At 50.0% G+C, this 56,045-nt stretch carries 58 protein-coding genes, 1 tRNA gene and 1 riboswitch (2 of these 60 running past the window's edge); of the genes, 39 read left to right on the top strand and 20 right to left on the bottom strand.

Annotated elements, in window-relative coordinates; genetic code table 11:
* Window positions 1-1,354, top strand: the 3' portion of a protein-coding gene (locus Q0882_RS02785) for an efflux RND transporter periplasmic adaptor subunit (RefSeq protein WP_299177736.1). Its footprint begins 131 nt before the window's first position; the window shows 1,354 of its 1,485 coding nt (coding positions 132-1,485); the start codon falls outside the window, past its left edge; it ends in the stop codon at window positions 1,352-1,354.
* Complete coding sequence (locus Q0882_RS02780) at window positions 1,351-4,464, top strand: efflux RND transporter permease subunit (RefSeq protein ID WP_299177733.1); 3,114 nt, start codon at window positions 1,351-1,353, stop codon at window positions 4,462-4,464. Before Q0882_RS02785 ends, Q0882_RS02780 begins: the two co-directional genes overlap by 4 nt.
* A 66-nt stretch (window positions 4,465-4,530) precedes the next feature.
* Here Q0882_RS02780 and Q0882_RS02775 read toward each other — a convergent pair whose 3' ends face one another.
* Together Q0882_RS02775 and Q0882_RS02770 are read right to left on the bottom strand one after the other, a co-directional pair.
* Window positions 4,531-5,586, bottom strand: a complete 1,056-nt coding sequence (locus Q0882_RS02775) for an HD-GYP domain-containing protein (RefSeq protein WP_299177730.1) — start codon at window positions 5,584-5,586, stop codon at window positions 4,531-4,533.
* Window positions 5,587-5,804: 218 nt separating this feature from the next.
* On the bottom strand, window positions 5,805-6,689 hold the full coding sequence (locus tag Q0882_RS02770) for a LysR family transcriptional regulator (RefSeq protein ID WP_299177727.1): 885 nt from the start codon (window positions 6,687-6,689) through the stop codon (window positions 5,805-5,807).
* 128 nt (window positions 6,690-6,817) lie between these two features.
* Here Q0882_RS02770 and Q0882_RS02765 point away from each other — a divergent pair, with 128 nt between their 5' ends.
* Genes Q0882_RS02765 through Q0882_RS02755 form a run of 3 tightly spaced genes read left to right on the top strand, consistent with a single transcriptional unit; the run spans window position 6,818 to window position 9,252 of the window.
* A complete protein-coding gene (locus Q0882_RS02765; RefSeq protein WP_299177724.1) occupies window positions 6,818-7,414 on the top strand; it encodes an NAD(P)H-dependent oxidoreductase in 597 nt (198 codons plus the stop codon).
* Window positions 7,415-7,426: 12 nt separating this feature from the next.
* Window positions 7,427-8,407 (top strand): glutathione S-transferase family protein, encoded by a 981-nt coding sequence (locus Q0882_RS02760; RefSeq protein ID WP_299177722.1) that lies wholly within the window; start codon window positions 7,427-7,429, stop codon window positions 8,405-8,407.
* Window positions 8,404-9,252, top strand: coding sequence for a pirin family protein (locus Q0882_RS02755; RefSeq protein ID WP_299177719.1), 849 nt, complete (start codon window positions 8,404-8,406; stop codon window positions 9,250-9,252). The genes Q0882_RS02760 and Q0882_RS02755 overlap by 4 nt, the downstream gene beginning before the upstream one ends.
* Before the next feature lie 27 nt (window positions 9,253-9,279).
* Here the strand turns inward: Q0882_RS02755 and Q0882_RS02750 are convergent, their stop codons facing one another.
* Genes Q0882_RS02750 through Q0882_RS02740 form a run of 3 tightly spaced genes read right to left on the bottom strand, consistent with a single transcriptional unit; the run spans window position 9,280 to window position 11,471 of the window.
* Window positions 9,280-10,041, bottom strand: coding sequence for a glycerophosphoryl diester phosphodiesterase (locus Q0882_RS02750; protein WP_299177717.1), 762 nt, complete (start codon window positions 10,039-10,041; stop codon window positions 9,280-9,282).
* On the bottom strand, window positions 10,038-10,655 hold the full coding sequence (locus Q0882_RS02745; RefSeq protein WP_299177715.1) for a glutathione S-transferase C-terminal domain-containing protein: 618 nt from the start codon (window positions 10,653-10,655) through the stop codon (window positions 10,038-10,040). The genes Q0882_RS02750 and Q0882_RS02745 overlap by 4 nt, the downstream gene beginning before the upstream one ends.
* 9 nt (window positions 10,656-10,664) lie before the next feature.
* Window positions 10,665-11,471, bottom strand: coding sequence for a hypothetical protein (locus Q0882_RS02740; RefSeq protein WP_299177712.1), 807 nt, complete (start codon window positions 11,469-11,471; stop codon window positions 10,665-10,667).
* Between the two features lie 142 nt (window positions 11,472-11,613).
* Here Q0882_RS02740 and smrA point away from each other — a divergent pair, with 142 nt between their 5' ends.
* From smrA to Q0882_RS02725, 3 genes are all read left to right on the top strand, one after another.
* Window positions 11,614-12,192 carry a DNA endonuclease SmrA gene (gene smrA / locus Q0882_RS02735; RefSeq protein ID WP_299177710.1) on the top strand — a complete coding sequence of 193 codons (579 nt, stop codon included), beginning with the start codon at window positions 11,614-11,616 and terminating at the stop codon, window positions 12,190-12,192.
* Window positions 12,193-12,303: 111 nt separating this feature from the next.
* On the top strand, window positions 12,304-13,059 hold the full coding sequence (locus Q0882_RS02730) for an EAL domain-containing protein (protein ID WP_299177709.1): 756 nt from the start codon (window positions 12,304-12,306) through the stop codon (window positions 13,057-13,059).
* A gap of 66 nt (window positions 13,060-13,125) precedes the next feature.
* Window positions 13,126-13,731, top strand: coding sequence for a DUF924 family protein (locus tag Q0882_RS02725; protein ID WP_299177706.1), 606 nt, complete (start codon window positions 13,126-13,128; stop codon window positions 13,729-13,731).
* Window positions 13,732-13,735: 4 nt separating this feature from the next.
* Here the strand turns inward: Q0882_RS02725 and Q0882_RS02720 are convergent, their stop codons facing one another.
* A complete protein-coding gene (locus tag Q0882_RS02720; RefSeq protein WP_299177703.1) occupies window positions 13,736-14,671 on the bottom strand; it encodes a DUF72 domain-containing protein in 936 nt (311 codons plus the stop codon).
* Between the two features lie 32 nt (window positions 14,672-14,703).
* Between Q0882_RS02720 and Q0882_RS02715 the strand changes: the two genes are divergently transcribed.
* The 4 genes from Q0882_RS02715 to Q0882_RS02700 all read left to right on the top strand — a co-directional run bounded on the left by Q0882_RS02715 (window position 14,704) and on the right by Q0882_RS02700 (window position 16,822).
* Complete coding sequence (locus tag Q0882_RS02715) at window positions 14,704-15,471, top strand: MotA/TolQ/ExbB proton channel family protein (RefSeq protein ID WP_299177700.1); 768 nt, start codon at window positions 14,704-14,706, stop codon at window positions 15,469-15,471.
* Window positions 15,472-15,483: 12 nt separating this feature from the next.
* Window positions 15,484-16,281 (top strand): OmpA family protein, encoded by a 798-nt coding sequence (locus Q0882_RS02710; RefSeq protein WP_299177697.1) that lies wholly within the window; start codon window positions 15,484-15,486, stop codon window positions 16,279-16,281.
* Window positions 16,278-16,661, top strand: a complete 384-nt coding sequence (locus tag Q0882_RS02705; RefSeq protein WP_299177695.1) for a PilZ domain-containing protein — start codon at window positions 16,278-16,280, stop codon at window positions 16,659-16,661. Before Q0882_RS02710 ends, Q0882_RS02705 begins: the two co-directional genes overlap by 4 nt.
* 84 nt (window positions 16,662-16,745) lie before the next feature.
* Window positions 16,746-16,822 (top strand) — tRNA-Met (locus tag Q0882_RS02700).
* A gap of 184 nt (window positions 16,823-17,006) precedes the next feature.
* On the opposite strand, the gene Q0882_RS02695 is transcribed toward Q0882_RS02700, so the two are convergent.
* The 3 genes from Q0882_RS02695 to Q0882_RS02685 all read right to left on the bottom strand — a co-directional run bounded on the left by Q0882_RS02695 (window position 17,007) and on the right by Q0882_RS02685 (window position 18,636).
* Window positions 17,007-17,408 carry a Rap1a/Tai family immunity protein gene (locus Q0882_RS02695; protein WP_299177693.1) on the bottom strand — a complete coding sequence of 134 codons (402 nt, stop codon included), beginning with the start codon at window positions 17,406-17,408 and terminating at the stop codon, window positions 17,007-17,009.
* A 98-nt stretch (window positions 17,409-17,506) separates the two neighbouring features.
* Window positions 17,507-18,439: a sodium-dependent bicarbonate transport family permease gene (locus Q0882_RS02690; protein WP_299177690.1), complete on the bottom strand. Its 933-nt coding sequence runs from the start codon at window positions 18,437-18,439 to the stop codon at window positions 17,507-17,509.
* 2 nt (window positions 18,440-18,441) lie between these two features.
* Complete coding sequence (locus Q0882_RS02685; RefSeq protein ID WP_299177687.1) at window positions 18,442-18,636, bottom strand: hypothetical protein; 195 nt, start codon at window positions 18,634-18,636, stop codon at window positions 18,442-18,444.
* 123 nt (window positions 18,637-18,759) lie between these two features.
* Between Q0882_RS02685 and Q0882_RS02680 the strand changes: the two genes are divergently transcribed.
* A complete protein-coding gene (locus tag Q0882_RS02680; RefSeq protein WP_299177684.1) occupies window positions 18,760-19,686 on the top strand; it encodes a LysR family transcriptional regulator in 927 nt (308 codons plus the stop codon).
* Between the two features lie 237 nt (window positions 19,687-19,923).
* Window positions 19,924-21,303 carry a Na+/H+ antiporter NhaA gene (gene nhaA / locus Q0882_RS02675; RefSeq protein WP_299177681.1) on the top strand — a complete coding sequence of 460 codons (1,380 nt, stop codon included), beginning with the start codon at window positions 19,924-19,926 and terminating at the stop codon, window positions 21,301-21,303.
* A 116-nt stretch (window positions 21,304-21,419) separates the two neighbouring features.
* Here the strand turns inward: nhaA and Q0882_RS02670 are convergent, their stop codons facing one another.
* Window positions 21,420-22,283, bottom strand: a complete 864-nt coding sequence (locus Q0882_RS02670) for a LysR substrate-binding domain-containing protein (RefSeq protein ID WP_299177679.1) — start codon at window positions 22,281-22,283, stop codon at window positions 21,420-21,422.
* A gap of 106 nt (window positions 22,284-22,389) precedes the next feature.
* Here Q0882_RS02670 and Q0882_RS02665 point away from each other — a divergent pair, with 106 nt between their 5' ends.
* The 4 genes from Q0882_RS02665 to Q0882_RS02650 all read left to right on the top strand — a co-directional run bounded on the left by Q0882_RS02665 (window position 22,390) and on the right by Q0882_RS02650 (window position 27,250).
* Window positions 22,390-23,373, top strand: a complete 984-nt coding sequence (locus tag Q0882_RS02665; RefSeq protein ID WP_299177676.1) for a YeiH family protein — start codon at window positions 22,390-22,392, stop codon at window positions 23,371-23,373.
* 125 nt (window positions 23,374-23,498) lie between these two features.
* Window positions 23,499-24,845, top strand: coding sequence for an aspartate aminotransferase family protein (locus Q0882_RS02660; protein ID WP_299177673.1), 1,347 nt, complete (start codon window positions 23,499-23,501; stop codon window positions 24,843-24,845).
* A 39-nt stretch (window positions 24,846-24,884) separates the two neighbouring features.
* The gene (locus Q0882_RS02655; RefSeq protein WP_299177670.1) at window positions 24,885-26,378 is read left to right on the top strand and encodes a CoA-acylating methylmalonate-semialdehyde dehydrogenase; all 1,494 of its coding nucleotides are present in this window, start codon (window positions 24,885-24,887) and stop codon (window positions 26,376-26,378) included.
* 413 nt (window positions 26,379-26,791) lie between these two features.
* A complete protein-coding gene (locus tag Q0882_RS02650) occupies window positions 26,792-27,250 on the top strand; it encodes a hypothetical protein (protein WP_299177667.1) in 459 nt (152 codons plus the stop codon).
* A 424-nt stretch (window positions 27,251-27,674) separates the two neighbouring features.
* Here Q0882_RS02650 and Q0882_RS02645 read toward each other — a convergent pair whose 3' ends face one another.
* From Q0882_RS02645 to dctP, 3 genes are all read right to left on the bottom strand, one after another.
* On the bottom strand, window positions 27,675-28,976 hold the full coding sequence (locus Q0882_RS02645; protein WP_299177664.1) for a TRAP transporter large permease: 1,302 nt from the start codon (window positions 28,974-28,976) through the stop codon (window positions 27,675-27,677).
* The gene (locus tag Q0882_RS02640) at window positions 28,973-29,632 is read right to left on the bottom strand and encodes a TRAP transporter small permease (protein WP_299177661.1); all 660 of its coding nucleotides are present in this window, start codon (window positions 29,630-29,632) and stop codon (window positions 28,973-28,975) included. The genes Q0882_RS02645 and Q0882_RS02640 overlap by 4 nt, the downstream gene beginning before the upstream one ends.
* 122 nt (window positions 29,633-29,754) lie before the next feature.
* A complete protein-coding gene (gene dctP, locus Q0882_RS02635; protein WP_299177659.1) occupies window positions 29,755-30,774 on the bottom strand; it encodes a TRAP transporter substrate-binding protein DctP in 1,020 nt (339 codons plus the stop codon).
* A 219-nt stretch (window positions 30,775-30,993) separates the two neighbouring features.
* On the opposite strand from dctP, the gene Q0882_RS02630 reads away from it, so the two are divergent.
* Complete coding sequence (locus tag Q0882_RS02630) at window positions 30,994-31,902, top strand: LysR family transcriptional regulator (protein WP_299177656.1); 909 nt, start codon at window positions 30,994-30,996, stop codon at window positions 31,900-31,902.
* Window positions 31,903-32,052: 150 nt separating this feature from the next.
* On the top strand, window positions 32,053-32,520 hold the full coding sequence (locus tag Q0882_RS02625) for an isoprenylcysteine carboxylmethyltransferase family protein (protein WP_299177653.1): 468 nt from the start codon (window positions 32,053-32,055) through the stop codon (window positions 32,518-32,520).
* Between the two features lie 5 nt (window positions 32,521-32,525).
* Here the strand turns inward: Q0882_RS02625 and Q0882_RS02620 are convergent, their stop codons facing one another.
* Entirely contained in the window at window positions 32,526-32,951 is a 426-nt protein-coding gene (locus Q0882_RS02620) for a GNAT family N-acetyltransferase (protein WP_299177650.1), read from the bottom strand.
* Window positions 32,952-32,962: 11 nt separating this feature from the next.
* Entirely contained in the window at window positions 32,963-33,436 is a 474-nt protein-coding gene (gene msrA, locus Q0882_RS02615) for a peptide-methionine (S)-S-oxide reductase MsrA (RefSeq protein ID WP_299177647.1), read from the bottom strand.
* Between the two features lie 264 nt (window positions 33,437-33,700).
* Between msrA and Q0882_RS02610 the strand changes: the two genes are divergently transcribed.
* Window positions 33,701-34,330 carry a TorF family putative porin gene (locus Q0882_RS02610; RefSeq protein WP_299177644.1) on the top strand — a complete coding sequence of 210 codons (630 nt, stop codon included), beginning with the start codon at window positions 33,701-33,703 and terminating at the stop codon, window positions 34,328-34,330.
* A 58-nt stretch (window positions 34,331-34,388) separates the two neighbouring features.
* Here the strand turns inward: Q0882_RS02610 and Q0882_RS02605 are convergent, their stop codons facing one another.
* The 4 genes from Q0882_RS02605 to Q0882_RS02590 form a co-directional block, all read right to left on the bottom strand.
* Complete coding sequence (locus Q0882_RS02605) at window positions 34,389-34,736, bottom strand: RidA family protein (protein WP_299177642.1); 348 nt, start codon at window positions 34,734-34,736, stop codon at window positions 34,389-34,391.
* An 8-nt stretch (window positions 34,737-34,744) separates the two neighbouring features.
* Window positions 34,745-35,821 (bottom strand): alanine racemase, encoded by a 1,077-nt coding sequence (gene alr / locus Q0882_RS02600; protein WP_299177638.1) that lies wholly within the window; start codon window positions 35,819-35,821, stop codon window positions 34,745-34,747.
* A 32-nt stretch (window positions 35,822-35,853) separates the two neighbouring features.
* Window positions 35,854-36,237: a Rid family detoxifying hydrolase gene (locus Q0882_RS02595; RefSeq protein WP_299177635.1), complete on the bottom strand. Its 384-nt coding sequence runs from the start codon at window positions 36,235-36,237 to the stop codon at window positions 35,854-35,856.
* 76 nt (window positions 36,238-36,313) lie between these two features.
* Entirely contained in the window at window positions 36,314-37,570 is a 1,257-nt protein-coding gene (locus Q0882_RS02590) for a D-amino acid dehydrogenase (protein WP_299177632.1), read from the bottom strand.
* A 141-nt stretch (window positions 37,571-37,711) separates the two neighbouring features.
* Here Q0882_RS02590 and Q0882_RS02585 point away from each other — a divergent pair, with 141 nt between their 5' ends.
* Together Q0882_RS02585 and Q0882_RS02580 are read left to right on the top strand one after the other, a co-directional pair.
* Window positions 37,712-38,206, top strand: coding sequence for an Lrp/AsnC ligand binding domain-containing protein (locus tag Q0882_RS02585; RefSeq protein ID WP_299177629.1), 495 nt, complete (start codon window positions 37,712-37,714; stop codon window positions 38,204-38,206).
* Between the two features lie 629 nt (window positions 38,207-38,835).
* Complete coding sequence (locus tag Q0882_RS02580; RefSeq protein WP_299177627.1) at window positions 38,836-40,209, top strand: sodium:alanine symporter family protein; 1,374 nt, start codon at window positions 38,836-38,838, stop codon at window positions 40,207-40,209.
* A gap of 382 nt (window positions 40,210-40,591) precedes the next feature.
* Here the strand turns inward: Q0882_RS02580 and Q0882_RS02575 are convergent, their stop codons facing one another.
* Window positions 40,592-40,999, bottom strand: coding sequence for an STAS/SEC14 domain-containing protein (locus Q0882_RS02575; RefSeq protein ID WP_299177624.1), 408 nt, complete (start codon window positions 40,997-40,999; stop codon window positions 40,592-40,594).
* Between the two features lie 124 nt (window positions 41,000-41,123).
* Window positions 41,124-41,358: riboswitch (cobalamin riboswitch) on the top strand.
* A 92-nt stretch (window positions 41,359-41,450) separates the two neighbouring features.
* Between Q0882_RS02575 and Q0882_RS02570 the strand changes: the two genes are divergently transcribed.
* The 16 genes from Q0882_RS02570 to cobJ form a co-directional block, all read left to right on the top strand.
* On the top strand, window positions 41,451-42,251 hold the full coding sequence (locus Q0882_RS02570; RefSeq protein WP_299177621.1) for a DUF4198 domain-containing protein: 801 nt from the start codon (window positions 41,451-41,453) through the stop codon (window positions 42,249-42,251).
* Between the two features lie 15 nt (window positions 42,252-42,266).
* Window positions 42,267-42,887 carry a cobalt transporter CbiM gene (cbiM, locus tag Q0882_RS02565; protein ID WP_299177618.1) on the top strand — a complete coding sequence of 207 codons (621 nt, stop codon included), beginning with the start codon at window positions 42,267-42,269 and terminating at the stop codon, window positions 42,885-42,887.
* The gene (locus Q0882_RS02560; RefSeq protein ID WP_299177615.1) at window positions 42,880-43,548 is read left to right on the top strand and encodes a hypothetical protein; all 669 of its coding nucleotides are present in this window, start codon (window positions 42,880-42,882) and stop codon (window positions 43,546-43,548) included. The genes cbiM and Q0882_RS02560 overlap by 8 nt, the downstream gene beginning before the upstream one ends.
* Complete coding sequence (gene cbiQ / locus Q0882_RS02555) at window positions 43,532-44,314, top strand: cobalt ECF transporter T component CbiQ (protein WP_299177613.1); 783 nt, start codon at window positions 43,532-43,534, stop codon at window positions 44,312-44,314. The genes Q0882_RS02560 and cbiQ overlap by 17 nt, the downstream gene beginning before the upstream one ends.
* The gene (locus Q0882_RS02550; RefSeq protein ID WP_299177610.1) at window positions 44,311-45,003 is read left to right on the top strand and encodes an energy-coupling factor ABC transporter ATP-binding protein; all 693 of its coding nucleotides are present in this window, start codon (window positions 44,311-44,313) and stop codon (window positions 45,001-45,003) included. Before cbiQ ends, Q0882_RS02550 begins: the two co-directional genes overlap by 4 nt.
* Window positions 45,003-46,382, top strand: a complete 1,380-nt coding sequence (locus Q0882_RS02545) for an MFS transporter (RefSeq protein WP_299177607.1) — start codon at window positions 45,003-45,005, stop codon at window positions 46,380-46,382. The genes Q0882_RS02550 and Q0882_RS02545 overlap by 1 nt, the downstream gene beginning before the upstream one ends.
* A gap of 77 nt (window positions 46,383-46,459) precedes the next feature.
* Window positions 46,460-48,118, top strand: coding sequence for an ATP-binding protein (locus Q0882_RS02540; RefSeq protein WP_299177604.1), 1,659 nt, complete (start codon window positions 46,460-46,462; stop codon window positions 48,116-48,118).
* Window positions 48,118-48,705 carry a cob(I)yrinic acid a,c-diamide adenosyltransferase gene (cobO, locus tag Q0882_RS02535; RefSeq protein ID WP_299177602.1) on the top strand — a complete coding sequence of 196 codons (588 nt, stop codon included), beginning with the start codon at window positions 48,118-48,120 and terminating at the stop codon, window positions 48,703-48,705. The genes Q0882_RS02540 and cobO overlap by 1 nt, the downstream gene beginning before the upstream one ends.
* On the top strand, window positions 48,705-50,042 hold the full coding sequence (locus Q0882_RS02530) for a cobyrinate a,c-diamide synthase (protein WP_299177599.1): 1,338 nt from the start codon (window positions 48,705-48,707) through the stop codon (window positions 50,040-50,042). Before cobO ends, Q0882_RS02530 begins: the two co-directional genes overlap by 1 nt.
* A 6-nt stretch (window positions 50,043-50,048) precedes the next feature.
* Window positions 50,049-51,179 carry a cobalt-precorrin-5B (C(1))-methyltransferase gene (locus Q0882_RS02525; RefSeq protein ID WP_299177596.1) on the top strand — a complete coding sequence of 377 codons (1,131 nt, stop codon included), beginning with the start codon at window positions 50,049-50,051 and terminating at the stop codon, window positions 51,177-51,179.
* Entirely contained in the window at window positions 51,176-52,003 is an 828-nt protein-coding gene (locus Q0882_RS02520) for a precorrin-6A/cobalt-precorrin-6A reductase (RefSeq protein WP_299177593.1), read from the top strand. Before Q0882_RS02525 ends, Q0882_RS02520 begins: the two co-directional genes overlap by 4 nt.
* Window positions 51,993-52,634: a precorrin-8X methylmutase gene (locus tag Q0882_RS02515; RefSeq protein ID WP_299177590.1), complete on the top strand. Its 642-nt coding sequence runs from the start codon at window positions 51,993-51,995 to the stop codon at window positions 52,632-52,634. Before Q0882_RS02520 ends, Q0882_RS02515 begins: the two co-directional genes overlap by 11 nt.
* Window positions 52,634-53,914: a precorrin-6y C5,15-methyltransferase (decarboxylating) subunit CbiE gene (gene cbiE, locus Q0882_RS02510; RefSeq protein ID WP_299177587.1), complete on the top strand. Its 1,281-nt coding sequence runs from the start codon at window positions 52,634-52,636 to the stop codon at window positions 53,912-53,914. The genes Q0882_RS02515 and cbiE overlap by 1 nt, the downstream gene beginning before the upstream one ends.
* Window positions 53,911-54,636, top strand: a complete 726-nt coding sequence (gene cobI / locus Q0882_RS02505) for a precorrin-2 C(20)-methyltransferase (RefSeq protein ID WP_299177584.1) — start codon at window positions 53,911-53,913, stop codon at window positions 54,634-54,636. Before cbiE ends, cobI begins: the two co-directional genes overlap by 4 nt.
* Window positions 54,636-55,421, top strand: coding sequence for a cobalamin biosynthesis protein (locus Q0882_RS02500; RefSeq protein WP_299177582.1), 786 nt, complete (start codon window positions 54,636-54,638; stop codon window positions 55,419-55,421). The genes cobI and Q0882_RS02500 overlap by 1 nt, the downstream gene beginning before the upstream one ends.
* A 13-nt stretch (window positions 55,422-55,434) precedes the next feature.
* Window positions 55,435-56,045, top strand: partial view of a precorrin-3B C(17)-methyltransferase gene (gene cobJ, locus Q0882_RS02495; RefSeq protein WP_299177580.1) — the 5' portion only. It continues 166 nt past the right edge of the window; 611 of the gene's 777 nt are visible here — the first part of the coding sequence; it begins with the start codon at window positions 55,435-55,437; its stop codon lies off the right edge, out of view.

Here is a 56,045-nt window from a genome sequence, read left to right as displayed (position 1 = left end):
CGCACCGATGGACCCGAATTTCAAACGAGATAAACCGGGCCTTTCTCCAATGGGGATGGATCTGGTGCCGGTCTATCCTGAAGATCTGGCTGGAGGCGATTCACCAGGCAGTATCTCGATCTCACCGGAAGTGACGAATAATCTGGGTGTTCGTACGGCGGCCGCAGTGTTCAGCCCGATGCAGGAGCGGATCAACACTGTAGGCTATGTCGGTTTTGATCAGGAACAGATCGTCGATATTCACTCCCGGGTTTCTGGATGGGTCGGTACGTTAGCCGTTAACTATGAAGGGGAGGCGGTGACAGAGGGGCAGTTACTCTACACCGTGTATTCTCCTGAACTGGTTAACGCTCAGGAGGAGTTTGTCGCTGCAATGAGCAGTGGCAACCGTTATCTGCGACAAGCAAGTGAAGCGAAGCTCAAAGCCTTAGGTGTAGCGACATCCCAGATCACTGAACTGAGGAAGCAACGACGTGTGATCGAACAGATGCCGGTATATGCACCTAAAAGTGGTTATATCAGTCAGCTGAAACTACGTCAGGGGATGTATATAAAACCCGCTATCGCGTTAATGCAGATCGGGCCTTTGGATGAGGTTTGGGTGATAGCTGAGCTGTTTGAACGCCAGGCTTCTCAGGTCAAAGTGGGTGATCAGGCGGAGATGGAACTGGATTTTCACCCGGGAAAAGTGTGGCAGGGGAAGGTTGACTATATCTATCCCGCTTTAAACCCTCAGACCCGTACCCTGAAAGTGCGCTTGCGTTTCTTCAACCCGCAACTTGAACTCAAACCGGATATGTTTGCCCGGGTGACCATTGAAACTCAGCCAACTGAGGCGGTGCTTAATGTACCTGCAGCTGCGCTGATTCAGACCGGTCGACAGCATCGGGTTGTTGTGAGTCTGGGGGAGGGGCGTTACAAATCGGTGGAGGTTGTAGCCGGAGCCCGTTTGGGTGATCGGGTTGCGATCCAATCAGGTTTGATGCCGGAGGACTCCGTGGTTGTATCTGCGCAGTTCCTGCTTGATTCTGAATCTTCGATCAACTCGGACTTCCTCAGGATGACACCCCCCAAAATGGGACAGATTGAGGAGGTGTGGGTTGCAGCTGAAGTACGCGCAGTCGATCTGGAACTGCGCCGTTTGGTACTGAATCATGATGCTATCCGCGAGTGGCAGCAGCCCTCGATGGTGATGGAAGTACCGGTGGATGATGCACTAGACCTGCTGCCGCTGCAGCAGGCCAGTAAGATCCAGGTGCTGCTGAATGGTGCGAATATGGGGGATCTGAGAGTGACCGATTATATTCTGCCACGACCCAAAGCGCCGGGTAGTCTGTCGGGAGGTGGATTATGATCAAAGCGATTATTCACTGGTCGATCCATAACCGCTTTTTTGTGTTGTTAGCGACCCTGATTTTGATCGGTTGGGGGGCGTATTCAGTTAAGCATACGCCGATCGATGCGATTCCTGATCTGTCCGATGTACAGGTGATTATCAAAACCAACTATCCCGGCCAGGCGCCCCAGGTTGTGGAGGATCAGGTTACCTACCCATTAACTACGGCGATGTTGTCAGTTCCCGGTGCTAAAACCGTCCGTGGGTTCTCCTTTTTTGGGGATTCCTATGTCTATGTGATTTTTGATGATGATACAGATCTTTACTGGGCACGTAGCCGTGTACTGGAGTACCTGAGCCAAGTTGCTTCACGTTTGCCAGCTGAGGCTCGACCGCAGTTAGGGCCTGACGCAACCGGAGTCGGTTGGGTCTACCTCTATGCTTTGGTCGATCGTACTGGGCAGCATGACCTGGCACAGCTGAGAACGCTCCAGGATTGGTTTCTGAAGTATGAGCTACAAACCGTACCGGGGGTCTCTGAAGTCGCTCCGGTGGGGGGGATGGTGAAGCAGTATCAGGTCAAGGTTGATCCGGAAAAGCTGCGTGCGTTTGATATCCCGCTGACTCATATAAATAGTGCGATCAAACGTGCTAACCGTGAGAGTGGAGCTTCGGTGATTGAGATGGCCGAAGCAGAGTATATGGTACGTTCAACGGGATATCTGGATGGTTTAGAGGCGATCAGAACGATCCCCTTAGGGGCAACCCAGCAAGGGGTGCCAATTCTGCTGCAAGATCTGGCCGAGGTCAGTATCGGGCCTCAGATGCGTCGTGGTATTGCGGAACTGGATGGGCAGGGAGAGACCGTCGGTGGTGTGGTTGTGATGCGTTTTGGTGAAAATGCACAGAAAACCATTGAGGGGGTGAAAACCAAACTGGAGGAGCTGAAACGCAGTTTACCCGAGGGAGTTGAAGTGGTCACTGTGTATGATCGCTCCGGTCTGATCGAGCGTGCTGTGGATAACCTTTTCGAAAAACTTCTGGAAGAGTTTCTCGTTGTGGTGGTTGTTTGTGCGCTGTTCCTGTTCCACTTTCGATCCTCACTGGTTGTGATCATCAGTCTTCCGGTGGGTATGTTGGTTGCTTTTATCATCATGTACTACCAGGGAATCAACGCCAATATCATGTCGTTGGGTGGCATTGCGATCGCCATTGGTGCCATGGTGGATGGTGCGATTGTGATGATTGAGAATGTTCATAAGCATATGGAGCGGACGGAACTGACGGATCAGAATCGTTGGCAGGTAATTGCGGATGCATCCGCTGAGGTGGGGCCCGCGCTATTTTTCAGCTTGTTGATTATCACCATGAGCTTTCTGCCGGTCTTTACGCTGGAAGCGCAGGAGGGGCGGATGTTCGCGCCGCTGGCATTTACCAAAACCTATGCGATGGCTGCTGCTGCCGGGCTTGCGATCACGTTGGTACCGGTGTTGATGGGGTACTGCATCCGGGGGCGCGTGCTGCCAGAACATAAGAATCCACTGAACCGTTTACTGTTGGCGGTGTATCTGCCGGTGATTCGTACGATCCTTAACTGGCCCAAAGCGACCGTTGTTTTGGCGTTGGCGATTACAGCTGTGGGGTTCTGGCCGGTTAATAAGATCGGGAGTGAGTTTATTCCGCCTCTGGATGAAGGCGATCTGATGTATATGCCGACGACCTACCCCGGTATCTCGATCGGTAAAGCACGTGAGTTGTTGCAACAGACCGATAAATTGATCCTGACCGTACCTGAGGTTGAGCGGGTATTTGGCAAGATCGGTCGTGCAGAAACCGCGACCGATCCTGCACCACTAACCATGATCGAAACCTTTATCACCCTGAAGCCCCGGGATCAGTGGCGTGAAGGGATGACCACTGAAAAACTGACCAAAGAGCTGGATAAACTGGTGAAGCTGCCGGGCCTGACCAACGCATGGGTGATGCCGATTAAAACTCGCATCGATATGCTCGCCACGGGGATCAAAACCCCGGTGGGGTTGAAGGTTGCCGGGGCCGAACTGGAAGTGATTCAGGAGATCGGACAGCAGCTTGAAAAAGTACTGGCTGAGGTGGAAGGGACGACATCGGTCTACTCTGAACGCGTGGCAGGCGGACGCTATATTAAGGTGGATATCCTACGTGAGAAGGCAGCGCGATATGGGCTTAATATCGCGGATGTGCAAGCGGTGGTTACCAGCGCGATTGGCGGGATGAATGTATCGCAAACTGTTGAGGGGCTTGAGCGCTATCCAATTAATGTACGTTACCCTCAGGCATACAGAGACTCTGTTGAGGCCTTACGCTTGCTACCACTGGTAACGCCTCGGGGGATGCGAATTGCGTTGGCAGATGTGGCTGATATTCGGATTGAGGATGGGCCGCCCGGGATCAAAAGTGAGAATGCACGCCCTAACGGCTGGACCTTTGTGGATATTGAGGGGCGGGATCTTGGTTCCTATGTTGCCGCTGCGCAGAAGGCGGTGGCTGAAAATGTCGAGCTACCCCCTGGATATTCGATCAACTGGTCGGGGCAATATGAGTATCTGCTACGAGCCCAGGAGCGACTGACCTATGTCGTACCACTGACGTTGGCAATCATTATTATCCTGCTTTACATGAATTTCAGGCGGTTTGCTGAGGTTGCGATGATTATGGGGACACTGCCGCTGGCCCTGATTGGCGGGATCTGGATGCTCTATCTCAACCAGTTTAACTTTTCAGTGGCGGTCGGAGTTGGCTTTATTGCGCTGGCGGGTGTGGCTGTTGAGATCGGCGTGATCATGCTGGTGTACCTGAATCAGGCTTATCAGGAGCAGTTACGCCTGAGCAACGGACAACTGACCTTGTCTGATCTGCAAAGTGCAGTGATGGCAGGGGCTGGGATGCGAGTTCGTCCGGTGATGATGACGGTTGCTGCGATTATTGCGGGTTTGTTACCCATTATGTACGGCAGCGGTACAGGCGCTGAAATTATGCAGCGGATTGCTGCACCGATGGTGGGGGGGATGATCAGTGCAGTGATTCTGACCTTGTTACTGATTCCAGCGGTATTTTATCTCTGGCATAAGCGGGATCTGAAAGTTTAATGTTCGGTCTGCCATCAACCTGCATTGTGGGTTGATGGCATAGATCATTGACTGCTTCGTAAATGGTTATTGTTTCTGTTGCAGTTGCTTCATGGACTCTTCAGCAAACAGCTGGATAAATTTCTCAAACAGTTTCTCATCAAAATGTGACTGCATCTTTCCCTTCATCAACATCAGCGCATCAAAAGGGGTCATCCCTTTTTTGTAGGAGCGTTCTGCTGTCAGGGCATCGTAGATATCTCCCAGGGCACAGATCTGTCCAAACTCATGTACCTGTTTTCCCTTCAGGCCAAACGGGTAGCCGGATCCATCTACTTTTTCATGATGCTGGACGGTAATGATGTGAGCTGTTTCAGTGAGTGAGTTGGCTGATCTGAGGAGTTCAACACCGCGTTGAGGGTGTGATTTCATGATCTCAAACTCCTCTTCGCTCAGTTTTCCTGGTTTGTTTAGGATACCCGGATCAACCTGCGATTTACCGATATCATGGAGGAAGAATCCAACCCCTAGCTCCCGGAGTAACTCGGTATCTTGTGTATTCAGCAGTTTCTTGGCGATTAACAGTGACTTCAGGCCGACATTCACGCTGTGGGTATAGGTGTAATAGTCATGTGATGTGATCGAAAGGAGTCGATTAGAAACTTCATCATCCTCCACAATAAACCCAGCAAGATCTTTGATGGTTTCAGAGCTTTCATGGATTAATTCGGCTGTAGGGGCCTGTGATAGCACTGCATCCATAAGCTCCGTGCTGTGATGGAAGATGGCTTGTGCTTTTTCTGCTGCTGGCTTGTCACTCTGTATCGCTTCAGCCAGTTTTTTGGTGGGGCGGTTAGAGTCCTCCCAATTTTCCTGCTCAGGTAGAGCGACCACGTTGGAAATCGATTCTGTAGCCGAAACGGGCTCTTTTATCATGGGAGGGGGAGGAGCTTCTTCTGTGATTAGCTGCACCTGACTTCTCTCAGGGCAGACCTCCACCTCTTTCAGATAGTTCTGAATTTTGCTGATTTGAGACTGTTTTTTGATCAGGAATGATCGGCGAAGGAAGGGGTGATTCAACCAGCCAGAACCCAGATCGACATACATGCCTACTTCGAGTTGGGTTGCACTTAACTTATCCATGTTTGCTAATGTCCCCGCAAAATATCCTATTAAGCTCTTTGGGATGGCAACCGTTCGGTTGGTAAGGATGCCGCTACTCAATTGATGATTAAAGTGTAGTCACGGTTGTTCTTGAATGCTTTTTTGAATTTATAACAGATTATTAATTAGACAGAAAGCCACTTTTGTTGCGTTGCATCATTTGTATCAGTTTCTGAAGGCTCTGCTGAGGTTTGGATTCAACAGAGCAGAGCAATCTGATCAATAAGCTGCTCACCAAACTGGCGTATGGCTGGACCTGCGTAACTACCTTCTGCATAGATCAGATGGAGCTGGACCTGCCTTTTGCTACCCGCTTCCAGGGTGAGAGGCTGTAACAGCCCGCTATCCAGTTCCTCTTTTATCTTCAAGCGAGGGTACCAGGCATAACCCAATCCTCTGCAAGCTGCGTCGATTGAGGTTCGGATGTGGCTCAATGTCAGTCGCTGTTCAGCTCCCAGCCAACCCGCATCCATATCCTGGCTGCCAGAGTCCTTTACAACCAGTTGGCGATGAAGCCTCAGATCCTGATAGGTCAGAGGATGTTGAATGAGATGGAGTGGATGCTGAGGGCTAGCAACAGCGATAAATTCAATATTCAATACTGGATCACCCAAAAAACCAGGGGGAACACGTCCACCAATAACCAGATCAGCCTCTTTTCTTAATAATGCTTCATCGGTGCCACTGAGTACCGTCTCTCTGAGCTCTATCCGAGTCAGTGGATGCTTCTGCGTGAAGGATTGAATCACCTCCATCATGACCCACTCCGGGAAGAGAGTATCCATTGCAATTCGGATCTCTGGTTCCCATCCCTCGGAAAACTGATGCGCGATCTGTTCGGTTTGTCGGGCTTCCTCCACCAGAATTTTAGCCCGCTGATAGAGCGCTTTCCCCGCATCTGTCAGGACCGCTTTTCTCCCCACAACTTTGAAAGCGCGAAGATTAAGTGTGGTTTCCAGTTTTTGAATGGCATAACTGATCGAAGATTGGCTTTTGTTCATCGATTCAGCAGCGGCAGCATAGCCGCCACTGTCGACTACGGCGATTAGTGTCTCCCATTGTTCCAGAGTAATTTGAGTCATATATCTAAAATTTCGATTAAATTAAGCTAATTTTAGCTGTTTTTTATCGTATCAATAAATATAAAAATGGTTTCATCCAGTGCAGGGGAGCCTGCAAAAGTGAAATAAACAGCGTCAGGGTAAATACGATGAAAACATTACTTCATATCAAATCCAGTATTTTCGGTAGTGAGGGGCAGTCTGCTCAGTTGGCAGAAACACTGATCTCTCAGTGGAAATTAAAGCACCCGGCGGGCGAAGTGGTTGAACGTGATCTGGTTGCAGAAAATATCCCTCATATGGATCAAACGGTGGTTACCGCTCTGCGAGGGGGTGCAGCTGAACACACGGCTGAGCATCAGGCTATTTTGCAACGTTCTGATGAGCTGGTGGCAGAGCTTAAGGCGGCGGATGAGGTGGTGATCGGTCTGCCATTCTACAATTTTAACGTGCCCAGCCAGGTGAAATCTTACTTTGATCTCCTAGCGCGTGCCGGTGTGACCTTCTCTTATACTGAAAACGGACCTGTTGGCCTGATTGATGATAAACCGGTCTATCTGATCACCACACGTGGCGGTATCTATCATGAAACCGGTATCGATTTTCAGATTCCATTTGTGAAACAGTTTTTGGGATTCATTGGCCTTAAAAATGTTGAAGTGGTTTATGCAGAAGGTTTAGCGATGGGAGAGATTGCTGAAAAAGCGCTTGCAGAGGCAAATGCACAGATCGCAGCATTTCACTAAGGGAGAGGGCAGATGGGACTGTTAATAGAAGGCAAGTGGCATGATCAGTGGTATGACACTAAAAGCCATAAGGGAGAGTTTATCCGCAGTGAATCCCAGTTCCGTCACTGGGTAACACCGGATGGTAGTGCAGGCCCTACCGGAGAGGAAGGGTTTAAAGCGGAGGCCGGACGTTACCACCTCTATGTGTCATTGGCATGTCCCTGGGCACATCGAGCGTTGATTATGCGTGAACTGAAAGGGTTACAGGATCTGATCAGTGTCAGTGTGGTTCATCCACTGATGCTGGAGCAGGGCTGGACCTTTGCCTCTGATTCACCTGCAGCGACAGGCGATCTGCTCTACGGTTATAGCTACCTTCATCAGCTGTATACCCGATCACAGCCGGACTACACAGGGCGCGTCACAGTGCCTGTACTCTGGGATAAGCAAAAGCAAACTATTGTGAATAATGAATCGTCAGAGATCATCCGGATGTTGAACTCTGCGTTTAACCGATGTGGGGCTAACGCGGCTGATCTCTACCCAACTCACCTGCAAGAGAAGATTGACCATCTCAATTCCTGGATCTATGACAGCATTAATAATGGTGTCTATCGGGTTGGGTTTGCAACCAGCCAGCAGGCTTATGATTCAGCTGTAGAGACTCTGTTCAGTTCATTGGAAAAGTTGGAGCAGAAGCTATCCGAGCAGCGCTATTTAGCGGGAGATCAGATGACTGAAGCGGATATCCGGCTTTTTACAACGCTTGTCCGGTTTGATCCTGTTTATGTCACCCATTTCAAGTGTGACCGTAAGCGGATTTCGGATTATCCCTCGCTATCTGGCTACCTTCGTGAGCTTTACCAGATTCCGGGTATCGCTGAGAGTGTAAACATGACACATATTCGCGAACACTATTATCGCAGTCATCCTATGCTCAACCCGCAAGGCATCATTTCGACCGGGCCTGAGTTTGATCTGAATGCAGCCCATGGGAGAGAGATTTTATGAGTGCAAGAACGGTTTTGAGGGTGATCCCTGGGGTGGATAGCGAAGATGGTGCTGGGGTTAAGCTGAAGCGGAGCATGGGACGAAATCCAGCATCGAGGGTCGATCCGTTTCTGATGTTGGATGCATTCTCCTCTGCTAATCCTGACGATTATCTTGCGGGGTTCCCTCCACATCCGCACCGTGGTTTTGAAACGGTTACCTATATGCTGAATGGTCACATGATCCACCGCGACCATATGGGCAATGAAGGTGAGTTACGTGCCGGAGGGGTTCAGTGGATGACCGCCGGGCGCGGGGTGATTCATGAGGAGCGTCCTCAAAAGGTGAATGGGCTGATGCGGGGCTTTCAGCTCTGGGTCAATCTGCCTGCTCATGACAAGATGAAGCCGGCCGCGTATCAAAATATCGATCCGGAAGAGGTACCACAATTTGATCTGAATGAGGGAGCGAGCATTCGGCTTGTAGCGGGTCGCCTCTCTTTGGATGAAGCACAGATTGTGGGACCGATACAGGCTGAGGCAACTGACCCGCTTTATATCGACCTGATTTTGCAGGCATGGAGTGAAGTCACCCTGCCAGTCATGCCCGATTATCATGCCGTGATCTATCTGTTTGAAGGAGCAGCGATGATTGCGGGTGAGCAGTTGCAGCGGGATGCAGCAACGCAACTGACTGAAGGTGAATCGATAACCCTCAGGACAGAAGGTGAGAGTGCTCGAATGCTGATACTGGCGGGTAAGCCTCTGAATGAAGCGGTGGCACAGTATGGGCCATTTGTGATGAACACCATGGAGGAGGTTGAGCAGGCATTAGCAGATTACCGCGATGGCACTCTGACCAGATAGCTTAGCGTTTGAGGTATAAAGTTCAGGTTAGAGTTCGTCGAGCACAATGGCGTGTTTATCGGTCTCGACGGATGAGGAGATCAGGGGTGGATTATCAGTAAATAGGGCATCTACGCCCTGTTGGAAGAGTCTTGCGGCCTCTTCTGGCTCGTTACAGGTATAACAGTAGAGGTCGTACCCCGCGGCTTTGATTAACGCTATTTCAGCAGCATTAATCAGTCTCCAGTCACAGTGGATGCTGATCGCCTGGAGGGCCTCAGCTTTGAGTTGCCAGAATTCAGGCAGATGTTCGAACAGTAAACCGATCTGGGCAAACAGATCATAGTATCGATAGAACCCTAACAGCTCATGATCAAAGCTACTGATGATAAGCTTTTCAGGTGATTGCCAGTAAACGCTGATCTCTTCGAACACTTTACGAGCCACCAGATCACCGGGTAGCGCATAGGGTTTCAATTCCAGATTGAGTCCCAGCCCCAGTTGCTGACAGAGTAGTAGTGCATCGGAGAGATGTGGCATCGGTTCATCAATCCAATCCGGATTGAACCAACTACCTGCATCCAGTAGAGGCAGGTCGGAGGCGGTGAAGTTGGTCAGTGGGCCGGTTGCATTCGTGCAGCGATCTAACCGGTCATCGTGACAGAGTACCGGGGTACCATCACCGAGTAGTGTGACATCCAGCTCAACCCAACGGATACCGCATTTGGCTGCCTTTCTGATACCCGCTAGCGTATTTTCCGGAGCCAGATCGGCAGCACCACGATGACCAATGATGCTGCTGGCGATCATGGCACCTGCATGCCTCGCTGAACAAATTCGATATGACCCATACGTTCGATCCAGGCTTTGACGTAGGGGTATTTATCCAGATCAACATGTTGCCACTCATATCGCATCGCCCAGGGGTAGACAGCAAAGTCAGCGATGGATAGATCATCTCCGATAATAAACGAGCGATCAGCCAACTGGTTATTCAGAACCCCCCATAAGCGTTGAGCTTCGTCGTTATAGCGCTGCTGGGCATAAGGGACACGTTCAGGCGCAAATTTATTGAAATGGTGGGCCTGGCCCAGAAAGGGGCCGAAATTACCCATCTGCCACATAAGCCACTGGATGCACTCCAGTCGCTCCCTTGGATTAGTAGGGAGGAATTCGCCGCTTTTCTCTGCAAGGTAGAGCAGAATCGCACCACTTTCGAAGAGTGAGATCTCCTCATTATCAGGCCCTTCGTCATCAATGATGGCGGGGATCTTATGATTAGGACTCAGTTTACTGAAGGGAGGTTGGAACTGCTCCTCTTCAAGAATATTGACCGGGTGAACCCGATAGGGGAGCCGAATAGCTTCTAGCATAATAGAGATCTTACGCCCGTTGGGGGTTCCCCAGGTATATAAGTCGATCATCGGAACTCCTTAAAGGTTCACAAAGTGATTGTAGATACCGATCAGTTCCTGCTCAGAGAAGGTCACAATAACCAGCTGCTGACCCGGCTTTATCAGGTTGGGATTATCGCCCAGAATACCCTGCTTATAGTTGTAGATATAAGTCTGGTCGACCTTACGTTTTAACACCTGCCCTAAAAAGGAACTGCGTTTATCGTTGAGTTGCTCATCGGCATCTTTTGGAATGGATACATACACTGTTTTATCCAGTCCGGGTAACGTCAGACCGGTTGTAAATGTTTTCATCAAACCATGCTGAATAATCCCCCACAGGCCCTCATCATCCCCCTCATTCACCGCGTGGATAAAGTAGACTTTCTGTGAAGCCTGGTCGGGATTATCGAGCAGCTCCATCAGTTTGACCTGGGAGGCCAGCTGTAAAGGGACACTCACATTGGAATGGGTATCGCCCGCTTTCGGTTTGGTACCGAGCACATTGAGATGTGTACTGACAGCAAAGGTTGCATCGGCATTTGGGGCGACCGGGTTACTTTGATCCTCCTCTAAGGAGATCCCCGCCTGATCACGTGTTTGAGCTTTCGGCAGCGCAATGAGCTGATCGGCGGTCACAAAGTTATCGGCGTTGTTGATGTCGATCGGCTGTTCCGAGCCCTGTGTCAGACGGTTGATATGCGCTTTGGCTTGCTGCTCAGTTTGAGGTGTCACTGAAGCGTCGCCAACATCTCCTGTTTGCTGCGGAGCAGTTGGTTGCAGATAGAGATAGCCTGCAACCAGCGCGATCACAATGATCAGAAGGAAGAGTATTCGTTGCATCATCCAATCCTTATTTTTATTAGCGGCAATGGTGCACCTCTAATGTAGCGCTATGTGCAGCAGAAAAAAACTATTCCTGAGAACTGTTTTCTCAACCATTACGTAGATCAGCGATATAATAGTGGGGATGTTTTAGGGAGGTTGTATGAGTGATTCTGATTCTAGTTTCGGTGACTTAATGCAGGGGGAGGGAGTGATACCTCTGAAAGGAGAGAGTAAAGCGGACCTCACTCAGCAGAAAAAGCAGCAGGATCCAACCCTATCAGAAGCGCGCCGCCGCTCTGCCATGGCGGGCGAAGACGAGGGTTTGTCTACATCATCCATAGAGTTGTTACACCCCCTTGATCCCGTGGCATGGAAGCGTGATGGCGTACAGGAAGGGGTCTACAGAAATCTGCGATTGGGCAAGTATCAGGTTGATGCGCGTTTAGATCTGATTCGTAAATCTATCCCTCAATGCCGTGATGAGCTGCTCTCATTTCTACAGGAGAGCATCCGCTACGATATCCGTACGGTATTGATTAATCACGGTCGTAGCCGGGATCGTTCCGGCATGGGAAACCAGCAGAAAAGCTATCTCAATCAGTGGTTGCAAGCGTTACCGGATGTGATGGCTTTCCACTCGGCACAACCTGCGCAGGGGGGGATCGGGGCGATCTATGTATTGTTAAGGAAAAGTGAAGAGAAAAGGCTGGATAACTGGGAGCGACACCAGAAGCGCTAAGGTTTCTTACTGCACTACAGCCAGATTCCGCATGACAGGGAAGTGATAGTTCTGATATATTTCGCAAATCTAAATGATAGTAATTATTATTAGTCTTACGGAATTTATCAGTTGCTTACCTCTGAACCAACGAACCTTCAAAAAGATAATCTGGCGCTGCTGGAACTCATTACTCAGCAGCGTTTTGGCGTGGAATATCAACCACTGATTGATACATTAACGGGCAGCGTTATGGGCTACGAGGCGTTAGCCCGTTTTTACTGCTCTGATGACCGTCCGCTTTCACCGCTAACTGTGTTCAAACTGCTACATGATAGTCCACTGATGCTGGCGCAGGTAGAACTGCACCTAAAACGACTTCAGGTGCGTTATCGCCCTGATGATCTGCCCCTCTTCCTCAACCTTGATCCGCATGCATTTGCGATCTTTTCAGAAGTGACTCAGGGGGGAAGTAATGAGTTTATCTCACTGCTGAGGGGACATTCTGGTCTGGTCATTGAGATTATAGAGAACACAGATGTGAACGATGCGACCATCAGCCAGCAGATGTCAGAATTGATGCGCGAGCAGGGCTTTTCAATCGCGCTGGATGATCTGGGAGCACCCGGCTCAATGGTATCTCTGACGATTTTAAGTGAAGTGGATTTTATAAAGTTTGACCGTAGCTGGTTAAAAGAAACTCAGAATGACTCAATGCAACTGCTGCTCAGGAGTGTCATCAACTTTGCACGCCTCAGTGGTAAGAAAACCGTGATTGAAGGCGTTGAAACTGCAGAAGACCTCGCGAAAGCGGTAAATCTGGGGATCGATTATGTACAGGGTTTTTTCTACCAGGAGCTCTTCATCACTCAGCGCTGTTATGGTTGAGGCGGAAGCGATTAAGAGCAATTTAGGCTAATCTTAGTCTAAAGAGATTCACTCGTTGTTGCGTATATGGTTGAAAAAATTGATGAGGTCCTGACATTCTGGTTTGGGCAGATTGAGGAAGGTTTTACTGCTTGTGATAGAAGTGCACTCTGGTGGGGAGGCTCTGCGGAAAATGATCGCCTGATCGCTGACCTTTTTGGTCATAAAGTTTCGCAGGCTTTGCGTGGAGAGCTTGATAACTGGTCTGAAACTCCCAGAGGGCGACTCGCGCTGATCATTCTCCTCGATCAATTCACCCGGACGATCTACAGAGGTACAGCCGATGCATTTGCCGGAGATCCTCACGCCCTGAAGCTTTGTCAGGAAGGTAGAAGAGCAGGGCATGATCAGGCTCTCGAATTTGTTGAACGTACATTTTTTTATATGCCGCTTGAGCATGCAGAGGATCTGGACTGTCAGGTACAGTGCATCGATTGCTTTGAACAGATGCTGCTTGAAGTTCCGGGCGGCAAAAAAATCCAGGTAGAAGGCTGGTTGGACTTTGCGTTCCAGCATCAGGAGCAGATACAACAATTTGGCCGGTTTCCACACCGAAATGAGGTATTAGGTCGCAGTTCTACACCGGAAGAGCTGGCTTATCTGCTTCAGAGTCGAAATCGTTGGGGACAATAACGGGCTAGAACAACGATTGATTGGTTTGTGGTGCAGGCCATGGATCAAATTGACAAACACCGGGTAAACGGGCTTCAAGGGCATCTACAAAATAAGCGGCCAGATCGGGAGCTTCTGCATTATCCGGGGTATGAAAAAAGAAATAGGGCGTTTTTCCTGCAGCTATCCAACTGACCGCTTTATCCAGCCAGGGTGTCAGATAGGGGACCGCCCATCGCCAGTCCATCGGTGTGATCAGACGAACCATCGGGTAATCTCCAGTGGCCAATGCATGAACAGGGACCTCTGGTTTATGCGCTTTCGCTTTCAAAGTCACCGGATCATCTGCGGTGTGGGCAAACAGGGCGCGCGTATCAAAGCTAATTCGGTTGATCCCATGAGCAGCCAGTAACCGATTGAACTGCTGCTCCTCATCACCTTTATTGAAGAAATCCAGATGGCGGATCTCCACCGCATAATTAAACTGCTCAGGCAGACCTTTCAGAAACTTCTTCAGTACCGGAAGTGAATCAGGGCTGAAAGCGGCTGGAAGCTGGATGCAGAGTAAACCCAGCTTATCTCCCAGAGGTTCAACCGTTCGGAAAAAAGCGTTTGCCTCCCCATCACAGCGTGTGAGCTGATCCCGGTGTGTGATCGCCTGAGGGAATTTAAAACAGAATCGAAAACGCTCCGGTGTTTCATTGAACCACTGTTGGACTGTGTCCGGTTTTGGCAAACCATAGAACGTTGAGTTACCCTCTACGCTACTGAAATAGCGGGAGTAAGCGTGGATAACATGTGTGTTACTTCCCCGCTGTAGCAGATTATCCTGCCAGGCAGAATGTTGCCATTGTGTGAGCCCAATCAAACAAGTTGGATGATTTTCTTTAATCGTCACTTTAATGCCGTAGTGCAGCTGTATTTTGGATACATAGAGTGTAGATTGTACCTTTTGAAACATGTACTTGTGCAGTTTAATTAAGTGAGTAACCGATGGATTTTGCTTCTCTTTTAGGGATTATCTCTGGTCTGGCCCTGATCATCTCCGCGATCATTATGGGTGGAAGTGCCGATATTTTTGTCAATGTGCCGGGCATGATGATCGTTGCCGGAGGTACCATCGCTGCGACACTGCTAACTGTACAGTTCCGGGATGTAATCAACGCATTCAAAGGCGCATTTATCGTATTTACCCGGGATAAAACCAATCCTCAGGAGATGATTGATACCATGTTGGAACTGAGTCGTATCAGTCATCGTCATGGCCTGTTGAAACTTGGGGATGTTGAAAGTTCATCACCGGTGCTCAAGCGTGCCTGCATGCTGCTTGCGGAGGCGGCGTCAGAGCAGGTCATTCGTAACACCATCCAGAATGAGATCGATTCTCTGGTCGCTCGCCACCATGCTACACAGGATGTGTTTAAAAAGATGGCCGCGTATGCACCGGCCTTCGGTATGTTGGGAACCCTGATCGGTCTGATACAGATGTTGAGTGAACTGGATAATCCGGAAACTATTGGCCCCGCGATGGCAGTGGCGCTTCTAACCACCTTTTATGGTTCTCTGCTGGCAACGATGGTGTTCCTGCCGATCGCGGGGAAATTAAAATCCAGAACGATTCTTGAGGTCACCAATCTGGAGATTATCCGTGAAGGGTCTATCAGCATTCTGACCAATGATCACTACATGCATGTTTATGAGCAGCTCTCCTCCTATATTCCCGCTGCAAAACGTAAAAAGATCCGTGTTGGGAAGAAGTAGGCGGGTGTCGATATGAACTCTAAAAAAACCTTGATTGAAGAGGAAGAGGTCGCTGGTTGGATCTATACCTTTGCGGATCTGATGACGCTGCTGCTGGTCTTCTTTGTTCTTCTGTTCTCACTCTCTAGTGTTGAGGTAGAGCGTTTTGAGAAAGCGATGCGCTCTCTGAATCAGGCTTTTCAGGGGGAGGACGGCGCTAACAGTGTGATCGACCTACCGCATGAGGCCCCGATTAAAACTGAGGTTCCTGAGGAGATCGAAGAGATCTTGCCAGCCACTGAGCTGTCAGATAAAGAGGGAGAAAAGCCGAATGAAAATGAAGCCGATGCACAAAAATTGGCGATCGAGTCTGAGTGGAATCGGGTTTCTGAAGATCTGAACAAGCAGCTGCAGAGTGAGTTATCTAAAGCGATAGTTGAGGTTAGTGAGCCAAAAGATGGAAAAGTGGTGGTTAAGGTGCAGGGGGATCTGCTCTTTTCGCCGGGATCTGCTGAGTTTAACACTGCGATGATGACCACGCTGGACTCTGTTGTTTTGATGCTGAAGAAGAACCCACAACTCAGGCTCAGAATTCATGGTCATACCGATAACATCCCGATAGAAACGACGCGCTTTCCATCAAACTGGGATCTTTCAGCGATTCGAGCCACAAATGTGCTGCGCTATATGGTCCGTGGTGGGTTGGAGGTGAACCGTGTTTCGGCAACCGGTTACGGTGATTCAGTGCCGATTGCGGATAACTCGACACTGCAGGGACGATCTGAAAATCGGCGTTTGGAGTTTGTGCTGGAACGGGAGGATCTAGAGTGAAGATTCCGGTAGTGATCGATATAAATGAGCAGGAGAATCGTCGCGGTGCATTTCGGGTTGAAGCCGATGGCAATGTCAGGATGACGATCAATGATGAGCCGGTCACTCTGCTGGATATTTCAGAGACCGGAATTGCGTTCGCTACTGAGGAGACTCTGAGTGGCGAGATTGAGGGCGCGTTGATCCTGTTTGAGACGCGAAAAAAATATCGCTTTAAACCTAAACTCCGTGTGACCTTCTGTGCCCGAGGGCGATGTGGCGCTGAGTTTATCGGTCTGTCGGAGCGGGCGCATATGGCACTCTCAGAGCTGGTGGTCCAGTTACAGAAAGCCAGAATAAGGCATGCCAAAGCTCAGCGTGAGGAAAATGATGGTGCCTGATCCGGGCTGGTTTTCTTTTTGAAATATTCTGAATAAAAGGGTTGTGGTTTGGGTAACACGTCTGTACTATACGCCCCACATTGATGCGGGGTGGAGCAGCTTGGTAGCTCGTCGGGCTCATAACCCGAAGGTCGTTGGTTCAAATCCAGCCCCCGCTACCAAATTTAAGAAAGCAGATCAGTAACTTACTGATCTGCTTTTTTTTCGTCTATAGCCCCCGTCAGTTTCTCTGATCCACATGTATTTATTATTGGCTCAAAGATTAAATCGCTTTTTACACACCGCATTCGTCTGCTGACGATGCAGGGCATCGAACTTGGCAAATGGATCTTAGGTTCGATCGATTCAACAGGGGTATTTGGCTCTAACCGCATCAAATACAGTTTCTGCACTGGGTGATTTAGAAAGATCCTCTGTTTGCATTAATTGACTCAAAACTTCTTGGATAACTTTCTCATCTACCCGGTCTTCCGGCAGGCAGAAACCTGCAAAGTAGGTCGCAGGTACCTTTTCGTTGCGCTCGCCCACGCGGGTTTTAAAAGCTCTTCTGAAGAAATCAGAATGTTGGTCGTTTTTTCTGGCATCACCTAAACGTTCAATAATCTCACTGTCAGTGATCTGAGCGCCAGCCAGAAAACCCGCAATGTAGGCTTTGGTTAATCGGGATTGATCAGTGTTTTCTGCTGCAAATAGAGAAGCTGAAAACAGACAAATGATCAGTGAAAATGCGGTTGTAAGACGATTCATTGTTAACTCCTTGTTATTGCTTTTCGTTCTGCTTGAAACCAATTATAGGGTGTTACAAACGCTTAATATCTGATTGTATTCTCTATATTGCTTACCTGCTAGGCCATAAAACTAATGATCAATGTGCTGTATAAAGGGATGCCAACCAGTACATTGAAAGGAAAAGTAACCGTCAGAGATGAAGTAATCGATAAACTGTGGTTCGCCTTTGGCAGTGCAACAGACATCGCTGCAGGCACTGCAATATATGAAGCACTGGCCCCAAGTGTTGCCAGAAGAATCGTTCCGCCTACGGTTAAGTCGATCAGCTGCGCAGCCAGTGTGCCGAGTAAGGCCCCAAACAGGGGCATAACAACGCCAAATGAAGCGATAAAAGAACCATACTCTTTCAACAGGTTAATTCTGGAAGTGGCGATTCGTCCCATCTCAAGAAGAAACAGTGCCAGAACCCCGTAAAACAGGTTGCCAAAGAACGGCATTAGCTTTTGAGTTTGATCTCCTGCCCACCAACCCAGTATTAATGATCCGGTAAGAAGTAGAACTCCTTGGTTGAGAAAGATCTCATGTAGAGTTTTCTTCAGATCGAGAGATTGATTTTTGTTGCTGGCGAGCAGGAGGCCAACAGCAATCGCAGGTATTTCCAGAAGAGCGACAAACAGCGGGAAATAAGGCTCATAACTAATTTCATTTGCTTCCAGGACAGCAAGAGCAACCGCAAAGGTCGCAATACTGACTGAGCCATAATGCGCGGCAATAGAGGCGGAATCGGTACGGTTCAATCCGCCGAATTTTAATAAAACCGGGAAAGCAAAAAGCGGCAGCGTAGCGCCAAAGAGGATGATGACAAATGATTGCCAGAGTAGCTCAAGATTGCCGTACTGACCCAGAGCAATACCGCCCTTCAGACCAATAGCAATCAGTAAAAAGATTGTCAGGCTTTGATAAAGGCCCTTCGGCATCTTTATCGGCGCTTTAAACAGTTGTGCTAAGGCACCTAAGAGGAAAAATGCTGCGACTACATCCAGTTGCATAATCAGTGACCTGAAACCTGATTCGCCACTTCAGACCCCACCACAGCCCCTCTTCTTAATAGATATGAAACACCCGCAAGAAGAGCAGCAATAGAGATCAGTCCCCACCCAGGCATGTTGATAAGTAACAGTGTAGTGCCCAGACCTAGCAAAAGGAGGATGGAGAATAGTTCAAAGAGTAATGCGTTATCGTTCATTTGCTCCTCCGGAAGATATCGATTGGAGATATTTAGGGATCGCGCAATTATCTAACGATACTCTTATAGATAAAATTAGATAATTATTATGATATATATAGATAAATGTCTATGGGATTGGTTATGGCCAGACTGCATGCAAGGATAGGTACATTTCGCCAGTTGGAAATTTTGCTGGCGGTTTATAAAACGGGATCGATTACTCAGGCGTCTAACGAGTTGTTTCTGACACAACCCACGGTGTCTATGCAGCTGAAGAAACTATCAACTTCAGTAGGAGCTGAACTCTATAATCAGGTTGGACGTAAGCTGATCTTCACAGAAGCTGGGTTGGAAGTGGTCGCTGGCGCTCGAGAGGTTCTGGGATGTATTGAGCGTCTGGAAATGAAACTCTCTGATATGCAGGGACTTAAAGCGGGTACGCTGCGTTTAGCCGTAGTGACGACTGCAAAATACTTTATACCTCACCTATTAGGTGAATTTATTAAGCACTACCCCGATATTGATATCGATTTCAAAGTGGGTAACCGACAGCAGATCATTGATCGTATGGAAAATGGTGAAGATGATTTTTATGTATTCAGTCACCCTCCCAAAAACCAAGCCCTGATGTTAGATGAGTTTTTACCCAACCCGCTGGTGGCTATCGCCAAGGAGGGGCACCCTCTCTCTAAAGAGAAAAATATCCCTCTACAGAGATTCTTAGATCACTCATTTCTGATGCGTGAGAGTGGTTCAGGTACACGGTATGCTCTGGAAAACCATATGGAGAAACTGGACATTAAACTCAGTTCCAGAATGACCATTGAGAGTAATGAGGCGATAAAACATGCTGTTATGTCTGGCCTTGGTGTAAGTATCTTATCCAGCCATACCTTGGCGTTCGGTGGCAGTTTAGGTTTGTGCCGACTGGATGTTCAAGATCTTCCTATCATGACTAAGTGGTACCTTGGGCGCCTGAAGAGTAAGAAAATGTCGATTGTCGCTGAAACGTTCCTTAATTATGTAGTGGATCGTGGTCGAAAAGGATTACTGGAGGCACTGAGGTAGATTGATGGTGGTCTGAGCAAATGATTCAAAGGTGAATGACCACGTGGTTGTGGCTCTGTTGGGGGTAACTAGAGGTTAAAAGGCACCTAAAGGTATGATGGGTCCTGTATTACTCATCAAAAGTTAAAAATTTCCTAATAATTTTAGAAATATAACGTAGGATATCATCTGTTACTATTATGTCTTACGAGCGTAGATCAATAGTTCATACAGGGATATGGAGTTGCGGAGATTGCTATGAAACGCATCATTAAGTTAGCGGGTAAGGAGCATGTGGCTCCGTGGGAAAAAGCATTTGACCGAGTGTTAAGCCCAATTGAGGAATTTATTCATAGGCAAACCACCAGTGGTATTTTGCTTATGATGTTCGCGGTTGTCGCATTGGTCATAGCTAACAGTAATCTTTCTGAATCTTATCATCATTTTTTTCAGCAGTACTTCACCATAGGGTTGGAGAACTTTGGTTTGTCCAAGACACTCCATCACTGGATTAACGATGGCTTGATGGCGATCTTTTTTCTGGTTGTGGGGCTGGAATTAAAAAGGGAACTGTTGGTTGGTGAGTTGGCCAATGTAAAACAGGCCCTGTTACCGATTATTGCTGCGATTGGGGGGATGATGATACCCGCCCTGATCTACTTTGCCATTAATCCTAGTGGCCACACAGTTGATGGCTGGGGCATTCCGATGGCCACTGATATCGCATTTGCCTTAGGAGCGTTGGCTTTGTTGGGTAACCGGATTCCGCAAAGCCTTCTGATGTTTTTGATCGCTGTAGCGATTGTGGATGACCTGGGTGCGGTTACGGTCATTGCCCTTTTCTATACGGAAACCATCAATTTAGGGGCACTGGGATTAGCGGGCTTATTTATTATGGTGCTTGTATCACTGAACCGCGCCGGTGTTCGGATGTTGTTACCCTATCTGCTTATTGGCGCATTCCTCTGGGTCGCGATGCTGAAGAGTGGTGTACACGCGACGTTGGCGGGTGTGATCCTGGCTTTCACCATCCCTATGAAGCCTAAATATGATCCAAAGCGCTTTCTCTCACTGATCGGAGACAGCGTAGATAAGATTAAAAATGCCTACAAAGAGAATGAGAATATTATCGTAAACGATGCGCTGCGCTCTAAAGTGAGTGCGTTGGGTAAAGGTGCTTATCTTGTACAAGCGCCAGCTCAGGTACTGGAGAGTAAGCTGCATCTCTCTTCGGCCTATCTGATTATACCGATCTTCGCGTTGGCAAATGCCGGTGTTGCTATCAACTTTGCTGATCTCGGTGGGGTGATTCTTCATCCGGTGACGATGGGTATTGGGCTAGGATTGGTGCTAGGTAAACTGATCGGAATCGCAGGATTTACTTGGGTCGCGGTGAAAGCGGGCGTGTGTGATCTGCCGACAGGGCTCAACATGAAGCATATCATCGGTGTTGCGTTTATGGGAGGGATCGGATTTACCATGTCGATCTTCATCGCCGAACTTGGATTTGCGCATCATCCGGAAGATCTTCTGATGGCGAAATCTGGCATATTGTTCGCGTCATTCTTCTCAGGTGTGACGGGCTTTATCTGGCTTTACCTGACGGCTAAGGATCAGGGAAAAGAACAAGCTGAATAAATCTGCTTGATGAGAGATCAACACAAAAAAGCCCACTTTGGTGGGCTTTTTGTTATCTATGTTCCAGAAATTTAAAAAATCGTGCTAAAGCTTTAGTGTGCTCCTTTCTCTCGGAATTATTGGCGCAACATCTCTGCGAATGCTTCAGCAAGAGGGTGGTTTGATGCCTGAGTCACGATGGAGAAGCGTCTGCTCAGATCCAGAGGTGAGGCCAGCTCGACTAATTTTCCCGATTGAATATCTTCCCGAATACTCAAACGTGATAAGCAGCCGATCCCCAGATCGGATCTGACAGACTGCTTTATCGCTTCCTGGCGATTCATCGCTAATGACTGCCCTACAGAGCCTCCCGCTTTCTGTACTGCCTGATCGAAAACGTTACGGGTACCTGAGCCTGCTTCCCGCAAAATCCAGCGGTAATTAGGGAACTCGTCCAAGGTGATAAAGCCTGATTTGGCAAGGGGGTGTGTTGGGTGGCAGAACAGTGCCAAATCATCCTCCAGCCAGGGCGTGATGGTCAATTTTGCCGGTGATGCTGGCCCCTCAATCAATCCAATCTGCGCCTGACCTTTCTCCAGCTGGCTGATAACTGTGCCGGTGTTGCCGATCATAATTTCCGGTATGACCTCTGGGTGAGCGACCATAAACTGAGCCGTCAGTTGCGGCAGAAGATAGCACGCAATGGTGACACTGGCTGCAATTCTGAGTGTTCCGCTAAGTTCCCCTTTTGAAGGGTGCTCAATCTCTTCTATCAGGAGCATGATCTGACGAACCTTGGGGAGTATTTCCAGCCCTTTATCTGTGATCTGCAGCTCTCTTCCCACTCGGGTAAAGAGTGGAAAGCCGATAGCTTGCTCCAGCTCTTTCAGAGATTGGCTCGCTGCAGACTGACTAAGGGCCTGTTCTTCAGCAGCAAAGGTCAGCTTTTCCAGCCGGGCCGTGGATTCAAAAACTTTTAACTGGCGTATGGATAGGCTCATAACAACTGTTCGGTTTTGTTAATGTTTCTTATCAAATATATCCATTATACCTATATGTATTTTTTGGAGACAATGCGCTCACTCTTAACCACTACAGGGCAGCCTTGTGTCTCGATCTATACTTCTTCCAATGATTGCCTCTGCAGCCGTTCTTCTATCCGGGTTGGAGCAGTTGTCTCAGGTTGGGCTGAGTGCACTCCCGCTGGCGATCCTGCTGGGAATGGTAGCAGGCCATTTTGAGGGTGGGGCGCTGTCAGAGCGGGACCATCAAGTGACCCGATTCTGTCAGAAACGGTGTCTACGGATCGGCATCATCCTGTTTGGTTTAAATCTAAGTTTCCAGCAGATCACCAATGTAGGCGTTGAAACATTGCTCCTGAATGTGATTGTGATCTGTGTGATCGTGGGGAGTGGATTATGGGTAGGAATCCGGCTCCTAAAGCTTCCCGCTGATACCGCTATTCTTATCTCCGCAGGGAGTGCCATCTGTGGAGCCGCGGCGGTACTGGCAACGGATTCAGCCATAAAATCCAGGCAGCAACAAGCGACGGTAGCTATTGCGACAGTGGTGTTGTTTGGGACGTTGGCGATGTTTGCTTACCCTCTGATATTTCCCTACAGCCAGATGTCTGAGCAGGCATTTGGGATCTATATTGGCAGTACGGTTCATGAAGTCGCACAAGCGGTTGCGGCAGGCGAATCGGTGGGTGTTGTGGCGCTGGAAAATGCAGTGGTGACAAAGTTGATCAGGGTGATGCTTCTGGCGCCGTTTATTGTCATCTTGAGTACACTCATTGCCCGGCGAAATGAACCTGAAGAAAAGTTAAATCTTTTCTCAGTCATGCCCTGGTTCGTCTTCGGATTCATGCTGATGGCTGGCCTGAATTCGGTGCTGGAGGTTCCAGAACCTATAGGGCAGACAGCTTCCTTCGTCAGTCAGTTTCTATTGGCGATAGCGATGGCTGCGCTAGGTGTCCAGACCCGTATATCTCTAATTAAAGAGGCCGGTGTAAAGCCTATTATCATGGCGTTCATTCTGTTTGTTCTGCTGCTTGTGGGCGGCCTGTATCTGAATCTTTTACTGGTTTGATACGCACGTTTTATTGTTTAGCTTTTGCTTAACATAGCTTCAGAAAGTTTGAATTTAACTAAATTTAAGCTGCGCGATAATGACCTCATAGTTTGATTAATGCTGCAGAATTATGAGGTAGCGAAATGAATAATAAAAATGAAGTGCTAGCCCAGGTCGGGTTGTCATCTGAACAGTTAGATGCTCATTGGATGCCATTCACGGGTAACCGTGATTTCAAAAAAGACCCACGAATGATTGTCTCTGCGGAGGGGAACTACTACACCTCTGCTGATGGTCGAAAAATCTTTGATGGGCTCTCAGGTCTCTGGACCTGTGGTGCAGGTCATAGCCGCCCGGAGATTACTGAAGCGGTTAGTCAGCAGCTGAAAGAGCTGGATTACGCTCCTGCGTTTCAATACGGGCATCCAAAATCTTTTGAGCTGGCCCATCGTATCACCGAGATGATGCCGGATACATTAAACCGAGTGTTCTTCACCGGTTCGGGGTCGGAATCGGTTGAAACCGCTTTGAAAATTGCACGCGCATACTGGCGTAAAAAGGGGCAGGGCAGTAAAACCCGCCTAATCGGGCGTTCTAAAGGCTATCACGGGGTTAACTTTGGCGGCATCAGCGTCGGAGGGATCGGCCCCAATCGAACTATCTATGGTCAGGGGATCGATGCAATTCATCTGCCGCATACACAGATACCCGAGAACCGTTTTGTTAAAGGCTGCCCGGAAACGGGTGCCCATCTGGCGGATGAACTAGAGAACCTGGTTGCGATCCATGATGCCTCCAATATTGCTGCGGTCATTGTTGAGCCTGTGGCTGGTTCTGCCGGGGTAATACCTCCACCAAAAGGTTATCTGAAACGTCTGCGTGAGATCTGTGACAAACACAATATCCTGCTGATATTTGATGAGGTCATTACGGCATTTGGGCGCATGGGGGCACCAACCGGTGCAGAAGTATTTGGAGTAACCCCGGATCTGATGACCACTGCGAAACAGCTGACCAATGGTGTCGTACCCATGGGAGCTGTTATTGCAAAACAGGAGATCTACGACACCTTTATGGAAACCGGTGGTCCGGATTACATGCTGGAGCTGCCACACGGTTATACCTACTCAGCGCATCCAGTAGCCTGCGCTGCAGGCCTCGCTTCGCTGGATATTCTGCAGAACGATAAGCTGATTGAGCGCGTTCAATCTATCGCGCCACAGTTTGAAGAGATGCTACATAGCCTGAAAGGCACTCAGTATGTATCAGATATTCGTAACTGCAGCCTGGCGGGTGCGTTGACTCTCGAATCAGCCCCTGGTGAGCCGGCATTACGCCCCTATCAGGTTGCGATGAAGTGTTGGGAGAAAGGCTTCTATGTTCGTTATGGCGGAGACACCATTCAGTTGGGTATGCCCTTTACCACTGAAATCGAAGAGATTGACAGCCTGATTAATGCACTGGGTGATTCCATCTCAGAGCTGGACTAATCCATCTAAAAATAAATACAGATTAAGAGTACTACTATTATGACTACAACAATCGGACATCTGATTGACGGCGCTATTCTTAACGATGCATCTCGCGCTCAGGATATTTACAACCCATCTACGGGTGAAGCATCAAAGCAGGTCTCTCTGGCATGTGCTGGTACGGTTGAACGTGCCATCGCTTCAGCTCAGGCCGCTTTTCCTGCATGGCGTGATACTCCGCCAGCTAAACGTGCGCAGATTATGTTCCGTTTTAAAGCCCTGCTCGAAGAGAATGCCGATAAGATCTGCGAGATGATCGGTGAAGAGCATGGCAAAATCCACCACGATGCAATGGGCGAGTTGATCCGAGGGATCGAAAATGTTGAATACGCTTGTGGTGCACCGGAACTGCTCAAAGGCGAGCATAGTCGTAATGTCGGTCCCGGCATAGATTCCTGGAGTGAGTTTCAGCCTTTAGGTGTTGTTGCCGGTATCACACCGTTTAACTTTCCAGCGATGGTGCCACTGTGGATGTATCCGATGGCGATCGCCTGTGGTAACACCTTCATACTGAAACCATCCGAGCGTGATCCATCTTCAACGATGTTTATTGCTGAACTGCTACATGAAGCGGGTCTCCCCAAAGGCGTTCTGAACGTAGTAAATGGCGATAAAGAAGCGGTTGATATTCTGCTAACAGATGAGCGCATTAAAGCTGTGAGTTTTGTCGGTTCGACACCGATTGCGGAGTATATCTACAGCACAGCCAATGCGCACGGTAAGCGTTGCCAGGCGTTGGGCGGTGCTAAAAACCACGCGATCGTGATGCCTGATGCTGATATGGATAATGCTGTGAACCAGCTTTTAGGTGCTGCGTTTGGATCATCGGGTGAACGCTGTATGGCACTATCGGTTGCAGTTGCTGTTGGCGATGAAGCTGCAGATACGCTTGTATCCAAGTTGACTGAAGCGATGAAACCGCTAAAAGTGGGCGCATTCAGTGAGAGATCTAATGACTTTGGACCGGTGATTACCCGAGCTCATCAGGAGAAAGTTGTTGGCTATATTAACAGCGCAGAAGCAGACGGTGCTCAGGTTGTTGTTGATGGTCGTGCGCCTGAAGTGGCAGGGTTTGAAAATGGTTTCTTTGTCGGAGCAACGTTGATCGACCGTGTGACCTCTGAGATGGTCAGCTATCAGGAGGAGATCTTTGGTCCGGTATTACAGGTTGTACGTGCAAACACTATGGAAGATGCGATGCAGCTGATCAACGATCATGAATATGGAAACGGTACCTGTATTTTTACACGTGATGGTGAGGCTGCACGCTATTTCTCTGATCATATTCAAGTCGGTATGGTAGGGATTAATGTGCCACTGCCCGTACCTGTTTCGTACCACAGCTTTGGTGGTTGGAAGCGCTCCCTGTTTGGTGATCTGCATGCTTATGGTCCGGATGCGGTCCGGTTCTACACTAAGCGTAAAACGATCACACAGCGCTGGCCTTCCAGCGGGGTACGAGAAGGGGTGTCATTCGCATTCCCAAGTTAAGGTTTTCCTCAAGAGGTCCACTGATCCTATACCCCATAGGATTGTTTCAATATCACTTCGCGAAAGATGTTTTTCGCACTGGTAAGTGATGCTTCCTTTGGCAGGTTTCGGCATACCGAACCTGCCTTTTTTGTCTCTGTCTTCATTAGCTCAAATAGCAGCGTCAATCACCGTTGGTGTCTCAGCAGTATCCCAATCGAAGTGGGTTTAGATCTCTCCGGCTGCATCGCTTTTGCCTATGGGCTGATCTATCTGGCTCTTCTAACTATCATTCATCACTCCACCTTTTAATTAAAGATAGCGTGTTGCGTTGACCCACTGAACTCACAAGAGTTCTACCCTAAGGAGACATAGTGACTAATGTTTAGAACCCAATCTTTCTCATACCGCATTGCTAGTCTATGATGTTAGCTATGCGTAATTCTATCTTAGCTATCAGCCTATCCATTTTGCTCCTTGGTTGTGGAGGCCGTTCCCTTTTAACGTCCGATTTGTCCAATAAAGATGATTTTGAAACACTTGTCAGTCACAAACTAATCCTTCTCTCAGGAGAAAGAACTTGGTTCTTGATGCGAGACCCTTATGACCCGCTCACCAGCTTTAGTGATGGCTACAAGCTCACCTTAATGCCCTCAGAACGAGCGGTTAACATTATATCTGGGAAAATAAAACCTCCAGACACTCCAAACGGTTTTTACGAGATAGTAGGGATTGTCGATGGTAGTCATATCCAAATTGAACGAGTTCATGAATACGGGATGGAAACTGCAGCACCGGTGGCATTGGGTTACATTGAGCTAAGTGACGGACGTCGATATCCATTTGAATCTGAATGGTGGTCAATCTACAAGTCGCAGATTGCGACAAAATGAACTTAAAAACAATAACGAATACTTGTATTTTATGCGCGCTCTGGATAATTAGCCGACCTATTTTCTATGCCAGCTTTTGGCACTTTGCTGCCGTTCTTTGAATTCTGCTCCAGTTCTGCTTTTTACCGAGAGAAGACTTTGGAAATTCAAACCAAATGCAAAGTTAATTCAGTACACCCCTCGCTTTGAATTCGGCCAGATCTTTCTAATACCCATTTTTTATAACTCCTTTCCTATGAGTCGGAATGGTGATCTGTACAGGACCTTGGCTGTCATCTATCACCCTATGGTAGAGGTTGCATATGAGGCTTCAATTTTAGAACGGTCACGATGTTCGTCACACCTGAAGAGGAAGAAAAAGCGCCACCTTGCGGTGGCGTAAGATTAGAGTGATGTGTGGATAGGATGAATGCGGTTTGTTCTATTAATAGCCCAGTAGAAGTTTTGGCAAAAATAGAGATAACTCTGGAACAAACGTGACCAGAAAGACCATGGGCAGGTGCCCCAGGCAGAGGAATTTCACGGTTGGAGTGATATATCTGTCCAGCGATAGCTTACTGACTCCGCCAGCCATATAGAGCATCGGGGCGCAGGGAGGGGAGACATTGCCTAATCCCAGGTTAACGCCAACAACGGCTGCAAAGTGTATCGGATCAATGCCCAGCTCATTGATGATGGGTAGGAATATGATCGCGGCCAGTACACTGCCGGAGATATCATCAACGATCATACCAATCAACAATAACAGCAGATTGATCAACAGTAACAGAACATACTTGTTCTCAGAAACCTGTAGGAGGGCCTGAGCAAGATCACGTGGAACCTGTTCCAAAATCATCGCACGGCTCATGATAAACAGGAAAAACAGAACCGCCATAATCGAGCCCGTCATAGTAACCGCACGTACAGTCACGGCGCTCAGACTCTTGATCGACATGCCTCTGTAGATAAATAATCCCACCGGAATTGCATAGATCACCGCAATGGCGGCGGCTTCGGTTGGTGTTGCAATACCGCTGTAAATAGCACCCAGGATAATGAGTGGCATCAGCAGTGCAAAAGCCGCATGGTATCCGGTTTTAGCTACACCGGTGACCGCCTGTTTAAAGGGGAGAGGGGCGTCCACTTTAATGTTCTGATTATTGCGTAGAAACCACATGTTCAATAGGCAATAGAGCAGTGTGAGCAGGATGCCGGGAATAATCGTAGAAAGGAATGCAGCGCCAACAGAGAGTCCACCGGTGATTGAGAAAACGATCATAGGAATACTGGGAGGAATCAGCAGTGCAAGTACGGATGAACAAGCCACCAGAGCGGTCGCATGACCTTCAGGATAACCTTCGCGGATCATCCGGGGGATCATAATCTGGCCAACAGCAGCGATAGCCGCTGAAGAGCTGCCTGAGATAGCACCAAATAGCGCACAGGTGAGTACGGTTACGGCTCCCAGTCCACCTTTAATACGACCGACGATTGAGTTTACAAAGTTCAGTAGCCGTTCTGATATCCCGCCTTCGGCCATCAATAAACCTGCAAAGATAAACAGCGGTAATGCCAGGAGCGCAAACCCACTGGCAGTTTTAAATCCGTGGGGAATCAGGAATGAGATGTTGTTACCGGTGGTAAAAGCAAACAGCACAGCGCCAATACCAAATGCGAAGGCAACAGGGATCTCAATTAAAATAAGTACGACGACTACGGCCATCGCGATCAGAAACAGGGTCATTGGACGGTCTCCCTTACGTTCTGGCGTGCGCGGTATGTTCGGCGCAGGTCTCTGAATTCGTTGATGGTTTCGAGCAGGAAGTAGCCGACCATCATCGCAAATCCGACAATCATGCTGGCGCTCCAGAAGCCCCTAGGCCACCGTAGATTGATACTGACACGACCTCGATCAATCTCTTTCAAGGCGTATTTACAGGCAAAATATCCAAAGATAATGGCCGCGATCATACAGGTGATAGAGCCTACGAAGCGGATCATATTAACTTTGAATGGGTCTTTTACGACCAGGCTGACAATGCCGCCATGGATATGTTCTCGTTCCCGGGTGGCGTAGCCCATTCCGAGAAAATAGATCCAGACCGCAAGGAGAATAGCGGCCTCTTCGATACCATTGAATGGAGATTGCAAAACATAGCGCATGATGACCTGAGCGAACATCAGCAGTGCCAGGCCTAAGCCGGTTGTGAGCATGAGACTGCGGAAGATCCAATTCAGCATGCGCTCAAAGCGCATCAGGTGAGTGTCTAATCGGTTATTTGCTGATTCCGGGACAGCGTGAAGATGCGGCGGGATCGGATGTTTACTGAGGTTTGGATCGTAATCGTAGATCTTAGCCTCAGCAACAGAGTCTATGGTAGAGCGTTTTTTCGGGTTCATGGTTCTGATCCTGATATGGGTCAACAGGAAGTATCACTCGCGGGATTAACTCCGCCTGCATGGCCTCTCTGGTTGTGACACCGTTGGCGCGAGTGATACCGGATAGTTTCCTGATATTAGGATCAGTTGATGCCAGCGATTTCGCGCATCATGCCCATAATTTTCGGGCCAACAATACCTTCCATGTAGGGCCATTCGTTGGCGTAAAGCGCTTGCTTAGCTTTATCCAACTGCTGCGGGTTTAACTCAACAACATTGATACCTGCTTCACGCACCTGCTTCAGGAAGTTTTCATCCACGGATTGCGCCTCATCCCAGATCTGGTTAAGAGTTGCATCAGCCGCCGCGAGCAGTTTGCTACGCTCCTCTTCAGATAGCTCGTCCAGCCAGTTCTTGTTGACAACCCAGAATGCATGTTCAAAGTAATCGCGGGTAAGAATATAAGCGGAGAGAACATCACGCATCTGCCAGATCTCGACCGATGGGCCAAATGCACGTCCATCTACAGTGCCCAATTGCAGGGCTGTATATAACTCAGAGAATGGCATAGGTACTGCGGTAAAGCCCCAGTTTTTGAAACGCTCGATACCGATCGCCACGGGCGGGACGCGCATCTGAATCCCTTTGGTATCTTCAGGGAAGTTAGTGGGTACGCGGTCTACACCTTTACGGATCGCAACAGAGCCAAACCCTGTTGGGATCGTTCCCAGTACAACCAGATCCAGATCACTCATGATCTCGTTATAAACAGCGGTCATCTTACCGTTGGGACCATAAACCTTCCGAGCGTCATCCCAATTATCAACAACATAGCCCAACCAGGACAGATCCAGTCGCTCATCAAACTCGGATGCGGCGAATGTCATGGACATCGGGATAACACCCTCCATGCTCTGTTCGAAGATGGATGCCCAATCTCCGAGGTCGCCACCGGGATGGTAATCAATATTCAGAGTAGAGTTCTGAGCTTTAAGCTGATCTGTAAAGGTGGTGGAGGCTAGATGGAAAATATGGTCGGTGGGATATGCGTGAGCAAGCATAAACTCATCACCGGCATTGGCGGTTTGTGTTGCAGGCAAAGTTAATGTTGCTGCAAGGGTGCACGCGGAGAGCGTGTGTTTAATCTTTGTAGAAATTGTCATAGCGACCTCTAATTTTTTTTTTACGGTCAATTCGTCACCTTGCTGAGTTGGTTTTGCTCTCACTCAGCAGGTTGATCAACTATGAATCAGGTGTTTTTTTGAATAAATTTGAAAAAACTGTCATACAGTTAAGTAACTACTTAACTTAAAGTCGGTAAAGTTAAGGTAAGCTTATGGCTATCAGCGGGATATCACTGTTTTAATTAGGTTGAGATCACTATGAAGAAACAGAAAAAAACCATTGGGCAACTGGGAGATATTGATCTGCGTATGTTGCGGATCTACAAAGTGGTCGTGGAGTGCGGTGGTTTTTCTGCCGCAGAAGTAGAGCTGAATATCACGCGATCTGCTATTAGCCTTGCGATGTCAGATCTTGAGAATCGCCTTGGGTTCCGGCTCTGCCAGAGGGGGCGTTCAGGTTTTGCTCTGACAGAAGAGGGTCAGCAAGTCTATGACTATACACTGGAGCTACTCTCATCTATTGAAACCTTTCGCACGCAGGTCAATACGCTGCATACTCAACTCATTGGTGAGTTGAATATAGGTATCACAGACAATCTGGTAACGATGCCTAAGATGGAGATCACCAATGCCTTGGCAGAGCTCAAGCGTCAAGGACCGGAAGTGGTTGTGAATATCCGCATGATTCCCCCGAATGAGATCGAGATGGGGGTGCTTGATGGGAAGCTTCATGTGGGGATGGTTCCGACACTTCGCTCACTCTCAGGTTTAAACTACCAGCCACTCTATAAAGAACGTTCAAAACTCTACTGTGCAGATAGTCATCCTCTTTATGGCTGTGATGACAGGGAGCTGGACCCAGCTCAGTGGGATGCGGTTGCGCCAGCCTATGCCCAGACGCCAGAGATCAAAACCTGTTATCAACAGTTAAAAGCCACTGCCACAGCAACTGACCGTGAAGGGGTGGCGTTCCTTATCCTGACAGGTCAGTATATCGGCTACCTGCCTGAGCACTTTGCAGAACGCTGGGTACAGCTTGGGCGTATGCGCGCCCTCAATCCTGAACAGTATCAGTATGAAACACAGTTCTCAGTGATCACCCGTAAGGGCGCGCGTTCGAATCTGGTACTCGAAACCTATCTGAACCATCTGGTTGTGGATGCGTAAAGCGTCAGTGGATTCTTGAACAATCTAACATTAAGGTTGCAGGGAAGAGTAAGCGCACTATCAGGTTATTGATTAAATACCGATTGATTGATGCGAACGTAATCTGAGCACCGCAACAGCTAAGCAGCTATCAATATCAGAGGGGAGAGCATGAGCCAAAAAGACCGAGGCCCTGGTGTCAAAATCCCCCCGCCTTTGATCTACCTTTTTTTTGCGCTGGTGGGGTATGGGATAGAATCGGTCCGTCCGGCCGGGCTGTTTGGGCTAAGTGAAGTGCCATTTCTGGCTTATGCTTTGATACTCGCGGGTCTGCTGATTGCGATCACTGCGGCCCTTCATTTCTGGCGTGCTAAAACCCATATTGAGCCCTGGCAACCCGCTTCACAGTTGATCACCTGCGGTATCTTCTCCTACTCGCGTAATCCGATCTATCTGGCGTTTATTCTTGTGACGCTGGGTGCGGGGCTTCTCTTAAACAGCCTTTGGATCACCTTGAGTGTTATTCCAGCAACGCTCTGCCTCTACCAGTGGGTAATTAGAAAAGAGGAACATTATCTGGAGCAGCGCTTCGGTGATACCTACCTCCAATATAAGCAGAGCGTCCGCCGCTGGTTCTAAATGCCCTACGACCAGGGGTGGTACAGAAGACAGGTATCACTGCCTCTCTGCTGGTAGGTCTGCTGTTTTATGATCAGTTGAGTGGGTGTGGTGTCGGGGAGTGTCTGGGTAAAACCATGGCGTAAATAAAAGGGAACAGCATCGTGGTAGGCAAAACAGTAGAGCGATTGTGGCTCAACCTGCTGCATTAGAGCCATGAAAAGTTTACCTCCCAACTGCTGCCCTCGTAGTTCCCTCTCTACCCACAGCCCTCTGAGCAGCCCAGTGGGTTGCTTATCCTCGAGCGGGGATAAGCGGGCTGCCGCAACGATGGCTCCATCCCGTTCCAACCAGAAACAGCGATCTTCGGGTTGAATCCTCCCTTTATGACCGTTGCGTTTGTAAAATCGCCCCAACGCCGGTGAGCTGATATGGCTCCCCAGTGCACTCATAAGTTGGTCCACTAGATACCGCAGCTCCCCATGCCCCGTTTTGCAAGATACTTCTGATGATACTCCTCCGCTTTCCAGAAGGTCGCTGCAGGCGCAATTTGAGTGACAATCGGGGCGTTAAACGTACCGTTGCTATCCAGGGCCTGTTTGCTCTGCTCAGCCAACAGCTGCTGGCTCTCATCATGATAAAAGATCGCTGAACGATATTGGGTACCGATATCAGGCCCCTGACGATTCAGGGTAGTGGGATTGTGCATCGACCAGAAGTGCTCAAGTAGAGTTTTATAGTCGAGCTGCTGCTCATCGTATTCCAGCTGAACTACTTCAGCATGATAGGTATCACCTTGACACACAGCTTTGTAATCGGGTTGTTCTGTTGTGCCACCCATGTAGCCAACTTCAGTATGGGTAACACCCGGTATCTGAGAAAATTTTAGCTCAATGCCCCAAAAGCATCCGGCTGCAAATGTCGCTGTCTTCATCATTTAACCTCTCTAAGCCCATAGTTGGGGTGGGCATCATAGTTCAGTTGGTTCGTAATGTAACAAATTGTTCACTTATGGTGCATCTGCACAATGCGAAGGCGCATCATTGGTGCGGCTGCGATTCTTTAGCTTAGAGTATGACAGAGAAAATAGATTCAATAATTATTAACTGTTTGTTTTTAAAGGTAAAATAATATTTGGCACAGGCTGTGCAATTCGTAAGGGTAATTCAAGAATTTCATTTTATCCGAGGGGGACAAATTAATGATGAAATCAACGACTAAAACCTTAATCGCTGCAGGTCTTCTTTCCGCATCAGTTATGGCTGAGGCCGGCCTTTCTGCCAATATTGGCGCAATGAGTGACTACTACTTCCGTGGTGTTGATCAGGGCGTCAGCGGTGCGAGCATCATGGGTGGTCTGGATTATGAAGCAGAGAACGGTCTCTCTGTCGGCACATGGGCAGCATCACTGAATGATGGTGAGCAGGAAATCGATGTATATGGTGGTTATGCAGGTGAAGTAGAAGAGTTTTCCTACTACCTGGGTTATACCGGTTACCTGTACACAGAAGATGGTGCGACTGATTTCCATGAGATCAATCTAAATCTGGGTTATGGCCCGATCAGTTTTGAATACACGGTTGGTACTGAAGATGCTGCCAGTGGCGTTGAAGAATCAGATTACACATTTGCGGCTATTACCGGTGAATATGAAGGCGCGTATCTGACATTAGGCTCATACGGCAACGATTATGACGGTGAGTACTGGGAAGTCGGTTACAACACAACTTATGAAGGCTTGGACATGGGTGTTGCTTACATCGATCCAGATTCAGAGATCGGTAGCGGCGATACCATCAACTTCTACATCAGTAAAACGTTTGAATTCTAAACGCCTGCCCTGATCGACATACTAGCAGTGAAGCCCGCCATTAGGCGGGCTTTTTTTATTAATAGGCGGCTGTAACAGAGAGCTCTACCAGTATCTCCGGGCGAGCCATGCGTGCTTCAACACAGGCGCGAGCAGGTTTTTCACAATCTGCTACCCAGGCATCCCAGACTTCATTCATGGCTGCAAAATCTTTCATGTCACGGATGTAGATGGTGACGGAGAGTAGTTGGTTTCGGCTGCTGCCTGCTTTTGTCAGCAGATCATCTATTTTATCCAGACAGCGCTGGGTCTGCTCTGCAATATCCCACTGGGCTTCGCCAGCGGTTTGTCCGCACAGATAAACGGTACCGTTATGTTTAACGATACGGCTCATGCGCTGTGTGGATTCAATGCGTTCAATACTCATGTGAGTCCTCAACTATATTTCTTATGTACACGGCGGGTGATGCCGGTAAACAGGGTGTAGGGGATGGTGTCGCAGCAGTCAGCTACTTCCGAGGCGAGCACATTCTCCCCCCAGAGTTCGACGTAGCTGCCTATGCCTGCATCAGGTATCTCAGTCAGATCGACCGTGAGCATATCCATCGATACGCGGCCGATAATTCGGCTCGGTTGGCCGTTAACGTAGACCGGGGTGCCGTTTTTTGCGTGGCGTGGATAGCCATCAGCATAGCCCATCGCAACGGTACCGACCCGGGTCGGCTTGTCGCACACCCAGGTACTGCTGTAGCCGACGGGGTCACCGGGTTCCAGATCTCGCACAGCGATCACTTCGGAACTTAGCGTCATGGCCGGTTTTAACTGATCTGCGATGGTTTGTGACTGCGCAAAAGGTGATGCGCCATAAAGCATGATGCCGGGGCGCTGCCAGTCGCGACGTGCTTCTGTATGCGCCATAGTACCGGCTGAGTTTGCCAGACTAACGGGAGCGTTCAGGTCAGCGGCGATCGCATCAAACACCTTGATCTGCTCGGCGGTGACGCTCAGTTCGGGTTCATCCGCAGATGAGAAATGGCTCATCAAAACAACCTCTTTGACCTGAGGAAGTGTATTGAGCTTTTCAAATGCGGTTTTGAACTCGGCGGGTTGTAGCCCCAGACGGTGCATACCGCTATCCATTTTTAGCCAGATGCTGATCGGCCGTGGTAACTCCGCCTTGGCGATGATGTCGATCTGTGATGGGCTGTGTACTGCACACCACAGATCATGCTGGCTGATGTAGTCCAGTTCATCGGCACTGAAAAAGCCTTCCAATAACAGAATCGGAAGGCTGATTCCGGCTTCCCGTAGCTCTACGGCTTCTTCGATGCAGGCAACACCAAATCCATCTGCGATATCTATCAATGCGTTCGCTACATTAACCGCGCCATGACCGTAAGCATTGGCTTTGATAATGGCAAGTGCGCGCTGATCAGGAGCAACGGATTTTGCCAGTTGATAGTTGTGGCGAATAGCGTCCAGATTGATTGTTGCGGTGGCTGCTCGTGCCATAGTTACTCCTACTCAGCTTGCTAACTTATCTCTTATACAACCATAACAGCTTCAATTTCGATGTCAGCGTCTTTTGGCAGTGCTTTTACCGCGTAGGCTGCACGTGCAGGGTAGGGTGCATCGAAGTATTTAGCCATGATCTCATTAACCTGGGCAAAGTATGACAGGTCCGAGAGCAGGACGGTGATTTTAACAAAATCATTAACGCTACCGCCTGCTGCTTCAGCGACCGCTTTCAGGTTCTCAAATACCTGTACGGCTTGCGCTTCAAATGATTCAGTGACCATCTCCATGATTTCCGGGTTCAGAGGGATCTGACCTGATATATAGACCGTGTTACCCGCTTTTACCGCCTGTGAATAGGTGCCGATTGCTGCAGGTGCCTTGTCTGTAGAGATAATTGCTTTGTTGCTCATCTGTTTTTCCTTTATTCAATAGGGGAGACCGGCTCGGATGAGCCGGTCTGAAAATTAGTCTCTGTTTGTGGATCGCTTAGCCGTAACGTGCAACCGAGAGACCCTCTTTTTCGATCTCCGGTTCATGCTGGCTGATGATGTCTGCTACGTATTTGCCTGAACCCAGTGACATAGTCCAGCCCAGCGTGCCATGACCAGTGTTCAGGAATAGGTTGGAGTATTTAGTTTCGCCAAGGATCGGTGTGCCATCGGGCGTCATCGGGCGTAAACCGGTCCAGAACTCCGCTTTTTCCAGATCACCGCCGCCCGGGAACAGGTCACTGACAACAAATTCCACATTGGCTTTGCGCTTCTCTTCCAGCTCCTTGTTATAAGAAGCGATCTCAGCGGTGCCGCCTACGCGAATACGATCTTCAAAACGGGTGACGGCCACCTTGTAGGTTTCATCCATGACGGTAGAGGTTGGCGCTTTGCTGGCATCGATGATCGGCAGTGTCAGGGAGTAACCTTTGATCGGGTAGACCGGAACTCGCAGATCGATCTTCGACAATACCGGAGTAGAGTAGCTACCCAGAGCGACCAGATAGGCATCAGAGACCATCTTGCCTCTGGAGGTGTTTACAGCCGTGATCTGATCACCTTGTGTTTCGATGCTGAGAATCTCGGTTTTCATCTGGAACTTCACGCCCAGTTTCTTGCACTCATCGGCCAGCGCATTGGTGAATTTGTAGCAGTCGCCCGTCTCATCACCCGGCAGGCGCAGGCCGCCGACAATTTTGTCACGGACGTGGATCAGCGCAGGTTCATATTCGATGCATCCATCAACATCCAGCTCCTGGAAGTTAACACCGCTCTCTTTCAGAACGCTGATATCTTTTTTCGAATCCTTAACCTGTTTATCGGTTCTGAACAGCTGCAGGGTACCTTTGCTGCGCTGCTCGTAATCGATATCCAGTTCATTACGCAGGTTGATAAAGCAGTCGCGGCTATATTCAGCTAATCTAACCATACGTGCTTTATTGGTGTGGTAGGCACTTTCGGTGCAGTTGGTCAGCATTTTGGTCATCCAGCCAAGGGTCTGAGTATCGACCTCTTTACCACTGATCATAAAAGGAGCCAGATCCTGCATGAGCCATTTGACCGCTTTCAGGGGGATACCCGGGCCTGCCCAAGGGGCTGAATAGCCGGGAGAGATCTGCCCTGCGTTGGCGTAGCTTGTTTCTAACGCGACATCTACCTGGCGATCGATTATAGTTACGTCATGGCCAGCCTTGGCTAAATACCAAGCGCTCGTAACGCCAACCACCCCTGCTCCTAAAACCAATACCTGCATAGTGTCACCTCATTTAATAGATTTATTTTGTTAATGAGAAAACACTAGTTTATTTGGTTTTAAGCATTGGAAGGCTTTGAAATTTTGTTATATAAAGGGTTTATAACTGCAAAACTTTGCTTTTACAGTGGATATTAATGAATGACAAACAGTAAAAAGCGAACGCTAGACCGGCTAGATGTCAGTATCCTTCGCACATTGCAGAAGGATGGTCGTATCAGCTACGTAGATCTGGCGGAAAAAGTGGGATTAAGTTCCACGCCATGTATTGAGCGTGTTAAGCGCCTGGAGAAAGAGGGGTACATTGAGGGGTATTATGCGCGCCTTAATCCACAACTCCTCGAATATAATATGCTGGTGTTTGTAGAGATCTCGCTCTCCTACCAGACCCCTGATGCATTCCAGACCTTTAATAAAGCGGTGGAAGAGCTGCCCTATATACTGGAGTGCCATCTGGTTTCGGGTGATGCTGATTACCTGCTGAAAGCGCGTATCAACGATATGTCAGAATACCGGGCGCTGCTGGGGGATATGCTGTTGACGCTGCCAGGCGTGAAAAACTCTAAAAGTTATATCGTAATGGAAGAGGTCCGGGAAACGCTGGAGCTTCCAATACAGTTTAATCCAGGGCGTTAAGCAGCGCTCTTTCTACCAGTGCAGAAGGTTTGGTGTAATCGATTCTTCTGCACACTCTCTTGTTTCTTTATTCCTATCGCTTTTCTCCGGTTTCGAGGGCTGCAGCACTGTTGTTGGTGTAGCTGTTTTTGTGCGTTATAAGCCTGATTGTGTTTTAGCGGGTTCGAAAGGCGGGCTTGTGATCTCGATTGTGGAATAGGTGGAATCACTGTGTTTCACCTGTTATTCCCCCAGAATAAACTTTGAAACCGGTAAAAAAACAGATGAATCAGTGTTTTTTTCTGTTTTTGTTTATATATAAAGTTTTTTGTCCTGCCGAATCGGATATTTCAAAGCCATGTTCTGGCGAATTTAAAATATTGTAGTGAGCAATTCTATTCGTGGCATCGAGGTGGTGGTTTTTTGAGCCATAACCCTTGGCAGGATAAAGGTGGTCTTGATCATCAGGGCCAGTGCTGTGATAGCTCGGTCTGTAAGCCTTGATCAGGCTGCCTGGCGGGCTCGGCAATCGTCACCTCGCCATGAACGGAAGCGCCCTCAATCATGAGTGGCTGGATGTTAGCTAGAATAATAATTACTCCCAAGAGTAAACAAACCTCACATAAACAAAAAAATATTGAGGAATAAAAATGGAAGCATTAACCGATTTTATCGGCATGGTTAACGGGATCGTATGGGGTCCTATGATGCTGGTACTGATTCTGGGTGTGGGCTTGTTCCTGCAGCTGGGTCTGAAACTGATGCCTATCCTAAAGTTAGGCACAGGCTTCAAGCTGATGTGGGGTGGACGTAAAGCGTCTGACTCTGAAAAAGCTGAAGGTGAAATATCTCCTTTCCAGGCACTGATGACGGCGATGTCCGCGACGGTTGGTACTGGTAACATTGCAGGCGTTGCGACGGCTGTCTTCCTGGGTGGCCCAGGTGCACTTTTCTGGATGTGGTGTACCGCGCTAGTGGGTATGGCTACCAAGTTTGCTGAGGCTGTTCTGGCCGTTAAATATCGTGAAGTTGATGAGAATGGCAACCATGTTGGTGGCCCGATGTACTACATCAAAAATGGTCTGGGTTCGAAATGGGCGTGGATGGGTACGGCATTTGCTGTGTTTGGTATGATCGCCGGATTTGGTATCGGTAACACAGTTCAGTCTAACTCTGTCGCAGCGGTACTGGAATCTAACTTCGCATTGCCTACCTGGGTAACGGGTGTCATCTTAATGGTGCTGACTGCAGCCGTGCTGCTGGGTGGTATCAAGCGTATCGGTGCGGTAGCAGGTGCGCTGGTTCCATTGATGGCGATTAGCTATCTGGTTGCGGGTCTGATCGTTCTGGCGATCAATGCAGATGCTATCCCTGCAGCTCTGGATCTGATCTTTACCTATGCATTCTCTGAAGCTGCGGCTGAAGGTGGTTTTGCCGGAGCTGCTGTTTGGGCGGCTATCCGTTTTGGTGTGGCACGTGGTGTGTTCTCGAATGAGGCGGGTCTGGGTTCTGCGCCGATTGCGCATGCGGCATCTCAGACGAAAGATCCTGTACGTCAGGGCCTTATCGCGATGCTGGGTACCTTCCTGGATACCATTATCATCTGTTCGATTACGGGGCTGGTTATCATCACTTCCGGTATCTGGACAAGTGGTGAGTCTGGCGCGGCATTAACCTCTGCGGCCTTTGCTGAAGCGCTGCCGGGTGTGGGTAACTACATTGTTGCGATTGCTTTGGCGATCTTTGCCTTCACCACAATTCTGGGTTGGAGCGTATACGGTGAGCGTTGTGCAGAGTACCTGTTCGGCGTGAAAGTGATTACCCCATTCCGCATCCTTTGGATCATTGCTGTACCGGTAGGTACGATGGTTAGTCTGGATTTTGTCTGGTTGCTGGCGGATACGCTGAACGCGATGATGGCGATTCCTAACCTGATTGCACTGGCGCTATTGAGCCCGGTTGTCTTCAAGTTGACGCGTGAGTATTTCGACGCGCAGGGTGCACCTTCTCTGGAAGGTAAATAATCTGACTATGGCTTTGTAGCCTAAGCAGTATGATAAAAAGGCGATCTCTTAGGATCGCCTTTTTATTTTTAGCCCTAAATCACCTACGTCAGTAGGTGGTTATCATCCCTTTTGGCTTGATCTGAAATGGCCCACCGTAATCTCTATTTCGCTTGTATCTCAATGGCTGGATAAGCGTATTGTGGGAGCGGTGTCCTCACCGCGAAAGTGACTCAGCTTTTTGTCGCGGTGAGGACACCGCTCCTACGCATCTGACGTTATATATCGAAGTAGAAAAATAATAGCGAAGAGCGAGATGCCGCAGGGGTAGTGGGCTACCTCCTTATAGGGGGGCAAGCAAAGCCACCTTCTTTAGAAGGTGGATCTTTTACATCTGTTGCCGCTAGCCACCGAACGGATAGTGCGTTTCTTCCTCATCATCATCATCTTCATCGTTGATCCAGCGAAGCGCTTCCAGTAGCTGAGTCATTCGGTAGTGGCGGATCTCACCTTTCATGAGCAGATCGGCGACCCTGCTCATCCATTCAGTCCACTTTGGATCCCCTACAATGGCTACCCGATGAAAGTCGTTCGCATGTTGGCTGCCAAACTTGATCTCTTCCCAGAGTGTGCCGACTTCGAACCCTTCAAAATCGGGTGCGAAGGTGATCAGCAGTCTGACTTCAGGGTGTGTATTTTTGACATGATCAAACAGCGGTAGAAAAGTTTCCGTGTAATCGGACGCCGTCAGCGTGCCATTGGCTTGCAGAACAATAATGTCGCCCGTGGTTTCAGGTAGAACATAAAGCATAGTGATAACTCAATAGATCAGAATTGCCTGCATTATAGGGTCAAATTGGAATCAGGTTTAGTGCATGTAACTAATTCATAGTTAATAGAAAAGAACTCAATTGCAATGGATCTGTAGCGCAGGTATCGTTGAGCGCTTATCAGGTGGCACGTCAGTGCAGGCTGGACAACGCTTAATACTATGTCTGGTCCGGGAAGTTGGTGCGCATTTCAGTGCAATCCCAACACTGCCCCCGCAACGGTAAATCAGTCAAGTTACCTCAAATACCACTGTGCTCACTGGAGTGCGGGAAGGTGGGGTAATAGAAGGAATCCCTTCGCTGATGAGTCCGGATACCAGCCTGATAAATGTTTACCGTGGTGTTGCGGAGGGCTTCACCGAGTAACCGTTCAGCCTGACTGAGCCTACTTATCCTCCCAACTCCGACACTGTTTATGTTGGAGAAAATTTCGTGTTCAAAAAACTGACAATCGCTATTGCTGCTTCAGCGTTGCTGTTTACATCATCAGCGCAGGCGCATTTTCAAATGGTTTATACCCCTGATCTTCTGAAAGAGCGTGGTGGGGTAATCACACTCAAACTCCCCTTTACCCACCCAGCCGACAATGGTCATGTGATGACTGTCGATCAGCCTGAACAGTTTTTTGTGATTAAGAAAGGGAAAAAAGCAGATCTGATCGATCAGGTGAAAGCTTCCACCTGGAGTAGTGCTGAAAATACCGGTAGCTCCTATGAGGCGGATGTGAAACTGCGTGGTTTAGGGGATTATGTTTTTATCTATCAGATGGCTCCCTACCTTGAGGAATCTGAAGATACCTATATTCAGCAGATCACAAAAACAGTTGTGAATGTAGGTAGCCTGCCAACCGATTGGAGTGAGGATCTGGGGCTGAAAGCTGAGATAGTTCCACTCACTAAACCTTATGCCATCTATGAGGGCGGAACCTTTACAGGCGTTGTGAAAAGTGAAGGTAAGCCGGTTCCATTTGCCGAAATTGAGGTCGAGTACGTTAATTACGACCCCGACATGAAGCATGATCGATTTACTGACAAAGCGAAGATTGAGCCGCCAGCCGATGCGTTTATTACTATGACCATTTTTGCTGATGCCAACGGCACGTTTAACTTCGGCCTTCCTAAGGCAGGGCAGTGGGGTTTTGCTGCGTTGGGTGTGGGTCCTGATAAAGAACACCAGGGTAAAGAGCTCTCTCAGGATGCGGTCATCTGGGTTCAGGCCCATCCTGTTAAATAACTGAGGGATACGAGGATGCATATTGTTGATGGTGCGCTTGCCGTTCCAGTGTTAGCAGCCGGGGCGGCAATGACCGTAGCAGGTGTCGCGTGGGGGCTGAAGCGGATGGATTACGATCACCTTCCGCAGGTTGGTGTCCTCTCCGCGGTATTCTTTATCGCCTCCTATATACATCTACCGATCGGCTTCTCCAGTGTGCATCTGATTTTGAATGGATTGATCGGATTGGCGCTGGGTTGGGCTGCATTCCCCGCTCTGCTGGTCGCTCTATTTCTGCAAGCGGTCTTCTTCGGCTTTGGTGGGTTTCTGGTATTGGGGGTCAATGCGGTTAATATCGCTTTGCCAGCGGTGCTGGTGTATTACCTGTGTCGACATGGAATCAGTTCTCCTTCGCCAAAAATTGCCGCGACCTGGGGTGCGATCGGAGGCGCAGGCTCCATCATTATTACCACCATCATGGTCGCATTCTCTCTGATGCTATCGGGTGAGGCGTTTTTACTGGCAGCTAAAGCGACCTTTGTGGCGCATATTCCGGTGATGATTGTAGAGGGTTTTGTCACCGCTGCAGCGGTCCTGCTGATCCGTAAAGTTAAACCTGAGTTTCTGGGAATTGATGAGGAGCGGGTGTATGGGTAAGTGTGCGGTAGAAGTTACGCTCTGTGGCGAAAGAGGTTTGCATCAGAGAACCGTCTCTAAACAGACCGGATTTTTGTCTATGGTTGGCGTTTTTATCGCAACGGTTTTCCTGCTGATAACTCAGTCGGCTCAGGCACATAACGTCATTGGCGGTGTCTATGCCATCGGCAGTACTGTTGAGGGAGAGGTTGGTTTTTCCAATGGTGACATGGCAGCCGAGGGAACAGAGGTTGTTATCTCTGATGCCGCTGGAACTGAGTTGGGTCGTGAGGCTATTGATTCAGAGGGTATGTTCACCTATGAGGCCTCGCAGCGGATTGATCATTACTTCTCTGTGAACCTGAGTTCGGGTCATCTGCTGGACCTTATTTTGCCTGCAGATGAACTTCCTGATTCTCTACCCGGAGGTGGTGCTACCAGGGCTGCCAAAGTTTCAGAAGCACAGGTGAACTTTGATGGTGATCAGAAAGCGCTACAGGCGTTGGTTGAACAAGCGGTTGCTAAGCAGGTGAAACCCCTGCGAAAGGAGCTTGCGGCCTATAAAGAAAAGGCGGGCTTTCAGGATATTCTGGGTGGAATCGGTTATATCTTCGGTTTGTGTGGCATAGGTATCTGGTGGCGCCAGCGTCAGAGGGAAAAGGGCGATGCCTCAGTTTCTTGAACACAGTGGCACCTCCTGGAAGGGACAGAAAGTTAAGCATGAACGGTCACTGATCGATCGGTTGGATCCGCGCTTGCGTGTGGTGATGGTCACGCTGTTCGCTTTTGCCACAGTACTCTCGCATAACTTTTGGGTGTTATCGGTGGCGGTTATTGCCGGTTTTGTGCTGGCACTGCTGGCACAGCTGAACGTGAAACGCACGCTCCGTCGTGTCATTGCGATGGATATGTTTATGATCTTTCTGATCATATTGCTGCCATTCACGACTCCCGGCGACACCTGGTTTACCCTCTTTGGTTTATCCGCCAGCAAAGAGGGCTTTCTACACGCACTGATGATCCTGCTAAAAGCGCATGCCGTTGTGCTGGCGTTACTGGCACTGGTAGGGACGATCAGCGCAACGACGCTGGGCCACGCTTTGGCGCACCTTCGCGTCCCGGATAAGTTGGTTCATCTGATGCTGTTCACGGTCCGTTATCTGGATGTGATCGGGCAGGAATATAAGCGGATGCGCCGCGCCATGCAGGCGCGGGCCTTTGTCCTCAGAACAAATATGCACACCTGGCGCTCAATCGGTTACCTGATCGGTATGCTGCTGGTGCACTCGCTGGAGCGTTCTGAGCGGATCATGGATGCGATGAAATGCCGCGGCTATAAGGGACAGTTTTACCTGTTGGATGAGATGGCCTTAGGTCGGGATGACTACCGTTTTATGGCACTGTTTATCCCCTTTCTCACTGTTTTAACCGGGCTTAATTTTCTATGAGCGGACAAAAAAACTTGATTAAAGTGACCGGTCTCAGCTACCGCTACCCGAGGCGGGGCGTGGTGTTGGATGGGGTCGACTTTAGCCTGCAAGCGGGTGAGCGAGTGGCCCTGACCGGCCCCAATGGTGCGGGAAAGACCACGCTGTTACACCTTCTGGTGGGGTTGAAAAAGCCAAAAGCGGGAGAGATCTGGGCCTTTGGGGAAACCCGCTCAGAGGAGAAGCAGTTTATTGATGTGCGTGCACGTGCGGGTTTTCTGTTTCAGGACCCGGATGATCAGTTGTTCTGTCCAACCGTACTGGAAGATGTGGCATTTGGACCGCTGAATCTGGGTAAAAGCCGCGAGGACGCACTGCAGATCGCGAGTGACACACTGGCCTCTCTGGGGATGGCAGGATTTGAAGAGCGGATTACGCACCAGCTTTCCGGCGGCGAGAAACGGATGATCACACTGGCGTCGGTGTTAGCCATGGAGCCGGAGGTGTTGCTGTTAGATGAACCAAGTAATGCGCTGGATACCGCGGCCAGGCAGCGTCTGATCGATACCTTATCCGGTTTGCCTCAGGCGATGATTATTATCTCCCATGATGCTGAGTTTATTGCCCAATTGGCCACCCGTGAAGTGTGCCTGGAAAACGCTAAACTAATAGCAGTCACCTCATCCCAACCCGTTCTGGAAACTGCTTGATGGAGATCCTGCTGCCGCTCAGAAATCATGCGTTTCGCTGGTTGTTCTTCGGACAACTGATCTCTCTGATCGGTACCGGTCTCTCGACGGTTGCTCTTGCACTGCTGGCATTTGAACTTAAGCCTGAGGATGCCGGTTGGGTGTTAGGTATCGCGCTGGCAGTAAAGATGGTGGCTTACCTGCTGGTGGCACCGGTTGTGGGCGGCTATGCCAGTCATCTGCCCAGAAAGCACTGGTTGGCGGGATTAAATCTGGGGAGGGCGCTGCTGGTTTTATTGCTGCCGTTCTGTCATGCCCCCTGGCAGCTGTTTCTGCTGATGTTTCTGTTGAACGCGATGGCCGCAGGCTATACGCCGGTCTATCAGGCCCTGCTCCCGGATCTGTTAAGCGATGAAAAAGAGTATACCCGTGCGCTCTCGCTGTCTCGGTTGGCGATGGAGATGGAGAGCCTGTTAAGCCCTGCACTCGCAGCTCTCCTGCTGCTATATAGCGGCTATGCGCTGTTGTTCCAGTTTAATGCGGTGGGCTTTGTGTTGGCTTCTGGTTTGCTACTGCTGGCGTCTGTGCCTGTGAGTAGGGTCAGTGACCGTAGTGGCGGAGTCTGGGAAAAGATCAGTTTTGGTGTGCGTAGCTACCTGAAAACACCCCGGTTACGGGCGGTGCTGCTGTTGAATCTGGCACTCTCGGCCGCAGGGGCGATGATCATCGTCAATACGGTGGTCTATGTGCGCGCAGTCCTGGGGTTGTCTGAGGAACAGGTTCCTTTACTGATGCTGGCCGCCGGTGTGGGCTCTATGGTTGCGGCGGTTGTTCTGCCAAAAATGTTGGAAGGGTTGCATGATCGGCCGGTTATGATTCTGGGAGCGGTGTTGCTCTCTTTGGCGCTCTTCACTGGGGTGGCTACGCCCGGATATTTGGGGTTGTTTCCGATCTGGTTTTTGATCGGTGTGGGTACCAGTATGATTCTGATCCCCACCGGTCGGGTGGTGCGTCACTCCTGTCAGGAGAGCGACCGGAATGATTACTTTTCAGCCAACTTTGCTCTCACCCATGCGATGTGGTTGGTGGGATATCTACTGGCGGGCTGGTTGGGAAGCCGGTTGGGAATGGCTGGTGCTTTTTTAGGGTTGGGAATGTTGGCGGCAGCTGCGACTCTGGCTGCTATGCTGCTGTGGCGGCGCGATGACCAGGATCTACTCTGGCATGAACATCCTGAGATGGATCATCTGCATCCGCATTTTCATGATGAGCACCATCAGCATGAGCATGAAGGGTGGGAGGGGCCGGAGCCGCATCTGCATCCGCACTACCATCCACGGCAGACGCATAAGCATAAGTTTGTGATCGATGAGCATCATGCCCATTGGCCAAAGCAGTAAAAATACCCTTCATCAGCTGAAGCGTGCGTTTAAACAGATAATTTTTTCGGTGAAAACTGGAATCAAAAGGTAACAGAATGAGCAGATCTCATTTTCCATTTACAGCGGTTTGCGGCCAGGATCATTTCAAGCTGGCCTTGATTCTGGCTGCGATCAATCCTGCCATCGGCGGGGTAGTGATCAGTGGCCCGCGGGGCTGCGCTAAATCGACACTGGCGCGGGGGTTTGCCGATCTGTTACCGGAGCATCAGCCCACTGAGGTTGAGGCAGAACAGCTGTTGCCGGCTGAGTTTGTGACTCTGCCTCTGGGCGCCAGTGAAGAGATGTTGCTTGGTTCGCTGGATCTGGAACAGGTGCTGAATGATAAGCAGGTTAAGTTCCGTCCGGGGTTGCTCAGCCGGGCCCATGGTGGAGTTCTCTATGTAGATGAGGTCAATCTGCTGCCCGATCATCTGGTTGACCTGCTGTTGGATGTCGCCGCTTCCGGTATCAACCGGGTGGAGCGTGATGGCATCAGTCATCACCACCGTGCCGAATTTCTGCTGGTGGGTACGATGAACCCGGATGAGGGTGAGCTGCGACCGCAACTGCATGACCGTTTTGGCTTATCGGTACAGCTGACCAACCAATACACGCCACAGGAGCGGGTCGAGATCGTTAAGCGAAGAGAGCTGTTTGATACCGATCCGGAGGGCTTCTGTGAACACTATCGTGCGGGTCAGCGTGGTCTGATCCAGCGGATCAGTCAGGCTCGACACCGCCTGTCCAGCTTAAATTGCAGCGAGGCTTTGCGCTTGGAGATTGCGGTACGCTGCAGTGATTCACAGGTTGATGGGCTGCGGGCTGATATCGTCTGGTATCGCGCCGCGCTGGCACATGCGGCGTTCAATCAGCGAGATCAGATTGAGATGATCGACATTGATGCGGTAGAGGAGCTGGTTCTGGCACATCGACGCAACGCCACCCCACCGGCATCACCCCCGGATAATCCGGCACCCCCTTTTCAGCGCCCGGAAGCAAGTCAGTCTGAACGCGACAGCGATCAGGGTGAGTGGGGCAGTATGCCCGCGCAACAACAGAAAACCGCCGATCAGGCTGATCTTCCTCTGGAGCGTTTCAAGCAGACTGAACTGAGCCAGTTGGGCAGTGAGAGGAGCCGTGGAATAAGTCAGCGTCCAGACTGGTTCGCGACACTGTTGCACAGCCTGCCGGAGTGGCCTCCACGCTCCCTGCGTTTTCGCCGTCAGCAGCAGCGACCAGATGTTCTGCATCTGGTCCTGCTGGACAGATCTGCTTCGACGCTGAAAGCGCAGAGCTTTGCGCACGCAAAAGCTGCACTGCTGCAGATTTCAGAACAGGCCTACCTGCAACGTGAACAGATCGCACTGTTTGGGTTTGGTAACAATCAGGTTGAAAACCTGCTCTCAAAGGTCAGAGCGCCGAAAGAGCTACGTAGCTGGCTCGATCAGTTGGGCGCGGCGGGGGGTACCCCGATGCGTGAGGTGTTTGAGAAAGCGCAAAGCTACCTGCGGCAACTCAAGAAACAGAGTCCGCAACTACAGGTGCGCTGTTATGTCCTAACGGATGGGCGTAGCAGCAGCTCGTTAGCGGGTGTTGATCTGCCGGGTGAAGTTGTCTGGATCGATACGGAAATGAGTGCAGTAAAGCGGGGCCGGGGTCGTGAACTGGCGGCTGAGCTGAATGCATCCTATCTCTCAATTGCAGGAGCCTATTGATGAAATCTCATCAGGAACGCATGGCAAAGAAAAAAGAGGTGATCGATAAACGGATCGCTCAGGCCACCGAGGAGCGTGGAGTGCTTATCCTCCTCAAAGGTAATGGTAAAGGTAAAAGCAGTTCCGCTTTTGGGACCATGGCGCGCTGTGTTGGGCATGGAAAAAAAGCAGCCGTGATCCAGTTTGTAAAAGGTCGGACTGAAACCGGAGAGTATAAACTTTTCCGTGACCATGAACTGATCGATTGGAATGTGATGGGGCACGGATTTACCTGGGAAACACAGGATAAAACCCAAGATATCGAAGCGGCGCAGAAGGCCTGGGCGTTAGCTGAAACGTACCTGCAGGATGATCGTTACGAGATGCTGGTGTTTGATGAGCTCAGCTACATGTTCAAATACAAATACCTGCCACTAGAGCCGGTGATTGAAGCCCTGCAGAAACGCCCTAAGCATCAGAGCGTCATGATTACCGGGCGGGTTATGCCCGAGGGGCTGGAAGAGATCGCTGATACGATCAGCAGTATCCGAGATGAGCGCCATGCGTTTCGCCTTGGGGTTAAAGCGCAGGCAGGGATTGAATTCTGATGGCTGAACCGCAATCTGTTAAGTGCCCGGCGCTGTTTCTGACGGCACCCAGTTCGGGTGAGGGAAAAACGACCATCACCGCTGCTTTAGCGCGCTATTTCCGTGATCAGGGCAAAGTGGTGCGGGTGTTCAAGACCGGCCCCGATTATCTCGATCCACAGATTCTGGCACAGGCCAGTGGTCAGGATGTTGAGCAGCTGGATCTGTGGATGGCGGGTGAAAACTACTGCCAGCAAAAACTCTTTGAAGCGGCGCAGACGGCCGACCTGATTCTGGTGGAAGGTGCGATGGGGATGTTCGATGGTGAACCCTCCAGTGCTGATCTGGCCGCACGCTTTAATATCCCGGTTGCCATTGTGATGAATGTTAAGGGGATGGCTCAGACGGCAGCTGCCATTGCGACGGGGTTGGCGAACTATCGAGATGATATTCAGGTTGCAGGGTTGATCGCGAATAATTGCGGCACAGAGCGTCATGCGCAACTGATTCGTGATGCGTTGCCAGAATCACTGCCGCTACTGGCGACATTAGCGCGTGATCCCGAGGTAGCCCTGCCGGAACGTCATCTGGGCCTGGTACAGGCTGCGGAGGTGTATGATGAACTGGAGCATCGGTTTGATCTGGGAGCCCAGTGGATCAAGGGACCCTTAGCCGAAGCCAACCAGATTACCGAACTGCCCGAACCGGTTGCGTTTCTGAGCGCAGAGCTACCCGATCTGGAACCTCTGCTAACGGGGAAAACGATCGCCATCGCCAAAGATGAAGCGTTTAGTTTTATCTACGATGCAAACCTTCGATTGCTTGAGCAGATGGGGGCAGCGCTTAAATTCTTTTCACCTTTACATGATGATCAACTGCCTGAAGCAGACAGCCTCTGGTTACCTGGCGGTTATCCGGAACTACATGCCAGGGCCCTATCTGAGAATCAAACCATGCAGGCGCAGATTCGCGATTTTCATCTTGCGGGTAAACCGATTCTGGCTGAGTGTGGTGGCTTCCTCTACTGCCTGGAAGATCTGACGGACCTTGAAGATAACTGCTTACCTATGGCAGGGCTGTTACAGGGTAACGGTGCGATGCGCGGAAAACGCGGTTGCCAGGGGATGCAAACAGCGATGCTGCCCGAGGGTGAAGTGCAGGCCCATGCACATCACCGCTCCCGTAGTGCTGCGACACCGGAGCCGGTTGGCTATGGCCGTCGTCAACGTCACCCCGCGCCGGGTGAGGCGATCTACCGGGAGAGAGGACTGACTGCAAGTTATCTGCATCTGTTTTTTGCCTCAAACCCGGAAGCAATTGCGGCTATTTTTAGCGGTAATCTGGAAGAGAGAGGTTAACCTCACATGTGGCCTGAAAGTAGCGAAAACCAACAGCAACAGTTACGCAGCGGTTTAACCACCGGTTGCTGTGCGACTGCATGTTGTGTGGCTGCAGCACAGGCGCTACTGGCAGAAAAACAACCGCAAAAAGTAGAAGTGTTACTGCCCCGGGGCCAGTTGGTAGAGCTGGAAATTATTGCCTACCAACCGCTTCAGGGTGAACAGGGTATACGAACTGCAACGATCAAAGATGCCGGTGATGACCCCGATGTAACCCATGGTGCAACCGTATTTGTAGAGCTACGCCTGCTTCCGGACACGGGTGTTGTCTTCAAGCCTGCTGCCGGTGTTGGAACGGTCACCCGTGAAGGGTTGGTGCTTGAGGTGGGTGAACCGGCGATCAATCCGGTACCCCGTCAGATGATGATGGATCATCTGCACAAGGCTGCCGGGGTTTATGGCTATGAGGGTGGTTTTGAGGTGTCTGTGGGTGTGGAGAGAGGTGAACAGATCGCCCTGAAAACCATGAATCCCCGTCTGGGGATCATGGGGGGATTGTCGATTCTCGGCACGACCGGGATTGTCCGTCCCTACTCCTGTGCCGCATATATTGCGTCAATTCGTCAGGGTGTCGATGTGGCAAACGCCAACGGCATTCAACATCTGGCGGCCACCACCGGCAGTACCAGTGAGGCCGCGATTAAAGCCCAATATCAGCTGGATGAGATGGCGCTGATTGAGATGGGCGATTTTGTCGGCGCACTGCTTAAGCATCTGCGCAAAGTGCCGGTCGCAAGGCTCAGCATCTGTGGTGGTTTTGGCAAGATGACCAAACTGGCGAATGGGCATATGGATCTGAACAGCCGTAGCTCCAGTATTGATTTCCAGCATATGGCGTTGCTGGCTGAAAAATTGGGGGCTGATGCACCCTTACTGGAAAAAATTCGGGCAGCCAATACCAGTATGGAAGTGCTGCAGCTCTGTCAGGTTGAGGATATCGATCTGGCTCAAGCGGTGTGTACACAGGCACTGCTGGTCGCAGAAGAGGTTGTGCATAAAACACAGCCCCAGATCGAGATAGAGGTCTGGGCTACGGACCGTAAAGGCAACTTTGTCGGCCATGCACAGAGCCAGCCTGCATCAGGGGAATCATGATGAATATCCTGATATTGGGTGGTACCTCCGATGCACGAAAGGTGGTTAAAGCTCTGGATCAGCAAGGGCTGTTAGGTGAAAACCGACTTATCTACAGCATCGCAGGGTTGGTACGCGTCCCTGAACTACCCTGCGAGGTTATCTCGGGTGGTTTTAGCCAGTGGGGCGGACTGGTGAAATACCTGCAAAAGCATAAGATCGATCTGTTGTTAGATATTACCCATCCATTTGCAAAGAGGATGAGTACGACAGCGGTAGAAGCGGCAGCTGAGTTATCGATCCCCTGCTGGCGTTTCCACCGCGAAGAGTGGACCGCTCAGGCAGGAGATCAGTGGCGGCTATTCAGCGATATGGATGCTCTGGTCATCGCTGCAGAAAAGTATCGCTCTGTGCTTTTAACTGCAGGTCAGTTATCGCAACAGGTGATTGATCAGCTAGCCCGTTATGCACAACACAGAGGGCAGAAACAGGTAATACGTACGGCGGCACCGGCGCAGGCGGTTTTACCGGATGCGATGGTGTGGTTAAAGGCGATCGGCCCGTTTAAGCATGAGGATGAACGTGCTTTGTTAGAGCAGCATAAGATCGACCTGCTGATTAGTAAAAACAGTGGTGGTGCTGCGACCGAAGCGAAGTTGAGCGCTGCACGGGAACTCGGTATTGAGGTGTTTATGTTACAACGCCCGGATCTGCCCGAGGCGGATCAGACCTATAGAGATATTGGGTGTTGTGTTAAGGCAGTTAAGCATTTTGTGACCGGGAAAACCGGTGCAAGCCAGTCAGGCAATTCACAGGTACAAGGTAGAAGAAACCGTGGCGTTTGAGTACGAAATTAATCCACAGGCGATCGAGAAAGATAGCTTCCGACAGATTCGTGAGCTGACCGAGCTGAGCCGTTTTGACCGCGAACAGCAGCAGGTTGTGATGCGCATTGTCCACAGCCTGGGTATGCCGGAGCTGGCTGAACAGGTGCGTTTTAGCAAAAATGCCTGTGAATCGGGCATGGCAGCGTTGGCTGAGGAGTGTGAGATTCTCTGTGATGTCGAGATGGTCCGTCAGGGCATCACGAAACGAATGATTTCACGTTTGCCTAGCTGTTATCTGAATGACCCACGAACCGTTGAGTTGGCAAAAGAAACCGGCGAAACCCGCTCTATGGCAGCCGTCGAACTATGGCGTGATTCATTAGCGGGGAGTGTCGTGGTGATTGGTAATGCCCCAACCGCATTGTTCCGTTTGCTGGAGATGATCGAAAAAGGCGCTGAAAAGCCAGCGTTGATTATCGGAATGCCGGTCGGTTTTGTCGGTGCGGCCGAATCAAAACAGACACTTTGGGATCTACACGAGCAACTGGGGATCGAGTGCATTACGCTGCTTGGACGACAAGGCGGAAGCGCGGTTTCGGCGGCTAGCTGCAACGCACTGCTGCGCTGTAACCGTGGGGAGTATTACTGATGATCCACGTGGTTGGTTTGGGTGTCTCCCATACGGCGGAGCTGTCATCAGAAGCTCAGCGTGCACTGCAACAGGTTGATCTGGTCATCGGTTCTGCGCGGCAGCTCACCACGATTGAAGCGCTGCTGCCCATCGGCAAAACGACCGTCGAGTTGCCGAAGTTGGTTGAGTTGAAGCCTCTGATCGACGATGTTCTGGCTGAACAAAAGTCAGTCATGATCTTAGCCTCCGGTGATCCTTTGTTTTATGGCATCGGTCGTTGGTTTAGCCGTCATTTTGCTCAGTCCGATCTGAGGTTTTATCCCGCTGTATCCAGCCTGCAAACCGCTTGTCACCGGTTGGGTATCGCATTGCAGGATCTGGAAGTCCTGAGCCTGCACGGGCGGCCTTTAGCGAAACTGAAAACGCGTTTACGCCAGAATCAGCCGTTGCTGATCCTGACCGATAGTCAAAGTTATCCTCAGGCGATCGCGAAACTCTGTGTTGATTCAGGTTTTCCACATGCCAGATTAACCGTACTTGAAACGCTGGGTTATCCCCAGGAGCAGATCAGAACCTTCACAGCTGACGCGCGGGTTCTGGATAACTGTGAGTTTGATCCCCTGCATCTGACACTGGTGGAGCCGGGTCTTAACCTGGGTTACCTGCCAGAGTTTCCGGGGATCCCGGATCAGCATTTTATAACCGACGCAGATAAACCCGGCAAAGGGATGATCAGTAAGCGTGAGGTGCGTCTGAGTATTCTCTCGCTTATGCAGGTGAATGCTGAAGATCGGGTATGGGATATCGGCGCTGGCTGTGGTGGCGTTGCGGTTGAGTTAGCGTACTGGCAACCGCTGGCCAGTGTTGATGCGATTGAGCATCATCCTGAGCGCCTGGCGTGTTTGACAGCCAATCGCGAACGCTTTGGTGTGGTGAGCAACCTTAATATTGTCACTGGACGTGCTCCCACTGTACTGGCAGGGCTTGCTCTGCCGAATAAAGTTTTTATTGGTGGTAGTGGCGGGGAACTGCCACAGCTGCTCGCTCAGGTTTGGGCGTTGTTGCCAGATAAGGGAGTGCTGGTGGCAAGTGCCGTGACCGAAAACAGCAAACAGATATTAATGGATTTCTGGCAACTGCGGGCAGATGCTGGGGATAGTCAGCAGGAAACCACACAGGTTGCGGTGAGTCGGGGTGAAACTCTGGCGGGGCAGTTGATGTACCGGCCGAATCTCCCGGTAAATCTGTTTAAATTTACCAAAACGATGACAGCAACAACTGCCGGAGGTGGGCAATGAATCTGGTGAAAGGCCGTTTTATCGGTGTCGGTGTTGGCCCCGGTGACCCGGAGCTTCTGACGGTCAAAGCCTGGCGCTTAATTCAGAGTGCTGATGTGATCAGTTACCTGGTGAACGAGAAGGGTGAATCTCAGGCAAAGAAGATCGCTTCTGATGCGATCTATTCAGCAACGAGTGCGCAATCGGGTATCCCGATCTACATGCCGATGCTGACTGAGCGGGAGAGGGCAAATCGTGCCTATGATCAGGGGGCTGAAGCGATCGCAGAGCAGCTGGAACATGGTCTGGATGTGATCTTTCTCTGTGAAGGTGATCCACTCTTTTTCGGTTCTTTCAGCTATCTGCTGGAGCGCCTGCAAGGGCGTTATACCTGCGAAGTGGTACCCGGTATTACTTCGGTTAATGCTGCTGCGGCAACGCTGGTGCAGCCGCTGACCATGCTGAAAGAATCCTTTGCGGTCATTAATGGTCGACATAGCGACGAGCAGATCCTTACAGCCCTTCAGCAGCATGATTCACTCGTCATTATGAAAGCGGGGCAGGCACGCCCGCGACTGCTCAAACTGCTGGATCAGTCCGGACGCACTGACGATGCCCGGTATCTGGAATATATCGGTCGGGATAATCAGCGCATTGTGAATGATATCAGCACACTAGAGGCAGAAGCCGGGCCCTATTTTTCACTCTTCGTGATTACCCGTAGCGAGAGGCAGAGTCGCTGATGACCTGTAAGATCATAGCCCTGACCGAAGCAGGCAGAATCCTTGCTGAACGGCTGCAATCATTGATCTCTGCGGATCTGGTTTATAAACCGCAGCCATTCACCGAGCAGGTACAGGGGTTCTTTCAACAGGGCGACCGACTGATCTTTATCTGTGCTACCGGCATTGTTATGCGCACTTTGGCGCCGGTGTTACAGGATAAGTATCAGGATCCTCCTGTCTTGGTGCTGGATGAGCAGGGGGAGTTTGTCATTCCGCTGCTGTCTGGTCACGAAGGTGGGGCCAACCACTGGGCTCTTGAGGTAGCAGGGCTGTTGAACGCACAGCCGGTGATCACCACGGCTAAGGGGTATCTGAATCCGGTTTATAGTGTCGGTATGGGGTGCGAGCGTGGTTGTCCAGTCGATGAGCTTGAAAGGTTGTTGATCGCTTGCCTGCAACAGGCCGATCTGTCAGTGGAGCAGATCAGCACAATCAGCAGTATCGATATCAAAGCGGATGAGGAGGGACTGATTGCGCTGGCTGATAAGCTGGGTAAACCCTATCAGACCTGGGATAAAACCAGACTGTCCGAGATGGAGCCGCTGCTCAGTACGCGCTCGGACTATGTATTCAAGACGGTGGGTGTTTATGGTGTAGCGGAATCTGCCGCACTGCTCAGCGCACAGCAGCAAACCGGTCAGGCCCCAGAGTTGATCCTGAATAAACAGAAAACCAGGAAGGCTACCTGTGCAATTGCCAGAAGTTATTCCGGTGTAGGAAGCGCGACTTGCGCGAAGAATTAATAAAGAGAATTGAATGTCGAAACTATTTGTAGTGGGCACCGGCCCGGGTGACAAGCAACTGGTCGCACCCAAAGCGCTGGAAGCGATAGCGGTAAGTTCCGATCTGGTCGCTTACGGTCTTTATCTGGATCTGTTGGGTGATGTTTGTGATAACAAACAACACCATGATCTGCCCTTGGGTGAGGAGATCGGCCGTGCGCGCCTGGCTCTGGATCTGGCAGCCAGTGGTAAAACCACCGCGCTGATCTCCAGTGGTGATATCGGTATCTACGCGATGGCAACGCTGGTGTTTGAGCTGCTGGATCAGCAGTTACAGGGCAGGGAAGATCATCCGGAGTGGCTGGATGTAGAGATCGAGGTGATTCCGGGTATCTCTGCGATGCAGGCGGGTGCCAGCCGTGTAGGTGCGATGTTGGGGCATGATTTCTGTACTGTCTCGCTGTCGGATCTGCTAACCCCCTGGGAAACAATAGAGAAACGTATCCACAGCGCGGGTGCCGGTGACTTTGTGATCTCTTTCTATAATCCGGTATCGAAGAAGCGCGACTGGCAGCTCAATCATGCCCGCGACATCCTGCTGCAATATCGCCCGGCGGAAACACCGGTGCTGTTAGGACGACAGCT

The sequence above is a fragment of the uncultured Neptuniibacter sp. genome (assembly GCF_947498015.1).
Classification (GTDB): Bacteria; Pseudomonadota; Gammaproteobacteria; order Pseudomonadales; family Balneatricaceae; genus Neptuniibacter.
Note: the sequence above shows the minus strand (reverse complement) of the source record. Positions and strands in the feature narration are given on the sequence as shown.

Bases quoted from the DNA above. Each gene is read 5' to 3' on its own strand.
- Q0882_RS02580 (WP_299177627.1), top strand. From the start codon at position 38,836: ATGGAAGCATTAACCGATTTTATCGGCATGGTTAACGGGATCGTATGG.
- Q0882_RS02655 (WP_299177670.1), top strand. From the start codon at position 24,885: ATGACTACAACAATCGGACATCTGATTGACGGCGCTATTCTTAACGAT.
- Q0882_RS02745 (WP_299177715.1), bottom strand. From the start codon at position 10,655: ATGATCGACTTATATACCTGGGGAACCCCCAACGGGCGTAAGATCTCT.
- cbiM (WP_299177618.1), top strand. From the start codon at position 42,267: ATGCATATTGTTGATGGTGCGCTTGCCGTTCCAGTGTTAGCAGCCGGG.
- Q0882_RS02690 (WP_299177690.1), bottom strand. From the start codon at position 18,439: ATGCAACTGGATGTAGTCGCAGCATTTTTCCTCTTAGGTGCCTTAGCA.
- Q0882_RS02540 (WP_299177604.1), top strand. From the start codon at position 46,460: ATGAGCAGATCTCATTTTCCATTTACAGCGGTTTGCGGCCAGGATCAT.
- Q0882_RS02500 (WP_299177582.1), top strand. From the start codon at position 54,636: ATGACCTGTAAGATCATAGCCCTGACCGAAGCAGGCAGAATCCTTGCT.
- Q0882_RS02765 (WP_299177724.1), top strand. From the start codon at position 6,818: ATGAAAACATTACTTCATATCAAATCCAGTATTTTCGGTAGTGAGGGG.
- msrA (WP_299177647.1), bottom strand. From the start codon at position 33,436: ATGATGAAGACAGCGACATTTGCAGCCGGATGCTTTTGGGGCATTGAG.
- nhaA (WP_299177681.1), top strand. From the start codon at position 19,924: ATGAAACGCATCATTAAGTTAGCGGGTAAGGAGCATGTGGCTCCGTGG.
- Q0882_RS02775 (WP_299177730.1), bottom strand. From the start codon at position 5,586: ATGGATAAGTTAAGTGCAACCCAACTCGAAGTAGGCATGTATGTCGAT.
- Q0882_RS02605 (WP_299177642.1), bottom strand. From the start codon at position 34,736: ATGAGTATTGAACGCATTGAATCCACACAGCGCATGAGCCGTATCGTT.
- cobO (WP_299177602.1), top strand. From the start codon at position 48,118: ATGAAATCTCATCAGGAACGCATGGCAAAGAAAAAAGAGGTGATCGAT.
- Q0882_RS02645 (WP_299177664.1), bottom strand. From the start codon at position 28,976: ATGACCCTGTTTCTGATCGCGATGGCCGTAGTCGTCGTACTTATTTTA.
- Q0882_RS02585 (WP_299177629.1), top strand. From the start codon at position 37,712: ATGACAAACAGTAAAAAGCGAACGCTAGACCGGCTAGATGTCAGTATC.
- smrA (WP_299177710.1), top strand. From the start codon at position 11,614: ATGAGTGATTCTGATTCTAGTTTCGGTGACTTAATGCAGGGGGAGGGA.
- Q0882_RS02680 (WP_299177684.1), top strand. From the start codon at position 18,760: ATGGCCAGACTGCATGCAAGGATAGGTACATTTCGCCAGTTGGAAATT.
- Q0882_RS02625 (WP_299177653.1), top strand. From the start codon at position 32,053: ATGAGCCAAAAAGACCGAGGCCCTGGTGTCAAAATCCCCCCGCCTTTG.
- Q0882_RS02520 (WP_299177593.1), top strand. From the start codon at position 51,176: ATGATGAATATCCTGATATTGGGTGGTACCTCCGATGCACGAAAGGTG.
- Q0882_RS02525 (WP_299177596.1), top strand. From the start codon at position 50,049: ATGTGGCCTGAAAGTAGCGAAAACCAACAGCAACAGTTACGCAGCGGT.
- Q0882_RS02590 (WP_299177632.1), bottom strand. From the start codon at position 37,570: ATGCAGGTATTGGTTTTAGGAGCAGGGGTGGTTGGCGTTACGAGCGCT.
- Q0882_RS02725 (WP_299177706.1), top strand. From the start codon at position 13,126: ATGGTTGAAAAAATTGATGAGGTCCTGACATTCTGGTTTGGGCAGATT.
- Q0882_RS02640 (WP_299177661.1), bottom strand. From the start codon at position 29,632: ATGAACCCGAAAAAACGCTCTACCATAGACTCTGTTGCTGAGGCTAAG.
- dctP (WP_299177659.1), bottom strand. From the start codon at position 30,774: ATGACAATTTCTACAAAGATTAAACACACGCTCTCCGCGTGCACCCTT.
- Q0882_RS02560 (WP_299177615.1), top strand. From the start codon at position 42,880: ATGGGTAAGTGTGCGGTAGAAGTTACGCTCTGTGGCGAAAGAGGTTTG.
- Q0882_RS02710 (WP_299177697.1), top strand. From the start codon at position 15,484: ATGAACTCTAAAAAAACCTTGATTGAAGAGGAAGAGGTCGCTGGTTGG.
- alr (WP_299177638.1), bottom strand. From the start codon at position 35,821: ATGGCACGAGCAGCCACCGCAACAATCAATCTGGACGCTATTCGCCAC.
- Q0882_RS02550 (WP_299177610.1), top strand. From the start codon at position 44,311: ATGAGCGGACAAAAAAACTTGATTAAAGTGACCGGTCTCAGCTACCGC.
- Q0882_RS02545 (WP_299177607.1), top strand. From the start codon at position 45,003: ATGGAGATCCTGCTGCCGCTCAGAAATCATGCGTTTCGCTGGTTGTTC.
- Q0882_RS02685 (WP_299177687.1), bottom strand. From the start codon at position 18,636: ATGAACGATAACGCATTACTCTTTGAACTATTCTCCATCCTCCTTTTG.
- cbiE (WP_299177587.1), top strand. From the start codon at position 52,634: ATGATCCACGTGGTTGGTTTGGGTGTCTCCCATACGGCGGAGCTGTCA.
- Q0882_RS02755 (WP_299177719.1), top strand. From the start codon at position 8,404: ATGAGTGCAAGAACGGTTTTGAGGGTGATCCCTGGGGTGGATAGCGAA.
- Q0882_RS02660 (WP_299177673.1), top strand. From the start codon at position 23,499: ATGAATAATAAAAATGAAGTGCTAGCCCAGGTCGGGTTGTCATCTGAA.
- Q0882_RS02715 (WP_299177700.1), top strand. From the start codon at position 14,704: ATGGATTTTGCTTCTCTTTTAGGGATTATCTCTGGTCTGGCCCTGATC.
- Q0882_RS02620 (WP_299177650.1), bottom strand. From the start codon at position 32,951: ATGAGTGCACTGGGGAGCCATATCAGCTCACCGGCGTTGGGGCGATTT.
- Q0882_RS02770 (WP_299177727.1), bottom strand. From the start codon at position 6,689: ATGACTCAAATTACTCTGGAACAATGGGAGACACTAATCGCCGTAGTC.
- Q0882_RS02780 (WP_299177733.1), top strand. From the start codon at position 1,351: ATGATCAAAGCGATTATTCACTGGTCGATCCATAACCGCTTTTTTGTG.
- cobI (WP_299177584.1), top strand. From the start codon at position 53,911: ATGAATCTGGTGAAAGGCCGTTTTATCGGTGTCGGTGTTGGCCCCGGT.
- Q0882_RS02630 (WP_299177656.1), top strand. From the start codon at position 30,994: ATGAAGAAACAGAAAAAAACCATTGGGCAACTGGGAGATATTGATCTG.
- Q0882_RS02740 (WP_299177712.1), bottom strand. From the start codon at position 11,471: ATGATGCAACGAATACTCTTCCTTCTGATCATTGTGATCGCGCTGGTT.
- Q0882_RS02530 (WP_299177599.1), top strand. From the start codon at position 48,705: ATGGCTGAACCGCAATCTGTTAAGTGCCCGGCGCTGTTTCTGACGGCA.
- Q0882_RS02575 (WP_299177624.1), bottom strand. From the start codon at position 40,999: ATGCTTTATGTTCTACCTGAAACCACGGGCGACATTATTGTTCTGCAA.
- Q0882_RS02720 (WP_299177703.1), bottom strand. From the start codon at position 14,671: ATGTTTCAAAAGGTACAATCTACACTCTATGTATCCAAAATACAGCTG.
- Q0882_RS02760 (WP_299177722.1), top strand. From the start codon at position 7,427: ATGGGACTGTTAATAGAAGGCAAGTGGCATGATCAGTGGTATGACACT.
- Q0882_RS02750 (WP_299177717.1), bottom strand. From the start codon at position 10,041: ATGATCGCCAGCAGCATCATTGGTCATCGTGGTGCTGCCGATCTGGCT.
- Q0882_RS02650 (WP_299177667.1), top strand. From the start codon at position 26,792: ATGCGTAATTCTATCTTAGCTATCAGCCTATCCATTTTGCTCCTTGGT.
- Q0882_RS02695 (WP_299177693.1), bottom strand. From the start codon at position 17,408: ATGAATCGTCTTACAACCGCATTTTCACTGATCATTTGTCTGTTTTCA.
- cbiQ (WP_299177613.1), top strand. From the start codon at position 43,532: ATGCCTCAGTTTCTTGAACACAGTGGCACCTCCTGGAAGGGACAGAAA.
- Q0882_RS02595 (WP_299177635.1), bottom strand. From the start codon at position 36,237: ATGAGCAACAAAGCAATTATCTCTACAGACAAGGCACCTGCAGCAATC.
- Q0882_RS02610 (WP_299177644.1), top strand. From the start codon at position 33,701: ATGATGAAATCAACGACTAAAACCTTAATCGCTGCAGGTCTTCTTTCC.
- Q0882_RS02670 (WP_299177679.1), bottom strand. From the start codon at position 22,283: ATGAGCCTATCCATACGCCAGTTAAAAGTTTTTGAATCCACGGCCCGG.